The 57671-nt window shown below is 71.1% G+C and carries 52 protein-coding genes and 1 tRNA gene (2 of these 53 running past the window's edge); 36 read left to right on the top strand and 17 right to left on the bottom strand.

Features of this window, described 5'->3' with window-relative positions:
• From EXU32_RS11315 to EXU32_RS11300, 4 genes are all read left to right on the top strand, one after another.
• A protein-coding gene (locus EXU32_RS11315) for a 3-hydroxyacyl-CoA dehydrogenase family protein (protein ID WP_130630000.1) crosses the window boundary here: on the top strand, positions 1 to 629 show its 3' portion. Its footprint begins 250 nt before the window's first position; the window shows 629 of its 879 coding nt (coding positions 251–879); the start codon falls outside the window, past its left edge; it ends in the stop codon at positions 627 to 629.
• Positions 626 to 2176: a phenylacetic acid degradation bifunctional protein PaaZ gene (gene paaZ / locus EXU32_RS11310; RefSeq protein WP_130629999.1), complete on the top strand. Its 1551-nt coding sequence runs from the start codon at positions 626 to 628 to the stop codon at positions 2174 to 2176. Before EXU32_RS11315 ends, paaZ begins: the two co-directional genes overlap by 4 nt.
• Before the next feature lie 96 nt (positions 2177 to 2272).
• Entirely contained in the window at positions 2273 to 3769 is a 1497-nt protein-coding gene (gene boxB / locus EXU32_RS11305) for a benzoyl-CoA 2,3-epoxidase subunit BoxB (protein ID WP_130629998.1), read from the top strand.
• Positions 3766 to 4302, top strand: coding sequence for a GNAT family N-acetyltransferase (locus tag EXU32_RS11300; protein WP_165399654.1), 537 nt, complete (start codon positions 3766 to 3768; stop codon positions 4300 to 4302). Before boxB ends, EXU32_RS11300 begins: the two co-directional genes overlap by 4 nt.
• A gap of 481 nt (positions 4303 to 4783) precedes the next feature.
• Here EXU32_RS11300 and EXU32_RS11295 read toward each other — a convergent pair whose 3' ends face one another.
• Positions 4784 to 5647 (bottom strand): PaaX family transcriptional regulator, encoded by an 864-nt coding sequence (locus EXU32_RS11295; RefSeq protein WP_207233784.1) that lies wholly within the window; start codon positions 5645 to 5647, stop codon positions 4784 to 4786.
• Between the two features lie 271 nt (positions 5648 to 5918).
• Between EXU32_RS11295 and EXU32_RS11290 the strand changes: the two genes are divergently transcribed.
• From EXU32_RS11290 to EXU32_RS11210, 17 genes are all read left to right on the top strand, one after another.
• Entirely contained in the window at positions 5919 to 7106 is a 1188-nt protein-coding gene (locus tag EXU32_RS11290) for an ABC transporter substrate-binding protein (RefSeq protein WP_130629996.1), read from the top strand.
• Between the two features lie 30 nt (positions 7107 to 7136).
• Positions 7137 to 8042, top strand: a complete 906-nt coding sequence (locus EXU32_RS11285; protein WP_207233783.1) for a branched-chain amino acid ABC transporter permease — start codon at positions 7137 to 7139, stop codon at positions 8040 to 8042.
• A complete protein-coding gene (locus tag EXU32_RS11280) occupies positions 8039 to 9001 on the top strand; it encodes a branched-chain amino acid ABC transporter permease (RefSeq protein WP_130629995.1) in 963 nt (320 codons plus the stop codon). The genes EXU32_RS11285 and EXU32_RS11280 overlap by 4 nt, the downstream gene beginning before the upstream one ends.
• Entirely contained in the window at positions 8998 to 9852 is an 855-nt protein-coding gene (locus tag EXU32_RS11275; protein ID WP_130629994.1) for an ABC transporter ATP-binding protein, read from the top strand. Before EXU32_RS11280 ends, EXU32_RS11275 begins: the two co-directional genes overlap by 4 nt.
• Positions 9849 to 10562, top strand: coding sequence for an ABC transporter ATP-binding protein (locus tag EXU32_RS11270; protein ID WP_130629993.1), 714 nt, complete (start codon positions 9849 to 9851; stop codon positions 10560 to 10562). The genes EXU32_RS11275 and EXU32_RS11270 overlap by 4 nt, the downstream gene beginning before the upstream one ends.
• A 124-nt stretch (positions 10563 to 10686) precedes the next feature.
• The gene (boxC, locus tag EXU32_RS11265) at positions 10687 to 12381 is read left to right on the top strand and encodes a 2,3-epoxybenzoyl-CoA dihydrolase (protein ID WP_130629992.1); all 1695 of its coding nucleotides are present in this window, start codon (positions 10687 to 10689) and stop codon (positions 12379 to 12381) included.
• A gap of 5 nt (positions 12382 to 12386) precedes the next feature.
• The gene (locus EXU32_RS11260) at positions 12387 to 13970 is read left to right on the top strand and encodes a benzoate-CoA ligase family protein (protein WP_130629991.1); all 1584 of its coding nucleotides are present in this window, start codon (positions 12387 to 12389) and stop codon (positions 13968 to 13970) included.
• Positions 13967 to 14983: an NAD(P)/FAD-dependent oxidoreductase gene (locus EXU32_RS11255; RefSeq protein WP_130629990.1), complete on the top strand. Its 1017-nt coding sequence runs from the start codon at positions 13967 to 13969 to the stop codon at positions 14981 to 14983. The genes EXU32_RS11260 and EXU32_RS11255 overlap by 4 nt, the downstream gene beginning before the upstream one ends.
• Before the next feature lie 14 nt (positions 14984 to 14997).
• Complete coding sequence (gene fdxA / locus EXU32_RS11250; protein WP_130629989.1) at positions 14998 to 15327, top strand: ferredoxin; 330 nt, start codon at positions 14998 to 15000, stop codon at positions 15325 to 15327.
• Positions 15328 to 15333: 6 nt separating this feature from the next.
• Entirely contained in the window at positions 15334 to 16194 is an 861-nt protein-coding gene (locus tag EXU32_RS11245) for an amidohydrolase family protein (protein WP_130629988.1), read from the top strand.
• 1 nt (position 16195) lies between these two features.
• Positions 16196 to 16717, top strand: coding sequence for a gamma carbonic anhydrase family protein (locus tag EXU32_RS11240; protein ID WP_130629987.1), 522 nt, complete (start codon positions 16196 to 16198; stop codon positions 16715 to 16717).
• Positions 16718 to 16739: 22 nt separating this feature from the next.
• Complete coding sequence (locus EXU32_RS11235) at positions 16740 to 17276, top strand: DUF6158 family protein (RefSeq protein WP_130629986.1); 537 nt, start codon at positions 16740 to 16742, stop codon at positions 17274 to 17276.
• A complete protein-coding gene (gene pcaF, locus EXU32_RS11230) occupies positions 17273 to 18481 on the top strand; it encodes a 3-oxoadipyl-CoA thiolase (RefSeq protein ID WP_130629985.1) in 1209 nt (402 codons plus the stop codon). The genes EXU32_RS11235 and pcaF overlap by 4 nt, the downstream gene beginning before the upstream one ends.
• A gap of 17 nt (positions 18482 to 18498) precedes the next feature.
• Positions 18499 to 19281, top strand: coding sequence for an enoyl-CoA hydratase/isomerase family protein (locus EXU32_RS11225; RefSeq protein ID WP_130629984.1), 783 nt, complete (start codon positions 18499 to 18501; stop codon positions 19279 to 19281).
• A gap of 29 nt (positions 19282 to 19310) precedes the next feature.
• The gene (locus EXU32_RS11220) at positions 19311 to 20159 is read left to right on the top strand and encodes a PHP domain-containing protein (RefSeq protein WP_130629983.1); all 849 of its coding nucleotides are present in this window, start codon (positions 19311 to 19313) and stop codon (positions 20157 to 20159) included.
• A 40-nt stretch (positions 20160 to 20199) separates the two neighbouring features.
• A complete protein-coding gene (locus EXU32_RS11215; RefSeq protein WP_130629982.1) occupies positions 20200 to 21510 on the top strand; it encodes a DUF2252 domain-containing protein in 1311 nt (436 codons plus the stop codon).
• A 108-nt stretch (positions 21511 to 21618) separates the two neighbouring features.
• Positions 21619 to 22392, top strand: coding sequence for a ParA family protein (locus EXU32_RS11210; RefSeq protein WP_130629981.1), 774 nt, complete (start codon positions 21619 to 21621; stop codon positions 22390 to 22392).
• A 74-nt stretch (positions 22393 to 22466) separates the two neighbouring features.
• Here the strand turns inward: EXU32_RS11210 and EXU32_RS11205 are convergent, their stop codons facing one another.
• On the bottom strand, positions 22467 to 24098 hold the full coding sequence (locus EXU32_RS11205) for a DEAD/DEAH box helicase (protein ID WP_130629980.1): 1632 nt from the start codon (positions 24096 to 24098) through the stop codon (positions 22467 to 22469).
• A gap of 217 nt (positions 24099 to 24315) precedes the next feature.
• On the opposite strand from EXU32_RS11205, the gene EXU32_RS11200 reads away from it, so the two are divergent.
• Positions 24316 to 25020, top strand: a complete 705-nt coding sequence (locus tag EXU32_RS11200) for a ferritin-like fold-containing protein (protein ID WP_130629979.1) — start codon at positions 24316 to 24318, stop codon at positions 25018 to 25020.
• A 67-nt stretch (positions 25021 to 25087) separates the two neighbouring features.
• On the opposite strand, the gene EXU32_RS11195 is transcribed toward EXU32_RS11200, so the two are convergent.
• The 3 genes from EXU32_RS11195 to EXU32_RS11185 form a co-directional block, all read right to left on the bottom strand.
• A complete protein-coding gene (locus EXU32_RS11195) occupies positions 25088 to 25357 on the bottom strand; it encodes a GlsB/YeaQ/YmgE family stress response membrane protein (RefSeq protein WP_347400275.1) in 270 nt (89 codons plus the stop codon).
• A 161-nt stretch (positions 25358 to 25518) separates the two neighbouring features.
• Entirely contained in the window at positions 25519 to 25737 is a 219-nt protein-coding gene (locus EXU32_RS11190; RefSeq protein WP_130629978.1) for a DUF3107 domain-containing protein, read from the bottom strand.
• 43 nt (positions 25738 to 25780) lie between these two features.
• Positions 25781 to 26440: a TetR/AcrR family transcriptional regulator gene (locus EXU32_RS11185; protein WP_130629977.1), complete on the bottom strand. Its 660-nt coding sequence runs from the start codon at positions 26438 to 26440 to the stop codon at positions 25781 to 25783.
• Between the two features lie 187 nt (positions 26441 to 26627).
• Here EXU32_RS11185 and EXU32_RS11180 point away from each other — a divergent pair, with 187 nt between their 5' ends.
• A complete protein-coding gene (locus EXU32_RS11180) occupies positions 26628 to 29786 on the top strand; it encodes an ATP-dependent helicase (protein WP_242612768.1) in 3159 nt (1052 codons plus the stop codon).
• A complete protein-coding gene (locus EXU32_RS11175; protein WP_130629976.1) occupies positions 29783 to 33106 on the top strand; it encodes an ATP-dependent helicase in 3324 nt (1107 codons plus the stop codon). The genes EXU32_RS11180 and EXU32_RS11175 overlap by 4 nt, the downstream gene beginning before the upstream one ends.
• A 268-nt stretch (positions 33107 to 33374) precedes the next feature.
• On the opposite strand, the gene EXU32_RS11170 is transcribed toward EXU32_RS11175, so the two are convergent.
• Positions 33375 to 34856, bottom strand: a complete 1482-nt coding sequence (locus EXU32_RS11170; RefSeq protein WP_130629975.1) for a phosphotransferase — start codon at positions 34854 to 34856, stop codon at positions 33375 to 33377.
• Positions 34857 to 34943: 87 nt separating this feature from the next.
• Here EXU32_RS11170 and nudC point away from each other — a divergent pair, with 87 nt between their 5' ends.
• The 5 genes from nudC (at position 34944) to EXU32_RS17620 (ending at position 38899) form a co-directional block, all read left to right on the top strand.
• The gene (gene nudC / locus EXU32_RS11165; RefSeq protein ID WP_130629974.1) at positions 34944 to 35867 is read left to right on the top strand and encodes an NAD(+) diphosphatase; all 924 of its coding nucleotides are present in this window, start codon (positions 34944 to 34946) and stop codon (positions 35865 to 35867) included.
• Between the two features lie 135 nt (positions 35868 to 36002).
• Positions 36003 to 38060, top strand: a complete 2058-nt coding sequence (locus tag EXU32_RS11160; RefSeq protein ID WP_278044464.1) for an ATP-dependent DNA helicase UvrD2 — start codon at positions 36003 to 36005, stop codon at positions 38058 to 38060.
• A gap of 127 nt (positions 38061 to 38187) precedes the next feature.
• Positions 38188 to 38352: a hypothetical protein gene (locus tag EXU32_RS17180; protein ID WP_165399653.1), complete on the top strand. Its 165-nt coding sequence runs from the start codon at positions 38188 to 38190 to the stop codon at positions 38350 to 38352.
• A gap of 122 nt (positions 38353 to 38474) precedes the next feature.
• A complete protein-coding gene (locus tag EXU32_RS11155; RefSeq protein ID WP_130629972.1) occupies positions 38475 to 38744 on the top strand; it encodes a WhiB family transcriptional regulator in 270 nt (89 codons plus the stop codon).
• Positions 38745 to 38770: 26 nt separating this feature from the next.
• The gene (locus tag EXU32_RS17620; RefSeq protein WP_278044449.1) at positions 38771 to 38899 is read left to right on the top strand and encodes a hypothetical protein; all 129 of its coding nucleotides are present in this window, start codon (positions 38771 to 38773) and stop codon (positions 38897 to 38899) included.
• Positions 38900 to 39076: 177 nt separating this feature from the next.
• On the opposite strand, the gene EXU32_RS11150 is transcribed toward EXU32_RS17620, so the two are convergent.
• Both EXU32_RS11150 and EXU32_RS11145 read right to left on the bottom strand, forming a co-directional pair.
• On the bottom strand, positions 39077 to 40858 hold the full coding sequence (locus tag EXU32_RS11150; protein ID WP_130629971.1) for a sensor histidine kinase: 1782 nt from the start codon (positions 40856 to 40858) through the stop codon (positions 39077 to 39079).
• Positions 40855 to 41502, bottom strand: coding sequence for a response regulator transcription factor (locus EXU32_RS11145; protein WP_130629970.1), 648 nt, complete (start codon positions 41500 to 41502; stop codon positions 40855 to 40857). The genes EXU32_RS11150 and EXU32_RS11145 overlap by 4 nt, the downstream gene beginning before the upstream one ends.
• 192 nt (positions 41503 to 41694) lie before the next feature.
• Here EXU32_RS11145 and EXU32_RS11140 point away from each other — a divergent pair, with 192 nt between their 5' ends.
• The 3 genes from EXU32_RS11140 to EXU32_RS11130 all read left to right on the top strand — a co-directional run bounded on the left by EXU32_RS11140 (position 41695) and on the right by EXU32_RS11130 (position 43038).
• Entirely contained in the window at positions 41695 to 42057 is a 363-nt protein-coding gene (locus EXU32_RS11140) for a hypothetical protein (RefSeq protein ID WP_130629969.1), read from the top strand.
• Positions 42054 to 42359: a hypothetical protein gene (locus tag EXU32_RS11135; RefSeq protein ID WP_130629968.1), complete on the top strand. Its 306-nt coding sequence runs from the start codon at positions 42054 to 42056 to the stop codon at positions 42357 to 42359. The genes EXU32_RS11140 and EXU32_RS11135 overlap by 4 nt, the downstream gene beginning before the upstream one ends.
• A gap of 97 nt (positions 42360 to 42456) precedes the next feature.
• On the top strand, positions 42457 to 43038 hold the full coding sequence (locus tag EXU32_RS11130) for an HhH-GPD-type base excision DNA repair protein (protein WP_130629967.1): 582 nt from the start codon (positions 42457 to 42459) through the stop codon (positions 43036 to 43038).
• A gap of 63 nt (positions 43039 to 43101) precedes the next feature.
• On the opposite strand, the gene EXU32_RS11125 is transcribed toward EXU32_RS11130, so the two are convergent.
• The 4 genes from EXU32_RS11125 to EXU32_RS11110 all read right to left on the bottom strand — a co-directional run bounded on the left by EXU32_RS11125 (position 43102) and on the right by EXU32_RS11110 (position 47467).
• A complete protein-coding gene (locus EXU32_RS11125; RefSeq protein WP_130629966.1) occupies positions 43102 to 44412 on the bottom strand; it encodes an ABC1 kinase family protein in 1311 nt (436 codons plus the stop codon).
• On the bottom strand, positions 44409 to 45323 hold the full coding sequence (locus EXU32_RS11120) for a TOMM precursor leader peptide-binding protein (RefSeq protein ID WP_130629965.1): 915 nt from the start codon (positions 45321 to 45323) through the stop codon (positions 44409 to 44411). Before EXU32_RS11120 ends, EXU32_RS11125 begins: the two co-directional genes overlap by 4 nt.
• Before the next feature lie 135 nt (positions 45324 to 45458).
• The gene (locus tag EXU32_RS11115; protein ID WP_130629964.1) at positions 45459 to 46004 is read right to left on the bottom strand and encodes an NUDIX hydrolase; all 546 of its coding nucleotides are present in this window, start codon (positions 46002 to 46004) and stop codon (positions 45459 to 45461) included.
• A complete protein-coding gene (locus tag EXU32_RS11110; protein WP_242612767.1) occupies positions 46001 to 47467 on the bottom strand; it encodes a zinc-dependent metalloprotease in 1467 nt (488 codons plus the stop codon). The genes EXU32_RS11115 and EXU32_RS11110 overlap by 4 nt, the downstream gene beginning before the upstream one ends.
• Before the next feature lie 91 nt (positions 47468 to 47558).
• On the opposite strand from EXU32_RS11110, the gene EXU32_RS11105 reads away from it, so the two are divergent.
• Positions 47559 to 48650, top strand: coding sequence for a YlbL family protein (locus tag EXU32_RS11105; protein WP_165399652.1), 1092 nt, complete (start codon positions 47559 to 47561; stop codon positions 48648 to 48650).
• 148 nt (positions 48651 to 48798) lie between these two features.
• Here EXU32_RS11105 and EXU32_RS11100 read toward each other — a convergent pair whose 3' ends face one another.
• Positions 48799 to 49386 carry a PPA1309 family protein gene (locus EXU32_RS11100; RefSeq protein WP_130629961.1) on the bottom strand — a complete coding sequence of 196 codons (588 nt, stop codon included), beginning with the start codon at positions 49384 to 49386 and terminating at the stop codon, positions 48799 to 48801.
• A 45-nt stretch (positions 49387 to 49431) separates the two neighbouring features.
• On the opposite strand from EXU32_RS11100, the gene EXU32_RS11095 reads away from it, so the two are divergent.
• Positions 49432 to 52392 (top strand): UPF0182 family membrane protein, encoded by a 2961-nt coding sequence (locus EXU32_RS11095; protein ID WP_130629960.1) that lies wholly within the window; start codon positions 49432 to 49434, stop codon positions 52390 to 52392.
• 49 nt (positions 52393 to 52441) lie between these two features.
• Positions 52442 to 52518 (top strand) — tRNA-Met (locus tag EXU32_RS11090).
• Positions 52519 to 52649: 131 nt separating this feature from the next.
• Here the strand turns inward: EXU32_RS11090 and EXU32_RS11085 are convergent.
• The 4 genes from EXU32_RS11085 to EXU32_RS11070 all read right to left on the bottom strand — a co-directional run bounded on the left by EXU32_RS11085 (position 52650) and on the right by EXU32_RS11070 (position 57285).
• Positions 52650 to 54137 carry an aldehyde dehydrogenase family protein gene (locus tag EXU32_RS11085; protein WP_130629959.1) on the bottom strand — a complete coding sequence of 496 codons (1488 nt, stop codon included), beginning with the start codon at positions 54135 to 54137 and terminating at the stop codon, positions 52650 to 52652.
• Positions 54138 to 54274: 137 nt separating this feature from the next.
• Positions 54275 to 55096 carry a VWA domain-containing protein gene (locus tag EXU32_RS11080; RefSeq protein WP_207233782.1) on the bottom strand — a complete coding sequence of 274 codons (822 nt, stop codon included), beginning with the start codon at positions 55094 to 55096 and terminating at the stop codon, positions 54275 to 54277.
• Positions 55097 to 55227: 131 nt separating this feature from the next.
• Positions 55228 to 56157 (bottom strand): AAA family ATPase, encoded by a 930-nt coding sequence (locus EXU32_RS11075; RefSeq protein ID WP_242612766.1) that lies wholly within the window; start codon positions 56155 to 56157, stop codon positions 55228 to 55230.
• A 15-nt stretch (positions 56158 to 56172) separates the two neighbouring features.
• Positions 56173 to 57285: an NDMA-dependent alcohol dehydrogenase gene (locus EXU32_RS11070; protein ID WP_130629957.1), complete on the bottom strand. Its 1113-nt coding sequence runs from the start codon at positions 57283 to 57285 to the stop codon at positions 56173 to 56175.
• A gap of 139 nt (positions 57286 to 57424) precedes the next feature.
• Here EXU32_RS11070 and EXU32_RS11065 point away from each other — a divergent pair, with 139 nt between their 5' ends.
• Positions 57425 to 57671 carry the 5' portion of a sigma-54-dependent Fis family transcriptional regulator gene (locus tag EXU32_RS11065; protein WP_130629956.1) on the top strand. Its footprint extends 1394 nt past the window's final position, so 247 of the gene's 1641 nt are visible here — the first part of the coding sequence; it begins with the start codon at positions 57425 to 57427; its stop codon lies off the right edge, out of view.

The following is a 57671-nucleotide window of genomic DNA, read 5'->3' as shown; positions in this document are numbered from 1 at the left end:
ACTGCGGCCTGGTCGTCGAGGCCGTCCCGGAGGACGAGCAGCTCAAGCGCGACACCCTCCAGCGGGTCGAGGCGGTCATCGCCGACGACGCCGCGCTGGCCACCAACACCTCGAGCATCTCCCTCGATGCGCTGGCGACCTCCCTTCGCCACCCGGAGCGGCTCCTCGGGCTGCACTTCTTCAACCCCGTCCCCGCGAGCAAGCTCGTCGAGATCGTCATCGCGACGGCCACCGACGAGACGTGGCGCGAGCGCGCCGTCGAGTGGGTGAGCGAGGGCCTGGGCAAGACGCCGGTCGTCGTCGCGGACTCGCCGGGCTTCGCCAGCAGCCGCCTCGGCGTCGCGATCGGCCTGGAGGCCATCCGCATGCTCGAGGCCGGCGTCGCCTCAGCGGAGGACATCGACGCCGCCATGTCGCTCGGCTACGGCCACCCGATGGGTCCGCTCCGGCTGACCGACCTCGTCGGTCTCGACGTGCGCCTGGGCATCGCCCGCTATCTCGAGCGCGAGCTCGGACCCCGATTTGCCCCGCCGCAGCTGCTCGTCGACCTCGTCGAGCAGGGCCATCACGGCCGCAAGACCGGACGCGGCTTCTACGACTGGAACGACGCCAAGGAGAAGACAGCATGAGCGAGATCCTCGAGAGCTATGCAGGCGGCCGCTGGGTGGCCGGGACGGGCGAGGGCCGCGAGGTCCGCGACGCCGTGACCGGCGAGACCGTGACGCGGGTGTCCAGCGAGGGCATCGACCTCGGTGGCGTCGTGGCGCACGCCAAGGCGAAGGGGGGTCCCTCCCTTCGCGCGATGACCTTCCCCGAGCGGGCGGCCGCGCTCAAGGCGGCTGCGGGTGCAGTGCAGGCCGGCAAGGACCGGCTCTACGAGCTGTCCGCGCAGGCGGGGTGCACCGCCCGTGACGCGGCCGTCGACGTCGACGGCGGCATCGGGACCGCGATGGTCTACTCCTCCCTCGGACGCAAGGGCCTGCCCGACGGCACGGTGATCGTCGAGGACGACTTCATCCAGCTGGGCAAGGAGGGCGTCTTCGGCGGGCGGCACGTGCTCACCAGCCCGCACGGGCTCTCGCTGCAGATCAACGCCTTCAACTTCCCCGTGTGGGGCATGCTCGAGAAGCTGGCGCCCGCCCTGCTCGCCGGCGTCCCGACGATCGTCAAGCCGGCGACCCCGACCGCCCACATCGCTGTCGAGGCGGTGCGGATGATGATCGAGTCCGGCGCCCTCCCCGAGGGTGCGCTGCAGATCGTCGCCGGCTCCATCCCCGGGCTCTTCGACGAGCTCGGCGGCCAGGACCACATCGGCTTCACCGGCTCCGCGGACACGGCGGCGATGCTGCGCGGCGATGCCGCGGTGACGCGCCGCTCGGCCCACTTCAACGCCGAGGCGGACAGCCTCAACGCCTCGGTCCTCGGCCCCGACGCGGTGCCCGGCGAGCCGGAGTTCGACCTCTTCGTCAAGGCGCTCGTGACCGAGATGACCGTCAAGGCCGGCCAGAAGTGCACGGCCATCCGGCGCGCGCTCGTGCCCGCCGCGCAGATGGACGCGGTGGCCGAGGCCGTCGCGGCCCGCCTGGGTGGCATCGGCATCGGCGCCCCGGGAGCGGAGGGGGTGCGCATGGGCGCCCTCGTCGGGACCGACCAGCGTGACGACGTGCGCGCCGCCGCGGCCCGCATCGCGCAGGCCGGGCAGATCGTCTACGGCGACCTCGAGCGTGTCGACGTCATCGGCGCCGACGCGGACAAGGGCGCCTTCATGTCGCCCGTCCTCGTGCGCGTCGACGACGCCGACCGGGCCGAGCCGCACGAGGTCGAGGCCTTCGGTCCGGTCAGCTCGCTCATCGGGTACCGCGACGTCGAGCACGCCGTCGAGCTGCTGGCCCGGGGCGAAGGGAGCCTTGCCGGCTCCGTCGTCTCGGCCGACGCGGACTTCGTGACGGACGTGATCGCCGGGGCGGCCCCCTTCCACGGCCGGATCCTCGTCCTCGACCGGGACAGTGCCCCCGAGTCCACCGGGCACGGCACCCCGATGCCGCAGCTCGTCCACGGCGGTCCCGGCCGCGCCGGTGGGGGACAGGAGGAGGGCGGCCTGCGCGCCGTCCACGCCCACCTGCAGCGCACCGCCATCCAGGGCAGCCCGGCGGTCCTCGGCCGTCTGGGGGAGTGACGCTCAGCGAAAACATTCCACAAAGTCTTGTCGCCACGCGCATAGACGTGTAGAACATAGGTAAGACCTCGCAAGGACGCGACCTTAGGAGAGAGCATGACGACGACCGACGACCGCATCGGGTCCGCCCCGGAGCCGACCGGCCCGACCAGCCCGATCGATTACAGCCAGCGCATCCCCAACAACGTCAACCTCAACGACAACCGTCGCCTCCAGCGGGCGCTCGAGGGCTGGCAGCCGAAGTTCCTCGACTGGTGGAAGAACCTCGGACCCGAGCTGCCCACCAAGGACGTCTACCTGCGTACTGCGGTGGCCGTGGGCCGCGACGGCTGGGCGCACTTCGAGCACGTGCCGATGGAGGAGTACCGCTGGGGCATCTTCCTCGCCGAGGGCAACCCCGACCGCGAGGTCAGCTTCGGCAAGCACAAGGGTGAGCCCGCGTGGCAGGAGGTCCCCGGTGAGTACCGCGCCGACCTGATGCGCCTGATCGTCATCCAGGGCGACACCGAGCCGGCCTCGGTCGAGCAGCAGCGCATCCTGGCCAACACCGCGCCGTCGATCTACGACATGCGCAACCTCTTCCAGGTCAACGTCGAGGAGGGCCGTCACCTCTGGGCGATGGTCTACCTGCTCCACGCGTACTTCGGTCGTGAGGGTCGCGAGGAGGCCGAGCAGCTGCTCAAGCGCAACTCGGGTGACTACGACAACCCGCGCATCCTCGGTGCCTTCAACGAGGCCACCACCGACTGGCTGCAGTTCTTCATGTTCACCTACTTCACCGACCGGGACGGCAAGTACCAGCTCGGCACCCTCAAGGAGAGCGGCTTCGACCCGCTGGCCCGCACCTGCGAGTTCATGCTCAAGGAGGAGGCGCACCACATGTTCGTCGGGACCACCGGCGTGCAGCGCACCGTGGAGAAGACGGCCGAGGTGATGAAGGCCAACGGCGGCAAGGCCACCTTCGAGGACGGGGTCATCCCGCTCGACATCATCCAGAAGTACCTCAACTTCCAGTACTCGGTCTCGATGGACCTCTTCGGGTCCGAGCAGTCGACCAACGCCGGCAACTACTACAGCTCCGGCCTCAAGGGTCGCTGGCAGGAGACGCGTCGCAAGGACGACCACACGCTGCTCGACGACGAGCGCGAGATGAGCTACGTCGAGGACGGTCAGATCAAGACCAAGACCGTCCCGATGATCTCCGCGCTCAACCTCGACCTGCGTGACGAGTACGTCGCCGACTGCGAAAACGGCGTGCGCCGCTGGAACCAGGCGCTCGAGGACGCGGGTGTCGACGAGCGTCTCTACATCCCGCACGAGGGATTCCACCGTCAGGTCGGGGTGTACTCGACCCACAAGATCAGCCCCGAGGGCGAGGTCCTCGACGACGCTGCGTGGGAGGCCCGCGAGGGTGACTGGCTGCCGACCGACGAGGACCGCGCCAGCGTCGCCAAGCTGATGGTCCCGGTGTACGAGCTGGGCAAGTTCGCCAGCTGGATCGCCGAGCCGCCGACGGGCATCAACGGCCAGCCGGTCGAGTACGACTACGTCCACCTCGAGGAGGACGGCGCGCCCGAGGGAGCCTCGGCGTGAGCGTCCAGCTGACGTGGGCGCGCGAGGACAACCCCGTCTGGGACGCGGACAAGGCGCGTATCGCCGCCTCCGCCCCGGACGGGGCCCTTGCCCTCGACTTCGCCGACGGGGCCGACCTGCCCGGTGACTGGTTCGTCGCCAAGGACGGCGACGACGTGGTGGGCTTCGGGTTCCTCGACACGACGTGGGGTGGCGACGCCGAGATCACCCTCGTCGTCGACTCCGCCCGCCAGGGCGCCGGCGTCGGTGCCTTCGTGATGGACCACCTCGAGCAGGAGGCCCGCTCGCGAGGCATCAACTACGTGCACAACAGCGTGCGCGACACCCACCCCGACCGGGACGCCGTGCACGACTGGCTCGCGGTGCGCGGCTACAAGGGCAACGAGAGCGACGCGACGCTGCGCAAGCACGTCGGCAAGCCCGGCTCCGGCCGCCTCCCCGAGCCGAGCACGACGGCGGCACCGTCCGACTCGCGCTCGCAGGGCGAGGAGGAGAGTGGCGACTACGTCGACGTCGAGGCGCACCGCTTCTAGGGGCGTCACGCCACGAGCCCGGGCCGGTATCGCCCGGGCTCGTGGCGTGTCACGCTCCGGACGAACGAAGGAATGGCCCTGGGGAAGAAGCCGGTCAGGGCGGCGGTGACCCAACCGTCGTCGTTTGACCGGCCTTCTTCCTTGAGTCGGGCCACTCCCTTCGTCGTCCTGCGCTGTCCGTGCCGATCTGCCCGGCTCCCCGTGAGGTCGCGGCGGCCGGTCAGCGGTTTGGCGACGTCGGTCAGCGGCTCGCGGGGATGCGCCCGTCCCGTCTGGGTCCTGGGCCGGAAGGCCGCCCCGCCCCTCAAGTTACTTGCAGGTACGACGTGCACCTGTGGGTCAGGCTGCCCGAAGAAGCCCGGAAATCTGGGACTCTCCGAAGCGAGCTGCCGGGAAGTGCACGTCGTACCCGCACGTAACCAGAGGGATCGGAGTGGAGATTGCGTCCCCACGTCCGGCGCGTCCTCACGCCCGAGATGCGTCAGGTGCGCTCGCCGGCCGCCTGCTCCATCCGGTCCCACTCGCGCTGGGCGCGGCGGTGCCAGCGGTCGCGGCGGGTGTGGAAGAGGGTGGCGGCGGCCGGCCCGGGCCAGTCCGGGGGGAGCAGCTCGGCGGGCAGGTCGGGGTCGATGAAGGGGAAGGAGCGCCAGGCCTGGATGAGCTCCACCTGCGCGGCGAAGGCGGCGGTGTCGTCGTCGACGCTCCGATCGGTGAAGTCGGCCGCGAACTCCTGGTAGCGGGTGCGGACCTCGGCCAGGTCCCAGGCGGCGTCGATGAGCGATGCCGGGTCGGTGCCCGCGGCGCGACGACCCACCCAGGCGAAGGCGCGGTCGGCGAGGTCCAGGTCGGACAGGGCGCCCTGCACCTCGTCCTCCTTGTCGGCGTCCGGGATGATCCACATGCCGGGGGTCGGGCAGCCCAGGCCCAGCCAGGTCAACCGGGTGCGCAGCTTGTGCCGGGTGCTGCGCTGCGACTCGGGCACCGCCGCAGCCACGACGAGCCACTGCCCGTCCCACGTGCGTCGGCTGCGCAGGAAGCTGTAGATGCGCTCGGTGCCCTCGGCGAGCAGCGCGCGGCCGGTGTCGGTGAGCTGCCACCGCACGCGTCGGCCGTGCCGCTCGGACTCGATGATCCCCTGGCTCGCCGTGCGGGCGATCGTCTGCCGCGCCGACTTCTCCTCGACCCCCAGGGCGCCCAGCGCGGCGACCAGCGTTCCGGTCCAGGCGGATCCGTCCCGGGTGTGGACGAACTCACCGAGGATCGTCAAGAGCATGGAGCGCGCGCTGGCTGCTCTGGAACGCTCTCCGTCGACCGGTGCGCTCACGTCGTCGACCTTGGTGCTCACGTCTGTCGTCTCCTCGTCCGGGTGTCGTGCCCAGAGTGACACCCGCGCCGCTCCCGATCGTGCAAGGGCGCCGCCGGGCGACACGCTGTGCGACCTCCCCTTCGTCGTTGAAGTTAGGTCCGCCTGAGTTCAAACTACTACGAAACAGTTTCGATACGACTATTGACTGTAGAACAAATCACGTCCATTCTCAGTGCTACCGACGACGGGGTCGGGAGCTTTGCGCCCCGTCGTTGCCCTCAATGACGAGACCGCACCCCTGGAGTATTCGATGCGCGCCACCCGCACCCTTCCCCTGGCCATCACCGTGACCCTCGCCCTCACCGCCTGCGGCGGGTCGGCGCTCTCCGGAGGCGGGGGTGACGGCGGCAGCGGCGACGACAGCAAGGTCAAGATCGCGCTGCTCGTCCCCCAGTCGGGCGTCTACGCCCCCCTCGGCAAGGACATGGAGGCCGGCTTCCGCCTCTACCTCGACCAGAACGACAACAAGCTCGGTGGCAAGGACGTCGAGCTGACCGTCGTCGACGAGGGCGCGGGCCCCGAGGACGGTGTCCCGGCCGGCACCAAGCTCGCCCAGGACGAGTCCGTCGACGCCGTGGTCGGGATCGTCAACTCCGCCGTGGCCCTGGGTCTGACCGACTCCTTCACCGAGGCCAAGAAGCCGCTCATCATCACCAACGCTGGCGCCAACGACATCACCGGCAAGTCCTCGTCTCCCTACGTGTGGCGCACCAGCTTCGCCAACGGTGAGGTCGGCGAGGCCATCGGTGGCCACGTCGCCAAGGAGGTCGGTGACGGCAAGGTCTACCTCGTCGGCCCCGACTACGCGGCGGGCGACGAGTTCCTCGCCGGCTTCAAGAAGTCCTTCGTGGCGGCCGGCGGCCAGATCGCCGGGACCCAGATGACCCCCTTCGGCAAGACGACCAACTTCCAGCCGTACCTGCAGAAGGCGCGCAACGCCAAGCCCAAGGCGGTCTTCGCCTTCTACGCCGGCGCCGAGGCCGTCACCTTCGTCAAGCAGTACGACCAGCTCGGCCTGCGCGAGGACATCCCCTTCTACGCCACCGGCTTCCTGACCGAGGGTGGGGCGCTCACGGCGCAGGGCAAGTCCGCCGAGGGCATCTTCACCTCGCTGCACTACTCCTCGGAGCTGGACAACCCCACGAACGCGACCTTCGTCAAGGAGTACACCGCGGCCAACGAGGTGCCGCCGACGGTCTACTCGATGCAGACCTACGACGCGGGCGCCGTCCTGGACAAGGCGCTGACCAAGGGCACCGGCGGCGACCAGATCGTCGAGGGCCTCAAGGCGACGGGCGAGGTCGACAGCCCCCGCGGCCCGTGGTCCTTCTCCGACAAGCAGGGACCGGACCAGACCTACTACCTGCGCAAGGTCGAGAAGAAGGGTGACGCCTGGACCAATGTCATCGAGGACGAGCTCACCAAGCCCTCTTCCTGACCCGTCCACACCCACAGCTGGGAGATCCTCGTGACCGCACTGACGGCCAACTTCATCACCGACAACGGGGTGACGATGATCGACGGGCTCGCCACCGGCGTCCTGCTCTTCGTCATCGCCCTGGGACTGTCCCTCGTCTTCGGCGTCATGGACGTGCTCAACCTCGCCCACGGCGCGATCTACCTCCTGGGCGCCTACGTCGCCGTCGCCCTGCTGGGCGGGGGGACGAAGATGACGCTGCTCGCCTTCGGGGGAGCGGTCCTGCTCGCTGCGGTCATCGGCGGGTTCAGCGGGTGGGGGTTGTCGGCGATGGTCCGGCCGGTCGCCCACCGCGGTCACCTCGACCAGGCCCTGCTCACCCTCGGCATCGCGCTCGTGGTCTCCGACCTCATCGCGATGAAGTTCGGCAACGACGTGCGCTCCATCCCGGCACCCGCCGGTCTTGACGGCAGCGCGACGATCTTCGGCCAGTCCTACCCGGTCTACCGACTCGTCGTCATCGTCGTCGGCGGGCTGCTCGCCATCGGCGCGCTGTACGTCATCGAGCGCACCCGCGTGGGCTCGCTCGTGCGCGCCTCGGTCGTCGACCCCCAGATGGTCTCCGCCCTGGGGGTCGACACCAAGCGACTGGTGACCGGTGTCTTCGCCGCCGGCGCGGCCCTGGCCGCCGCCGGCGGCGTCATCGGGGGCCCGATCCTCTCGGCCTACCCGGGCCTGGACAACCGGGTGCTGCTCCTGGGCCTGGTGGTCGTCGTCATCGGTGGCCTCGGGTCCGTCAGCGGCGCCCTCGTCGGCGCCCTGGTCATCGGCCAGATCGAGACCCTCGGGGTCTCGCTCCTGCCGGACCACGCGTCCTTCCTCGTCTTCGGGGCGATGGGCCTGGTCCTGCTCCTGCGACCCCAGGGTCTGCTCGGCAAGAAGGAGGCGACGGCATGAGGCCCAAGCTCTCGTCCGCTCTCGCGGTCCTGTCCGTCCTGCTGCTGGTGGCCGTCCCGCTGATCTTCCCCGCGGACATCGCCAACACCCTCAGCCGCGTCCTCGCGCTCGCGCTGCTGGCCGTGAGCCTCGACCTGCTCGTCGGGGTCTCGGGCATGCCCTCGCTCGGGCACGCCGCCCCCTTCGGCGTGGGCGCTTATGCCGCAGCGTTGGTCGCCCGCGACACCACCTCCTTCGCCCCCGTGCCGCTGCTCGTCGCGGTCGTCGCCGGAGGACTCTTCGCCCTGCTCACCGGGGTGCTCATGGTCCGCACCAAGGGCACCTACTTCCTCATGCTCACCCTGGCCATCGCCGAGCTGGCCCACGTGCTGGCCCAGCGCTGGGAGGGCCTGACCGGCGGTACCAACGGCCTCTACGGCATCCCGTCGCTGACGTTGGCCCCCGGTGGCGAGCCCGTGACCCTCGCCGGGGTCCGGTACTGGTGGATCCTGCTGATCTTCCTCATCGGCTTCGCCATCGTGTGGTGGACCTCGAGGTCGACCTTGGGTCGCTCCCTTCGCGGGCTGCGTGACAACGAGGAGCGGATGGCCTCCATCGGCTACTCGACCTTCACCCTCAAGCTGACCGTCTACGGCATCGCCGGCGCGGTCGCCGGCGCGGCCGGATCCTTGTGGGTCGCGCAGAACCGCTTCGTCTCCCCGGAGGACCTCGGCTTCGAGGTCTCAGCCATGGCCCTGCTGGCCGTCGTCGTCGGTGGCCGCGGACGGCTGTGGGGAGCGGTGCTCGGCGCCGCCCTCGTGACGATCGTCCGCGACGACATCGGCGCCTCCCTCGGCGGCCGTGGACCGCTGCTTCTCGGCCTGGTCTTCATCGCTGCCGTCTACCTGCTGCCCCACGGCTTCGCCGGCACCAGCTGGCGCCAGCTCCTCACCCGACGCACCCAGGAGGACAAGGCATGAGCGCGACGACCGCCGCACCGCCGGCCCTGACCCTGCGCAATGTCACCAAGAAGTACGGCGCGCTCGTGGCCGTCGACGACGTCAGCCTCGAGGTGGCGAAGGGGGGTCGGCACGCCCTCATCGGCCCCAACGGAGCTGGCAAGTCCACCCTCTTCAACCTCGTGGCCGGTGGCCTGCCGGCCACCAGTGGGCAGATCCTCTTCTCCGGTGACGACGTCACCAAGCGCTCCGCTGCATGGCGGGCCCGAAGGGGGCTGGGCAAGACCTTCCAGCACAGCTCGCTCTTCCTGTCGATGAACCCGCTGGACAATGTCGCCCTCGCCGCCCAGCGGGTGGCCGGCAAGGGCATGTCGTGGGTGACCTCCTCGACGCGACGCAACAGCGAGATCGACGACCTCGCCGAGCAGTGCGTCGCGGACGTCGGCCTGACCGACCGCTCGCACATCATGACCGGCAACCTCAGCCACGGTGAGCGCCGACAGCTGGAGGTGGCCGTCGCCCTCGCGACCCGCCCCAAGCTGCTCCTCCTCGACGAGCCGGCGGCCGGGATGTCCCCGGCAGAGAGCCACCGCTTCATCGAGCTGGTCCGCTCGCTGCCCGAGGACCTGACGGTCGTGATCATCGAGCACGACCTCGAGCTGGTCTTCCAGCTGGCCGACCGCGTCAGCGTCCTCCACCTCGGCGGCCTCATCGCCGACGGGCCCGCCGACGAGGTCCGCGAGGACCCGGCCGTCCAGCAGGCCTACCTCGGCGAGGGCTCCCTCGAGGAGCTCTTCCACGAGACCCCCGTCCCGCCCGACCTGCCGGTGTCGACGACATCACCGGCCCCGACCCAGGAGGCCGCCGGATGAGCGCCACCGGAGCAGACCTGAAGATCGCCGGCGTCGAGGCCGGGTACGGCGGCAGCACGGTCCTGACCGGTGTCGACCTGCACGTGGTCGCCGGCGAGACGGTCGCCCTGCTCGGCCGCAACGGCGTGGGCAAGACGACGCTGATGTCGACGATCATGGGCTTCGTCAGCACCCACAGCGGCAGCATCCACGTCGGCGACGAGGACATCACCAGCCTGCCCACGCACGCCAGGGCCAGGGTCGGCGTCGCGATCGTCCCCCAGGGCAGACGGGTCTTCGCGCCACTCACCGTGCACAACAACCTGCGCATCGCCGAGGGCAAGCACTCCGGGGAGTGGTCGCTGGAGCGCATCTACGAGCTCATGCCGCGACTGCGCGAGCGCCGGACCAACCGCGGCGACCAGCTCTCCGGCGGTGAGCAGCAGATGCTCGCCATCGGCCGCGCACTCCTGCTCGGCCCACGCGTGCTGCTCCTGGACGAGCCCTCTGACGGGCTCGCCCCCGCGATCGTCGCGCAGGTGATGGGCATCGTGCGCGAGCTGGCGCAGGAGGGCATCACCGTCCTGCTCGTCGAGCAGGACCTGCGAGCGGCCTTCTCCGTCGCCGACCGCGTCGTGGTCATGGAGAAGGGTCGGATCGTCCACGAGAGCACCACCGAGGAGTTCCGCAGCGACGCACCCAGGGCCCGGCGCCTGCTCGGGGTCGGCTGAGGCTGCCGTCCGACAAATAAATGCTACAACCTCTTGACGGATCGCGTAGTCAGTGTAGAAGATAGGAGGGTACCCCGATGCCGTGGTCCCCGCGGCGCGCGATCCGAACGACGGAAGGTTTGACGTGAGCGAGACCACCATCGAGAAGGCGGCACCCCCGGTCGTCGAGTTCCGCACCAGCCCCGACGCCTACCGCCACTTCACCGTCGAGTACGACGGCGACGTCGCCACGGTGAAGCTGGCTGTCGACGAGCAGGGCGGCCTGGTCCCCGGCTACGAGCTGAAGATGAACAGCTACGACCTGGGCGTCGACATCGAGCTCTACGACGTCGTCCAGCGCATGCGCTTCGAGCACCCCGAGGTCAAGGCGGTCGTCATGACCTCCGGGATCGAGCGGATGTTCTGCGCCGGCGCCAACATCCGGATGCTCGCGGCCTCGGCGCACAGCTGGAAGGTGAACTTCTGCAAGTTCACCAACGAGACCCGCAACGGCATCGAGGACGCGACCGCCAACTCCGGCCAGAAGTGGATCGCCGCCCTCAACGGCACCGCGGCCGGCGGCGGCTACGAGCTCGCCCTCGCCTGCGACGACATCGTCCTCGTCGACGACAACAGCTCGACCGTCTCCCTTCCCGAGGTCCCGCTGCTCGGTGTCCTCCCCGGGACCGGTGGTCTGACCCGCGTCGTCGACAAGCGGCACGTGCGCAAGGACCGCGCCGACCTCTTCGCGACCAAGTCCGAGGGCTACCGCGGCGACACCGCGGTCGACTGGGGCTTCATCGACGCCACCTTCCCCCGCGGCTCGTGGGACGAAGAGATCAGCAAGCGCGCCAAGGCCGCCGCCGCCGAGTCCACCCGTGGTGGCCAGGCCGGCGAGGGCGTCCAGCTCACCGAGCTGCAGCGCACGATCGACGGCGACTCGATCTCCTACAGCCACGTCTCGGCGCAGATCGACCGCGCTCGCCGCACGGTCGACATCACCGTCTCCGCCCCCACCGAGCAGCCCCCGGCCGACGCCGAGGCCGCCCGGGCCCAGGGCGTCGACTACTACCCGCTGGCGCTGGCCCGCGAGCTCGACGACCTGATCTTGCACCTGCGCGCCAACGAGCTCGAGATCGGCACCTGGGTGCTGCGCGCCACCGGTGACCAGGGCTTCGTGCTCGCCCACGACGCCAAGCTGACCGAGTGGGCCGACCACTGGTTCGTCAACGAGGTCAACCACTACCTCAAGCGCACGCTCAAGCGGGTCGACGTCACCTCGCGCAGCCTGCTGGCCATCATCGAGCCGGGTTCGGCCTTCGTCGGCACCCTCCTCGAGCTGGCCCTGGCGGCCGACCGTCAGTACATGCTCGAGGGTGTCTACGAGGACGTCGACGCCGACGCGACGCCGGCGACGATCCGGGTCACCGAGGTCAACGACGGCCGGTACCCGATGGGCAACGGCCTGACCCGTCTGCAGTCGCGCTTCTTCGGCCGCGACGAGGACCTCGAGGCGGCCCGCGCGGTCACCGGCCAGGACCTCGACGCCGCGGCCGCCGACAAGGCCGGCCTGGTCACCCTCGCGCTCGACGACATCGACTTCGAGGACGAGCTGCGCATCGTCATCGAGGAGCGCGCCGCGCTCAGCCCCGATGCCCTCACCGGCATGGAGGCCAACCACCGGTTCGTCGGCCCCGAGACGATGGAGACCAAGATCTTCGGTCGCCTCACCGCCTGGCAGAACTGGATCTTCATCCGGCCCAACGCGTCGGGCCCCGACGGTGCGCTGCGCCGCTACGGCTCGGGCCAAAAGGGTGAGTACAACCTGGAGAGGGTCTGAGCCTGATGACCGAAGCCGGCTTCAACGCTGCAGCCTGGCTCGTCGACCGTGTCGCCGCAGAGCGTGGTGACCACCCGGCCGTCGAGACGCCCTCGCAGACGGTGACCTATGACCAGCTGGTCGAGCTGACCGGCCGTGCCGCGGCGGGCTTCCGCTCGCTCGGCATGCGCCGCGACGACCGCGTCGTCTTCGTCGCCAACGACGACATCGCCCTCTTCGCGGGCGTCCTCGGTGCCATGCGCGGCGGCTTCGTCGCGGTGCCCATCTCGACGATGTACGGCCCCGCCGAGCTCGCCGAGATCATCAACGACTCGGGGGCCGTCGCCCTCGTCGCGAGCTCCACCTTCGCCGAGCCCGCCGCGGGTGCCGCGGCACAGTGCCCGGACCTGCGCCAGGTCGTCTGGGACGGTGACCCGGGGGAGCACGCCGCGGTCATCACCGGGGCCGACCAGCTCTCGTGGGACGACCTCGTCGCCCGCGGGGCGCAGGCGGACGCGACCGAGCTCGAGCCGGTCCCGGCAGGGTCCGACGCGTGGGCCCTGTGGCTGTACACCTCGGGGACCACCGGCAAGCCGAAGGGAGCGATGCACCGGCACGAGAACATCCGGCTGGTGTGCGACACCTACGGCGCGCAGGTCCTCGGGATCACGCAGCAGGACCGCTGCCTGTCGGTGGCGAAGCTCTTCTTCGCCTACGGCATCGGCAACTCGATGTTCTTCCCCCTCTCGGTAGGCGCCACCTCGGTGCTCAACCCCGAGCGGCCGACCCCCACGGGCATGGCCGAGCGGATCCGCACGGGCCGACCCACCCTCTTCTTCGGGGTGCCGACCTTCTACGCGGGGCTGCTCTCCAGCGACATCCCGGACGACACCTTCGCCAGCGTGCGTCTCGGGGCGTCGGCCGGCGAGCCCCTGCCCAAGGGGGTGCAGGAGCGGATGAAGACCCGCTTCGGACTGGAGATCCTCGACGGGATCGGCTCGACCGAGTGCCTGCACATCTTCCTGTCCAACCGTCCCGGTGAGATCAAGATGGGCACGACCGGCAAGGCCGTGCCCGGCTACGACCTCGAGATCCGTGACCTCGACGGCACGCTCGTCGCCGACGGTGACCCGGGCACCCTCTTCGTCCGCGGTGCCTCCTCGGCGCTGGGCTACTGGCGCCGGGCCGAGGCCACCCGCACCGTCTTCCAGGGCGAGTGGCTCAACACCGGCGACACCTACGTGCGCGACACCGAGGGCTACTACACCTGCATGGGTCGGGCCACCGACCTGCTCAAGGCGGGTGGCATCTGGGTCAGCCCGACCGAGGTCGAGGACCGGCTCCTGGCGCACGACGCCATCGCCGAGTGCGCCGTCGTCGGCCAGGAGGACGCCGACGGCTTGGTCAAGCCGGTCGCCGTCGTCGTCACCCGATCCGCGGTGACCGCGCAGGAGCTCGACACGTGGTGCCGCGAGGGGCTCGCCCCCTTCAAGCGTCCGCGTCGCGTGTACTTCGTCGACGAGCTGCCCAAGACAGCGACGGGCAAGATGCAGCGCTTCAAGGTGCGCGCGCTCGTCAAGGAACTCGAGGCCAAGGAGGCCATCTCATGAGCACCACCACGAAGGTCGACCTGCTCATCGTCGGCGCCGGACCGGTGGGCCTCTTCGGCGCCTACTACGCCGGGGTCCGCGGTCTGAGCACGGCTGTCGTCGACAGCCTCAGCCAGGTCGGCGGCCAGGTCACCGCGATGTACCCGGAGAAGCAGATCTTCGACATCGCCGGGTTCCCCGCGATCTCCGGGCGCCAGCTCATCTCCAACCTCGTCGAGCAAGCCGCCCCCTACGACCCGCAGTACCTGCTGGGTCAGGAGGCCCAGGGGCTCGAGCACGTGCCCGACGGCGAAGGGCGTGAGCGTCTCGTCGTCACGACGAGCACGGCCGACACCATCGACGCCGGCGCGGTCATCGTGACCGGTGGCATCGGCACCTTCACCCCGCGCACCCTGCCGGCGGGCGAGGACTTCCTCGGCCGCGGGCTGGAGTACTTCGTGCCGAGCTCGGCGGAGTACGCCGGGCAGGACGTCGTCATCGTCGGCGGTGGTGACTCCGCGGTGGACTGGGCCAACATGCTCCACCCGATCGCCAAGAGCGTCACCCTCGTGCACCGGCGCGACAAGTTCCGCGCCCACCACGGGTCGGTCGAGCAGATGGAGGCGGCGCCGGTCGAGGTCGTCCTCAACGCCCAGGTCACCGAGACCAACGGTGGTGACCTCCTGGAGACCGTGACGATCACGCCGAAGGGAGAGGACCCCCGGTCGTTGCCCTGCACCAAGCTCGTGGCTGCGCTGGGCTTCACGGCCAACCTCGGCCCCCTTCGCGAGTGGGGTGTCGAGCTGCACGACAACCGTCACCTCGTCGTCGACCCGGCCATGCGCACCAATGTCGCGGGCGTCTTCTCCGCCGGCGACATCACCGACTACGACGGCAAGGTCCGCCTCATCGCCGTCGGCTTCGGCGAGGTCGCCACGGCCGTCAACAACGCGGCGGTGCACATCGACCCCGACGCGCAACTATTTCCGGGACACTCGACTGACCAGCAGCCTGCCGTCCCGCAGCCCGCCTGAGAGAGGAATTCGACATGCCGTACGTCATTGCCGGCCACTGCCTGGACGTCATGGACACGTCCTGCACGGAGGAGTGCCCCGTCGACTGCATCTACGAGGGTGACCGCAAGCTCTACATCAACCCCAAGGAGTGCATCGACTGCGGCGCCTGCGAGCCCGTGTGCCCCGTCGAGGCGATCAGCCAGGACCGTCGGGTCGCCGACGACATGACCGAGCACATCGAGGACAACCGGCGCTTCTTCACCGAGACGCTCGAGGGTCGCGACGAGCCGCTCGGCGCCCCGGGCGGGTCGCACAAGACCGGCCCGATCGGGGTCGACACCCCGATGGTCCAGGACCTCTGAGGCGCCGTGCTCGACGGACACCAGCTCGTCGACGCGCACGTCCACGTGCCCGTCCTGTCGACCCTCGCCCCCTCGTGGATCGACTGGGCGCGCCAGTTCGGCCCGGAGGGCCTGCTCGAGCGGGCCTGGGACGGCGAAGGGAGACCCCGTCCCGATGTCATCGACGACCTCTTCGCCGACCAGGGCGTGGACGTCGCCGTGATCTTCTGCGAGTACAGCCCCAAGGCGACCGGCATGCAGCTCTTCGACGACCTGCTGCCGATCGTCGAGCACAACCCGCAGCGCTTCCGGCCGATGGGCAATGTCAACCCGCACCTGCACCACCCGATCGGTGACGAGGTGCGCCGCCAGCTCGGGCTGGGGGCTGCGGGGCTGAAGCTGCACCCGGTCCACGGCGGCTTCCGCTGCGACGACCCGATGCTCTACCCGGCCTATCAGGTGCTGGTGGAGGAGCGGGCCCCGCTCGTCGTGCACTGCGGGACGTCGACCTTCGCCGGGTCGTCCAACCAGTACGCCGACCCGACCTACCTGCTGCCCGTCGCGCGGGACTTCCCCGAGCTCGACATCGTCCTCGCGCACGGTGGGCGCGGCTGGTGGTACGAGCAGGCGGCCTTCATGGCGATGAGCAACCCGCACGTGTGGATCGAGCTGTCGGGGCTGCCGCCCAAGCGGCTGCCCGAGTACTACGCCGCCGCGGGTCTGCAGCGTCTGGCCAAGAAGATGATCTTCGCGACCGACTGGCCCGGCGTGCCCGGGACCGACCTCAACGCCCGCGCCGTCGCCGACCTGGTGCCCGACGCGGACGTGGCTGCGGTACTGGGCGGCAACGCCCTTCGTGTCTACCGCGACCTGCCGCAGGTGGCCTGACATGGCGATCTACGCACTCGGCGACCTGGTCCCGGTCATCCCGGACTCCGCCTACGTCCACCCGGACGCGGTCGTGATCGGCGCGGTCACGCTCGGCGAGGAGGCGTCGGTGTGGCCGACCGCGGTGCTGCGCGCCGACTTCGGGCGGATCATCGTCGGCGACCGCAGCTCGGTGCAGGACGGCACGATCGTCCACTGCATCGAGGAGCAGCCGACCGCCGTCGGCGCCGACTGCGTCGTCGGGCACAACGTCCATCTCGAGGGCTGCACGATCGGCGACGGCTGCCTGATCGGCTCCGGGTCGGTCGTCCTCAACTTCGCCACCATCGGCGCGCGGTCGGTGATCGGGGCCGGGGCCGTGGTCACCGAGCACGCCACGATCCCCGAGTCCTCGATGGCCGTCGGTGTCCCCGCCAAGGTGCGCCCCGCCCCACCCGAGGCCGCGGACTGGATCCGCTTCGGCGTCGGCGAGTACCTCCACAACTCCACCCGCTATCGCGACCAGCTGCGTCGGCTCGACTGACGCACCGATGAAGGGAAAGATCATGAACGACGCCACCCAGGGTGTCCCCGCATCCGAGCTGAGCGACGAGGAGCTCGAGTCGCAGGGCAAGCGAGCCCACGAGACCCGCAACTGGGTCTTCCTGCACGGCAGCGCCGAGCAGTTCGCCCACCACACCGCTCGCATGCTCGAGCTCGAGCGCGAGTACGTCCACCGCTACCCCAAGCGCACCTGGCAGGGCAGCGGCGGCGCCGCCACCGACATCGCCCAGACCGCCGCCTCGTGGCGCGAGACCGTCCGTGCGGTCATCGCCCAGCTCGAGGCGCTCGTCGAGCTGCCCGACCCGCAGACCCCGTCCGCGGCGGCTGCCGGCGACCCGGTGCGCGCCTTCCTCCAGCGGATGGCCGACAACGGTGGGCGGCTCAACAAGCTCGAGGCCCACCAGGCCGCGCGCGAGGTCGGCCTCGACCCCGCCGTGCGCGCCGACCTCTACAAGTCGGACCCGCAGCTCGTCGCCACCGAGGGCACCGACCGCGTCCTCACCGACGCCGGCCGGGCGCGGCTGGCGGGCGACCAGTGAGCGAGGCCCGTCGGGCCTACATCGTCGACGGCGTCCGCACGCCCATCGGTCGCTACGGCGGCGCGCTCTCCAGCGTGCGCCCCGACGACCTGGCCGCCCACGTCATCCGTGAGCTGATGGGGCGCCACGACGGGCTCGACCCGGCGCTCGTCGACGACGTCGTGCTCGGCAATGCCAACCAGGCCGGCGAGGACAACCGCAACATCGCGCGGATGGCGGCCCTGCTCGCCGGGCTGCCGGTCTCGGTGCCCGGCACGACGATCAACCGGCTCTGCGGCTCCGGGCTCGACGCCGTGGGCTACGCGGCCCGCGCGATCGTCGCCGGTGACGCCGACCTCATGATCGCTGGGGGAGCGGAGAGCATGAGCCGCGCTCCCTTCGTCCTGCCCAAGGCCGACAGTGCCTTCAGTCGCGGGATGACGCTCGAGGACACGACGATCGGCTGGCGCTTCGTCAACCCGCAGATGGAGCGCATGTACGGCACCGACCCGATGCCGCGCACTGCCGAAAACGTCGCGGTGGACCACGACGTCTCGCGCGAGGACCAGGACGCCTTCGCGCTCCGCTCGCAGGAGCGCGCGGCCGCGGCCATCGCCTCCGGGCGGCTGGCGCGCGAGATTGTCCCGGTGAGCGTGCGGCGACGCAAGGCCGACCCGGTGCTCGTCGACACCGACGAGCACCCGCGCTCGACGTCGGTCGAGGCGCTCGCCGGCCTGCGCCCGATCTTCGAGGGCGGCTCGGTCACGGCAGGCAATGCCTCGGGCGTCAACGACGGGGCCGCCGCCCTGCTCGTCGCCTCGGAGGAAGCCGTCGAGCGCCACGGGCTGACGCCGATCGCCCGGGTCGACGCCGTGACGGCTGTCGGCGTCGAGCCGCGCGTGATGGGCATGGGACCAGCACCTGCGGTCCAGCGCCTGCTCCAGCGCACCGGCGTGCAGCTCGACGCGGTCGGGGTCATCGAGCTCAACGAGGCCTTCGCCTCGCAGGGGCTGGCGGTGCTGCGCGAGCTCGGCATCGCCGACGACGACCCGCGGGTCAACCCGCACGGGGGCGCGATCGCGCTCGGCCACCCGCTCGGCATGAGCGGCGCCCGGATCGCCCTCTCGGCAGCCATCTCGATGGCCGACGACGACCTGGACCACGCGATCGCCACGATGTGCATCGGCGTGGGCCAGGGCATCGCCGCACTGCTCGCCCGCCCCTGACGCGAAAGGCCTGCACCATGACCAAGTCCCTCGTCCGCATCGAGCGTCACGACGGTGGCGTCGCCGAGGTCGTCCTCGACCGACCCGAGGCGATGAATGCCGTCTCCACGGCGATGGCGCAGGCCCTCGTCGCGGCGGGGGACGAGCTGCGCGCCGACACGTCGGTGCGTGCGGTCGTCGTGACCTCGAGCCACGCCAAGGCCTTCTGCGTCGGGGCGGACCTGAAGGAGCGCAACGGGTTCAGCGACGACGACCTGCGGGCCCAGCGCCCGGGCAACCGGCTGGCCTACCGGGCGCTGTACGACCTGCCGGTGCCGACGATCGCGGCGGTCGACGGACATGCCCTCGGAGGCGGGTGCGAGATCGCGCTCGCGTGCGACCTGATCGTCGCGGGCCCCCGGGCCGGCTTCGCGCTGCCGGAGGTCTCCGTCGGGGTCATCCCCGGGGGCGGGGGGACCCAGCTGCTCACCCGTCGGATCGGCTGGTCGCGGGCCGCCGACCTGATCTTCACCGCGCGGCGGATCGGCGGCGAGGAGGGCGCTCGCCTGGGTCTCGTCGACCGGTTCGTCGACGACGCGAAGGGGGAGGCCCTCGCCATGGCCGCGAGGATCGCCCAGCACTCACCGGTCGGTGTCCGCAACGCCAAGGCGGCCATGCGCGCGGGGTTGGACGTCACGGTCGACGAGGGCCTGGACATCGAGGACGCCCGCTGGCACGACACGGCCTTCAGCGCCGATCGGGCCGAGGGCGTGCGGGCCTTCGCCGAGAAGCGCGCGCCGCGCTGGCCGGGTCTGAGCTGACCTCCTCGCGGCGGGCTAGTGTGGTCGAGGTGATCGACCTGCACACCCACTCCTCCCGCAGCGACGGCACTGATGCGCCCGCCGACCTGCTCGCCCAGGCGGCCGAGGCGGGCCTGACGACACTGGCCATCACCGACCACGACACCACCGTGGGGTGGGACGAGGCGGCTGAGGCCGCGCAGCGCCACGGGGTGGAGCTCGTGCGCGGTGCCGAGCTGTCGACCCGGCACCGCGGACGGACGGTGCACCTCCTGGCCTATCTCTTCGACCCGGCCGACGTGACCCTGGGCGAGGAGATGCGTCGGATGCGTGAGGACCGGGTGCCACGGTTGCAGCGCATCGTCGAGCACATGGCCGCCGACGGGGTCGCGGTCACGTGGGAGGACGTCCTGGCCCAGGTGGCCGACGGCGAGACCTCGCTCGGCCGGCCGCACCTCGCCGATGCCCTCGTGGCCAACGGCATCGCGACCGACCGCAACGAGGTCTTCGCCCGCTGGCTGCACAACGGCTCGGCCTACTACGAGCCGCACTACGCGATCGACACCGCCGAGGCGGTCCGGCTGGTCCGTGCGGCCGGCGGCGTCCCCGTCGTCGCGCACCCCTTCGCCACCCAGCGGCAGCGCTCCCTCGGGGCCGATGACGTGGCGACCCTCGTCGACGCCGGGCTCGTCGGCATCGAGGCCGACCACCGCGACCACGACGACGACGGCCGGATCTTCGCCCGGCGCCTGGCTGCCGAGCACGACCTCGTCGTCACGGGGAGCAGCGACTTCCACGGTGACGGCAAGGACAACCGGCTGGGAGAGAACACCACGTCCCCCGAGTCCCTGGAGCGGATCGTCGCGGCATCCTCGGGGACCATCCCCGTCCTGCACTGACGGTCAGAGGATCCACAGGCGCGAGGCATAGCGTCGAGCGATGGACCAGGATCGTCAGCAGTTCGTCATCGACACGCTCGAGGCAGCCTTCGCCGACCTCATGCAGGAGTCTCCCGCCGCCTTCCGGGTGAAGTTCCGCAAGATGGCGGACCACCCCTTCGCCTTCTACCGAGGGACAGCCTGCCTCTTCCACCGTGACATGGCCGCCATCGAGCAGCCCTGGGCGGATGAGCGGACCGGGCGGGTGTGGATCCACGGCGACCTCCACGTCGAGAACTTCGGGACGTACATCAACTCGCACGGTGAGCTCGTCTTCGACGTCAACGACTTCGACGAGGCCTATGTCGGCCCCTTCACCTGGGACCTGAAGCGCTTCGTCGCCGGGCTGGCCCTCATGGGCTGGCGCAAGGCGCTGCCCGAGGAGGCCGTGCGGGACCTGGCCACGACCTACCTGCGCAGCTACATCGATCGGGTCCACCAGTTCGTCGAAGGGAGTGACGACTCCGAGTTCGCCCTGCGCCTGGGCAACACCGAGGGAGCCATCCACGCCACCCTGCAGCGCGCCCGCCGCAACAGCCGCGCCGCGATGCTCGACTCCATGACCGAGGTGAGCGAGTCCGGACGGCGGTTCGCGGACGGGCCGGGGGTGCGACGTCTCGAGACGGACGAGCGAGAGCTGGTCCTTGCGGCCTTCGTCGACTACCTCGGCACCATCCCCGAGGCCAAGCGGGTGGATCGCGAGACCTTCTACGCCGTCAAGGACGTCGTCGGGCGCTCCGGCTTCGGCATCGGCAGCGCGGGCCTGCCCGCGTACAGCGTGCTGATCGAGGGGTTCAACGAGGCGAACGAGAACGACATCGTGCTGACGATGAAGCAGGCGAACCACCCGGCCCTGGCCGATGTGGTCGACGTGCCCCGGATGCGGGACCTCTTCGCCCACGAGGGCGAGCGGACGGTGGTCAGCCAACGGGCGCTCCAGGTGCACGCCGACCCCCTTCTCGGGTTCACGACCGTGCGTGGCGTCGGCTTCGTCGTCGACGAGGTGTCTCCCTACGAGCTCGACCTCTCCTGGGGCGGCCTCCACGAGCCGTCGGAGATGAGGCCGGTCGTCGCTGACCTCGGGCGCGCCACGGCAAAGATCCACTGCGTCTCGGACGCGGACAGCGACCAGACGGTCGTCGACTTCCAGACCGAGGAGGCCATCGCCCGGGTGATCGAGGGGCGCGAGGACGAGTTCGTCCGGGATCTCGTGGACTTCGGCATCGACTACGCGCAGCGGGTGCGCACCGACCATGCCCTCTTCGTCGAGGCCTTCAGGGAGGGGCGCATCGGCGCAGTCACGGCGGTCTGATCCGTGTGCGGGACCTGCCGGGACGCCGCTGCGGGGTGGCGCGACGGCCCCGAGCGGCCGACCTGCGAGGATGAGCCTGCATCGGCTCCCATCGAAAGGCGTCACAACGTGGCTCGGGCGAAGAAGGCAGCCATCATCGCTGTCGCCAACCAGAAGGGCGGCGTCGCCAAGACGACGTCGGTCGCGTCGATCGGTGCTGCGATGGCCGAGCTCGGACGTCGTGTCCTGCTCGTCGACCTCGACCCGCAGGCCAGCCTGACCTTCAGCCTCGGGGTCGACCCCGACGCCGTCGAGCTGTCCGTCAACGAGGTCGTCCTGGGCCAGGCCGAGGTCGCCGACGCGATCCTGCAGATGGGTGGCGGCATCGACCTGCTGCCCGCGACCATCGAGCTCGCCGGCTCCGAGGCCCAGCTGCTGACCCGTCCCGGGCGCGAGTTCGTCCTCCAGTCGGTCCTCGAGGAGGTCCGCGGCGACTACGACGTCATCCTCCTCGACTGCAGCCCGAGCCTCGGGGTCCTGACCCTCTCGGCGCTGACCGCCGCGACCGGCCTGATCATCCCGATGCAGGCAGAGATGCTCAGTCACCGTGGTGTGGGCCAGCTGCTCGACACCGTCAAGGACGTCAAGAAGCTGCTCAACAAGAAGCTGAAGACCATCGGCATCCTCCCGACGATGTACGACGGGCGCTCCAACCACGCCCGCGAGGTCCTCGACGACCTCGGCACGCGCTACAAGCTGCCCGTGCTCTCACCGCCGATCCCGCGGACCGTGCGCTTCGCCGAGGCACCCGCCGCCGGCCGCTCGATCCTCGACACGGCCGGCTCCAGCAAGGGTGCCGCTGCCTATCGCGAGGTCACCGAGGCCATCCTCGCCGTCATCTGACCGGGCTCGCCCACTACACGACGAAGCGCCCCACCATGCGGTGGGGCGCTTCGTCGTACGGGTGAGGTCGAGCCTCAGCCAGCGTCCTGGACCTGGTCGGACTGGCCGCCGTGGGTGCGCCGACGGTTGCGGCGACGACGCGGACGACCCTCGCCGTCCCCCTTCGCCTCGCTGGGCTGGTCGCTGCTGCGCTCGCTGTCGCGGTTGCCAGATCGCTCGGCGTCGCGACCGCCACCGTCACGGCTGCCGCGACCACCGTCCCGTCCGCCACGACCGCCGTCACGTCCGCCACGACCGCCGTCGCGTCCGCCACCGGAGCCGCCGCGGCTGCTCTGGCGACGACCGCTGGACTTGCCGGTCTCGCCGAGGTCCTCGATCTGCTCGGCGTCCAGGCCCTCACGGGTGCGCTGGGTGCGGGGGAGGCGGCCCTTGGTGCCCTCGGGGATGTCGAGGTCGGTGAAGAGGTGCGGGCTGCTCGAGTAGGTCTCCGTGGCCGAGGGGATCCCGAGGTCGAGCTGACGGTTGATGACCGCCCACTTGGTCTCGTCGTCCCAGTCGACGAAGGTCACGGCGATGCCCGTGTTGCCCGCGCGACCGGTACGGCCGATGCGGTGGACATAGGTCTTCTCATCATCGGGGCACTGGTAGTTGATGACGTGGGTGACATTGGTGACGTCGATGCCGCGGGCGGCGACGTCGGTCGCGACGAGGACGTCGACCTTGCCGTTGCGGAAGGCGCGCAGCGCCTGCTCGCGGGCGCCCTGCCCGAGGTCACCGTGCAGCGACGCCGCGGCGAAGCCACGGTCGACGAGCTCGTCGGCGACCTTGGCCGCGGTGCGCTTGGTGCGGGAGAAGATGATCGTCAGGCCACGGCCCTCGGCCTGCAGGATCCGCGAGACCATCTCGACCTTGTCCATCGCGTGCGCGCGGTAGACGAACTGCTCGGTCGCCTTGACGGTGTGGCTGTCGGCCTCGCCGTCCTCGCTCATCGCGCGGATGTGGGTCGGCTGCGTCATGTAGCGACGGGCCAGGGCGACGATCGCGCCGGGCATCGTCGCGGAGAAGAGCATCGTGTGGCGGGCCGGCGAGGTCATCGCCATGATCTTCTCGACGTCGGGCAGGAAGCCCAGATCGAGCATCTCGTCGGCCTCGTCGAGGACGACGGTCTTGGTCGCCGAGAGGTCGAGGTGCTTCTGCTGGGCCAGGTCGATGAGGCGACCCGGGGTGCCGACGACGACGTGGACGCCCTTCTTGAGGGCCTCGATCTGCGGCTCGTAGGCACGGCCGCCGTAGACGGTCAGGACCTTGATGCCCAGACGCTTGCCGGCGCGCTCGAGGTCGGCGGCCACCTGGCCGGCGAGCTCACGCGTCGGGGCGACGGCCAGGGCCTGGGGACGCGGGTCGTCGGAGTCGACGTCGATGTGCTCGAGGATCGGGATGCCGAAGCCGAGCGTCTTGCCGGTACCCGTCTTGGCCTGGCCGATGATGTCGTGGCGGCCGAGGGCGACCGGCAGGGTCATCGCCTGGATCGGGAAGGGGTGGACGATCCCGGCGTCGGCCAGCGCGGCGACGATCTCGGGGTTGACGTCGAAGTCCGCGAAGGTCAGCTGCGCCGCCTCGGGGGCGGTGCCCTGGACGTCAGGAGTCGCCTGCACGGCTTCGCGGTCGGCGGCGGACAGCGCCTCGGGTGTGGTGGTGTCGGACATGAAGTCTCACGATCAGCGTGGACGGCGCGAAGCGCGCGCCGAGGGTGGCACGGGCCGATCGGAGGTCAGTCATGCGGTCTGCCGCGAGTGGGGCGACCGCGCCGGACGTCTCGTCCGGGCGTAAAGGATGCCGACCGGGCACCGCTGGTCATGTGCATGCTACCCGCCACCTCGCGTTCCGGCCGAAACGTCGCGGTCGCGCACTAGGCTGCGACCCATGAGCGAGCAGGCACTCCCTTCGTCCCCCGACAGCCTCGGCGACCGCGAACGTGAGGGCACCATCGAGCTCCTCGGTGTCGTCGCCTACGGCACGATCTCGGGGTTCACCCGGTTGGCCGCCGACTCCGAGCTGGCCCGGGACATGGTCCTGAAGCGAGCCCTCGCCGGCATGGCGGTCAAGGAGTTCCACCACCACGAGCACCTGAGTGATCGCATCACCGAGCTCGGTGGCGACCCGGTCGCGGCGATGGCTCCCTTCGAGGACGCCTTCGAGGCCTACCACGCGCGGACCCGACCCCGCGACCTGCTCGAGGGACTGGTCAAGGCCTACATCGGCGACGGCATCGCCAACGACTTCTTCGTCGAGATCGCCAAGTACATCGACCCTCGCTCGCGGGCCGTCGTCGAGCAGGCGAGGGGGACCGGCCACCGTGACGTTGACACGATCGTCTCGGCGGTCCGTGCGGGGATCCGCGACGACCCGCGCCGCGGTGGTCCGCTGGCCCTGTGGGGGCGACGGCTCATGGGAGAGGCGCTCACCCAGGGCCAGGTGGTCGCGGCCCAGCGCGAGGCGCTCGGCGACCTGGTGCTCGGCCTCAGCCACGACCGTCCCGGCGCCACCCTCGAGGAGATCGGCGAGCTGATGCAGCGGCTCACCGACCGCCACCAGCTGCGGATGGGGCGGCTCGGCCTGTCCGCCTGACCGCGTCCGGACATGACGAAGGGGGCCCGCCGAGTTGGCGAGCCCCCCTTCGGTCAGGCGTGGTGCGTCAGACCTGCTTGCGGCCGACGATCATGCCGTAGATCACGATCAGGACCGCGGCGGCGATGACGCCGAGGATGAGAGCGATCCAGTCGATGCCGGACGTGCCGGAGTTATCCGACATGGCGCTGTACGCCCAGGAGCCGATGAGGGCTCCGAGGATGCCCAGGATCACGGTGACGAGCGTCGAGATGCTCTGCTTGCCGGGGAGAACCAGACGAGCCAGTGCACCGATGATGGCGCCCATGATGACGGTGACGATGATGGTCCACAGCACAGTTGATCACTCCTTCTGCGCCCGACAGGGGTGTACGGGCGCGATCAGTAGCCCCGTGCGGGCTCTGTGATCAACATAGACTCCTGAGGCTCCTGTTGCGAATCTCAGGATGTGACGATTTGGCTGCGGTCCTTGTCACCGCATGCTAAATAAGCCTCGGATCAGGCGCCGAAACCAACGCGTCCGCGGGTCGGCTCGCCGACCTCGACGTAGCCCAGCGCCCCGGCCGGGACCATGACGCGACGGCCCTTGTCGTCGGTGAGGACCAGGGAACCTCCGTCGAGCGCGGTCTGCACTGCCGCCTCGATCTCCGCCTCGGAGCCCGTGGCCTCGATGACGACCTCGCGGGCCACATTCTGGATGCCGATCTTGACCTCCACGGTCACTCCTTCGGTGTCGGTGGGTGAACTGCCACTCATCGTGTCACTCGCCGGCGACAGCGCCGGTGGCGGGGTCGATCGATCCCATCCGGTTGACCGGGAAGGAGCCGATCCCGCGCCACGCGAGGTGGCCTGCTGCCTGGGCGGCGACCTCCTTGGTGAAGTGGGCGCCGTGCGCCAGCCAGGTGCGGGCCATGACCTGGGCGGCGCCGGACATCGCCAGGCCGAGCATCTCGGCCAGCTCCATCGGCAGTGGGGTGTCCTGGATGATCCGCTGGGCGATGGCCTCGCCGAGCTGGGCCTCGAGCGCGTCGAGACGGTGCCGCACCTGCGGGTCGTTGGTCAGGTCCGACTCGTAGATGAGCCGGAAGGAACCGCCCTCGTCGGCGACGAAGTTGAAGAAGGCCCGCACGGTCGCGTAGACGCGCTCCTCGTGGTCGTCGCTGGAGTCGAGCGCCTCGAGCACGAGGGCCTCGAGGTGGTCGCACTGGTCGTCGAGCAGCGCGAGGTAGAGCTCCAGCTTGCCGGGGAAGTGCTGGTAGAGGACCGGCTTGGAGACCCCTGCCGACTCGGCGATGTCCTCCATGGCAGCGGCGTGGTAGCCCTTGGCGACGAAGACGCCGAGGGCGGCCTCGAGGAGCTGGGCGCGCCGCTGGGCGCGCGGCATCCGCTGAACTCGGGTGCCGGGCGTGTGGGAGCTCATGGGTTCCTCCGGAGAAATCGGTCCACCGTGTGGCGGATCCCACCGTGTGGCGGACGACACGATCCTACCTACCGGTAGTAGCGCGCGAGAGCACCGGGTACGGTCCACGCGCGCGAGTCGTCCGCGCCCTGCGCCTGCACACCTGCCGCCCGCACGCGTTGTCGGTGCGGGGTGGTGGGATGGCTTCGTGACCGAGCAGCTCCCGACCGTGCACCTGCGGGCCCCGTCCTCTGGCGGGCCCGCCTCCGAGGCCTCCCTCGACGCCGAGCAGGCGGCTGCCGTCGCGGCGCGCGGAGACCTCGTGCGCGTGCTCGGCGGACCCGGGACCGGCAAGAGCACCGTGGCCGTCGCCGCCGTGCTCGACCGGGTCGCGCGTGGCGAGTGCGCACCCGGCGAGGTCCTGCTCGTCGCGGCGACGCGACTGTCTGCGGCGACGGCTCGTGACGCAGTGACGGCCGGCCTCACCGGGGCGACCACCGAGCCCATGGCCCGCACGATGCCCGCCCTCGGATTCGCCGTGCTGCGCCAGCACGCGGTGCTGCGGGGCGACCCGGCGCCACGGCTGCTGTCCGGCGCCGAGCAGGACCTCGTGCTCGGCGAGCTGCTCGCCGGGCACCGTGAGAGCGGCACCGGCCCGCAGTGGCCGCAGGACCTCGTCGAGGCCCTCGCGACGCGCGGGTTCCGCGAGGAGCTGCGCGACCTGCTCATGCGCGCCATCGAGCACGGTGTCACCCCCGACGACCTCGCCGCGCTCGGACGGGCACACGGTCGACCTGAGTGGGTGGCCGCAGCCGAGGTGGCCCGCGAGTACGACGAGGTCACCGCGCTGTCGCGACCGGGTGCCTTCGACCCGGCCTGGGTGCTGACCGCCGCGGCAGAGCTGCTCGAGGAGGACCCTGAGGCCAGGGAGCGGGTGCGCTCCGGGATGCGTCTCGTGGTCGTCGACGACGCGCAGGAGCTCACGGCGCCCGCCGCCAGGCTGCTGCGTGCGCTGACCGGTGAGGGGGTCGACCTGGTCCTCGTGGGCGACCCTGACGTCGCCGTCCAGGGCTTCCGCGGAGCAGATCCGCACCATCTGGTCGACGAGTGGCCCGGGCGCCGGGTCACCACACATCTCCTGGGCCACGGCCACCGGCTGCCCGAGCAGGTGCACGCAGCGGCTGCCCGGGTCGTTCCCAAGATCGCCGCCCTCGGCGGTGGGGCCCAGCGGTCGGGCAGCCCCGCAGCCCCCGGGGGTGTGCTCGAGGCGCACGTGCTGCACTCGAGCGCCCAGGAGGCGGCCTTCATCGCCCACGAGCTGCGCGCCGCGCACCTGCTCGACGGGGTCCCGTGGCAGCAGATGGCCGTCGTCGTCCGAGGGGCCGCCCGGCAGGCGACCCTGCGCCGGGTCCTGGCCGCTCGTGGCGTGCCCGTGCTCGGTGACGCCCACCGGGTGGCGGTCCGCGACGAGCCGGCGGCCCGCCCCCTTCTCCACCTCCTCTCGCTCGTCGTCGACCTGGCGCGCGACCGCATCGACACCGTCCCGGCGGCCGACGTGGTCGACCTGCTCGCCAGCCCCCTCGTCGCCGCCGACACGGTCGCGATCCGCCGCCTGCGGCGGGCGCTGCGCCGTGACGAGCTCGCCGCCGGAGGCATCCGCACGAGCGACGAGCTGCTCGGTGAGCTCGTGCTCGATCCCGAGCACCTGATCCACCTCGGTCACGACGCCGCACCACTGCACCGGCTCGCGCTCGTCGTCGCGGCCGGGCGGGCGGCGGCACGCGCGGGCGATGACGGGGCGGGGTGGGCCCCGGGTGTGTCCGCGGAGTCGGTCCTGTGGCAGATGTGGCAGGCGGCCGACGTCGCAGACACCTGGCGCGCTGCGGCGCTCGCCGGTGGCGGCGGCGGGGCCAGAGCCGACCGCGCGCTCGACGCCGTGGTGGCGCTCTTCGACGCAGCGGCCGCCCACCAGGACGCACTGCCCGCCTCCGGGCCCGACGCCTTCCTCGACGCGGTCGCCGGGCAGGCCGTCGCAGCCGACTCCCTCGCTGCGCGCAGCCCCGACGCAGACGCCGTCTCCCTCGTCACGCCGCAGACGGCCGCCGGCAACGAGTGGCACACGGTCGTCATCGCCGGTGTGCAGGAGGGGGTGTGGCCGGACCTGCGGCTGCGCGGCTCTCTGCTCGGGTCCGAGCGCCTCGTCGACATCGTGACCGGCCGTGACCACACCGGGGCCGGTGCCGCTGCCGCGGTCCGCCACGACGAGACCCGGCTCTTCCACGTCGCCCTCACCCGGGCCACGGACCGCGTGCTCGTCACCGCCGTCGCCGCCGAGGACGAGCAGCCGTCGGTCTACCTCGACATCGTCGACCCGCTCCCGCAGGACGTCCTGCGGCGGGAGCCGACCGATGCCCCGGCACCGCTCGACCTGACCGGACTCGTCGCGCGGCTGCGCCAGCAGCTCGCGTCCACCGACCCGGCCGCGGTCGCTCGGGCCGTCGCGCGGCTCGCCTTGCTCGCCGCTGCGGGAGTGGCAGGGGCCTCCCCTTCGTCGTGGTGGGCGTTGCGCGACCTCAGCGACACCCGCCCGGTCCGGCAGGAGGGCATCCCCGTCACCGTCAGTCCGTCCAAGGTGCAGCTGTTCACCGACTGCGGACTGCGCTGGCTCCTGCAGTCGGCCGGCGGAGACGGGCCGAGCCAGACCTCGGCCGAGGTGGGCACCCTGATCCACGCGCTCGCGCACGACCTCGGCGACGCGGGGGAGGAGGCCTTCCAGGCCGAGCTCGAGCGGCGCTGGCCCTCCCTCGGCATGGCGCCCGGCTGGGTCACCGACCAAAAGCTGGAGCGGGCACGGGCGATGGCCCACTGGCTCGCGGAGTACCACCAGCGAGCGGCCCACGAGGGCTGGCGGCCGGTGGCGACCGAGGAGCGCTTCCGCGTCGAGCTGGGCCGGGCGGTGCTGCAGGGCAGCGTCGACCGGCTCGAGGTCGACGCCCACGGGCGCGTGCGGGTCATCGACTACAAGACCGGCTCCTCCGCGCCCACCGCCAAGGACCTGTCCGAGCACCCACAGCTGGGGTCCTACCAGGTGGCGATCGCCGAGGGCGGTTTCGGTGAGCACGGCACCGAGGGCGCGGGCGCGGCCCTGGTGCACCTGGGCAAGGCGCGCACCTCCAAGAACGCCGTGCAAGGACAAGAGCCGATCGGTGCCGCGGACGACCCGCGACACTTCCACGACCTGATCACCGACGCGGCCGACGGGATGGCTGCGGCCACCTTCGCCGCCCAGCCGGAGGAGGGACGCTGCCGCATCTGCCCGGTCCGCTCCTCCTGCCCGGCCCATGACGAAGGGGGACGACTGCGATGACCTGGCCACCCACGATCGGTGCCGTCGACCTCGCCCGTGCGCTGGGTCAGGAGCACCCGCCCACCGAGGAGCAGCGCGAGATCATCGAATCACCGCTCGAGCCGCTCCTCGTCGTCGCGGGTGCCGGCTCCGGCAAGACCGAGACGATGACCGCGCGCGTCGTGTGGCTCGTCGCCAACGGCCTGGTCACCCCTGAGCAGGTCCTCGGGCTGACCTTCACCCGCAAGGCTGCCGGCGAGCTCGCCGAGCGGGTCGCCCGCCGACTGGCCACGCTGGAGCAGACCGGGGTGTGGACGCCTCCCGAGGGCGACGCCGACGGCCTCGGCGGCACGCCGACGATCTCCACGTACCACTCCTACGCCGGGAGGCTGGTGCGTGAGGGGGCGCTGCGGCTGGGCTACGAGAAGGACTCGCGACTGCTGTCCGAGGCGGCCACCTGGCAGCTCGCGCACGAGGTCGTGCTTGCGTGGGACGGTCCGATGGAGGACATCGACAAGGTCGAGTCCACCGTGACCTACGCGATCGTCTCGCTCGCCGGTGAGCTGGCCGAGCACCTGTGCACGCCGCAGGACATCGAGGACTTCTCCCGGCGGACGCTGGCCCACCTCGAGGGCGTGGCGGCCTCGGACAAGGACTTCACCAAGGACTTCCGCGGCAAGGTCATCACCCCGATGGCGCAGCAGCGGCTCATCCTGCCGATCGTCGAGCGCTACCGGGAGGTCAAGCGCGAGCGGTCGGTCATGGACTTCGCCGACCAGATGGCGCTCGCCGCGGCGCTCGCCACCCGATTCCCCGACCTCGGCCAGGCCGAGCGCGACCGGTTCCGCGTGGTCATGCTCGACGAGTTCCAGGACACCTCCGAGGCCCAGCTGGTCCTCATGCGCGAGCTCTTCGCCCCCCAGGGCCAGCCGCCCGCAGCGGTCACCGCGGTCGGCGACCCGCACCAGTCCATCTATGCCTGGCGCGGGGCGAGCGCGACCACGCTGGCGACCTTCCCCAGGCACTTCGCGACGGCGGGGCAACCGGCCCCGGTCAAGCACCTGTCGACGAGCTGGCGCAACGACGAGACGATCCTCGAGGTCGCCAACGCCGTGGCCGGACCGCTCGGCGCCGTGAGCGGGGTGCCGGTGACCTCCCTTCGCGCTCGGCCGGGTGCCCAGCGTGGTCAGGTGCAGGCACTGCGCACCGAGACGGCCCACGAGGAGGCGGCTCGGGTCGCGGAGTGGATCGAGACCAGGCGGGGGACGGGCGACGGGGGCACGGCCCGCCGCAGCGCGGCCGTGCTGTGCCGCAAGCGCAGTCAGTTCACCCTCATCGCCGAGGCGCTCGCTGCCCGCAACATCCCGCACGAGGTCGTCGGGCTGGGTGGGCTGCTGCTCACCCCCGAGGTCGCCGACGTCATCTCGCTGCTGACGATCGTGCAGGACCCCATGCGGGGGGACCGGCTCATGCGGTTGCTCACCGGACCTCCCGGGCTGCTCGGTCCGGCCGACCTCGACGGGCTCGGGGCCTGGGCGCGGCACCTCGGCCGCGAGGCGAGGGCCGAGGTCGCTGCGCAGATCGCCGCCGAGACCGGGGAGGAGCCTGCCGTCGGTGGACCGGCGTCCGGTCCCGACGACGTCGTGACGATCATCGACGCCCTGGACCAGCTGCCCGAGCCCGGTTGGCTCGGCGAGTCCGGGCAGGCCATCTCTGACGCCGCCCTGACCCGGCTGCGCCACATCGCCGGCATGGTCTCCCGGCTGCGGCGCGGAGCCGGCATGTCGCTGCCCGACCTCGTCGGTGAGGCCGAGCGCGAGCTCGGGGTCGACATCGAGGTCCTCGCCCGACCGGGTTGGTCGCCCGGGGCGGCTCGCGCCCACCTCGACGCCTTCGCCGACGTCGCCGCGCAGTTCGCGTCCAGTGCCGACCGGCCGACCCTCGGTGGGTTCATCGACTGGATCGAGGCGGCCGTCCAGCAGGAGCGGGGCCTGGAGGCGCCGGTGGTCGAGCCGACCAAGGATGCTGTGCAGATCCTCACCTGCCACGCGGCCAAGGGCCTCGAGTGGGATGTCGTGGCCGTCCCCGGTCTGTCGGAGGGTGTCTTCCCCGCGCACGCGTCACGCTCCTCCTTCACCGACGAGGGCGGATGGACCCTCGGCCAGGTCAACGAGTCGGGCTGGATCTCCGGCCTCGACGGCGTGCCCTTCCCCCTCCGTGGCGACCGCGAGGGGCTGCCGCACCTCGACCTGTCGCTCGCCGAGACCAAGGCGCTGCAGGACGAGCTCAAGCGCTATCGGGCGGCCAACGGCGATCACGGGCTCCTCGAGGAGCGCCGGCTGGCCTACGTCGCCTTCACCCGGGCTCGCAGCCAGCTGCTGCTGGGGTCGTGGGTCTGGGGAGCAACCGGGCAGCAGCCGCGGCTGCCCTCCCGGTTCCTCGACGAGGCCTGCGTGACGGGGGTCGTCGACCAGGTCGACCAGGCGGAGATGCCGGAGTCCAAGGAGGTACGCAACCCCTCCCTCGAGGTGTCGCGGCAGGTCATGTGGCCCGGCGGGGACCCGGCCCCCGAGCGCGCTGGGCTCGCGTCGGCAGCCACGCAGATGGCCGGACTGGACGCCGGAGACGTCGCCGACGAGCTCGGTGCCGACCCGCTCGACGACCAGCTGCGTCTCCTGCTCGAGGAGCGCGAGCGGCGGCGACGGTCGCGGGGGCAGGACCTCTCGGTCGAGCTGCCGGCCCACCTGTCGACCTCGCAGCTGGTCTCGCTGGCGCGCGACGCGAGTGCGTTTGCGCTCGACCTGCGCCGACCGATGCCGCAGCCGCCCCAGGTGGCGGGCCGTCGAGGCACGGCCTTCCACGCGTGGGTCGAGGAGCACTACGCCGACGCCGGTCTCGTCGACGTCTTCGATCTGCCCGGCAGCGCCGACGAGTCTCTGGGCGACGAGGACCTGACCGTCATGCAGGAGCACTTCCTCGCCAGCGAGTGGGCCGACCGGGTCCCCCTCGAGGTCGAGCTCTCGCTCGAGATCGTCCTGGGCGGGCATGCGGTGCGCGGCCGGGTCGACGCAGTCTTCGCCGATGACGACGGGGGAGTGAGCGTCGTCGACTGGAAGACCGGCCGACCGCCACGAGGCGCCGAGGCCCGGGTCCGAGCGGTCCAGCTCTCGGCCTATCGGATCGCCTATGCCCGCTGGCGGGGGATCGACCCCGATCGGGTGCGCGGCGCCTTCTTCCACGCGGCGACGGGGGAGACGCTCCGCCCGGAGCTGCTCAGCGAGGACGAGATCGTCGCCCTGCTCGGCGACGTCGTCCAGGACGGGGCCGGCTCACTCGCCTGACCCCCTTCGCTCGCACAGAGCGGGTGATGCCGACTCGCCCAGGACGGTTGGATGCCGACCCGCCGAGGAATCGTCCGCGAGTTCACCTCCACTCGCAGGGTGCGGGTGGGGTGGGTGCTGGGTCGCCCAGAGCGGGTGGATGCCGACTCGCGGAGGAATCGTCGGCGAGTTCACCTCCACCCGTGGGGGTGGCGGCGTGGGTGGATGCCGACTCGAGGAGGAATCGTCCGCGGGTATACCTCCACCCGGGGGGCGGAGCGGCGGCGGGTCAGCGGCGGGGCGAGGGCGGGAGGACGTCGTCGCCCTCGTCGCCGGTGAGCGGGACGATCTCCGCGGTCTCGTGGTCGCGGACCAAGTGCGGCACCGGGGCGGTGTCGGTGGTGGGTGAGCCGTCCGAGCTGCTGGTCAGGTCGGTCGTGGCGGAATCGCTGGCCCGAGTCATGGTGTCCCCAGACGCAGATGCAGGTCCGGCGTCCGAGTCCTTCGGCGCAGCATGCGAGGTGTTGCTGGCGGGGACCTCGACCGGCGTCGGGGCGCCGGTGGCCTCGACCTCGACGGCTGCCTCCTCGTCACCGTCTGCGGCGAGGGTCTGGTCCTGCCCGGCCACGGTGTGACCCTCCCCGCCCGCTGTCTGATCCGCTCCGGACGCGGCGTCTCGCGGAGAGCTGTCGGTGGCGTCCGCGTCACGCGACGGGGCCTCGACTGCCTCGACCGAAGAGCCCTTGTCGGCGTCAGCGGCAGCCTCGGGCGGGGTGTCGGAGGCGGCCCCCGCGGCGGGTGCGGCGGGCCGCACGACGCGCTTGGCTGCTGCCGCGTGCTCCTCGTCCTCGCGCGCGAGTCGGTCGTCGAGACGGCGCAGCTGCCGCGCGTGCTCCTCTGCGCCCTCGTCGTCGCCGGCCGCGACGGCGGACATCATCGTGCGGACGAGCTGCATCTGGTGCACGAGCCGGGCGCGCTCCTGCAGGTGCTGGTCCGGCCGGTCGGACCGGGCATGGGCATAGGCCTCCAGCACCGTGTCGAGGCTGTCGGGGTGCAGCTCGCCGACGAGCGCCGCGAGGTCATCGGCCGGGTCGGCGACCTGGGCCGACTCCCAGCCGAGCAGTGACTTGACGTCAGGGTCCTCGCCGTCGTCGGGGGTGGCCAAGATCGTCGACGACCCGATGCCGCCATGCGTCGGCGTGGTCGTGAAGCGCCACAGCGAGACGTCCTCGAGGGTGTGCTCCCAGCGGGTGAGCAGACCCGTCGGGACGCGCCCCGTGGCGGCGGCCCGGTCCAGCTCGGCCAGACGTCGGGTGCGGTACGCCTCCGCCTCGTAGACGGGGACGCCGGCCTCCTCGTAGATGCGTCGGTCGAGGTTGTGCAGGTGGGCCAGCGCTCGACCCAGCCCGACGGCGAGGGAGGAGCCGGGGGCGATCGACGCGAGGTCGATGGCCCGTCCGGTGAGGTAGGCGTGGACGGCGGCCCGGCCCCCTTCGGGCAGTGCCACCCAGCCCTTGACCACGGGGACCGGCATGGTCAGGCGACGGGTGAGCAGGGCCAGGAGGGCGGCCGACTGCTCGAGCCGGGCGGAGGCCGCGGGCGTGCGCGGGCAGCGGATCACCCAGCGGCGGTGCTCGTGGTCCTGGACGAAGGCGACCTCGAAGGATCGGCTGGGTCCAGAGCCCACGACCCCCTCGACCGAGCTGGGGTCGAGGCCTGGTACGGCGGCGCTGGCCAGGGCAGCGAGAGCGAGCGGTCCACGAGAGGTCACCCGCCCACCGTATTAGGAGAGCGGCGCAGATGCCGGGACCAACGCCCTCCGCGCGAGGATCCGGGGCCGGTCCCTAGGGTGGGTGACGTGGACCACGACCCGATGCACGACCTGCCCATGACCGCACCGGTCATCGACCGCGATGGCCCGGAGCGCGACGCGCCGAGATGGCTCGAGACGCTCCTCGCCGACCCGGCCACCCGCGTCCTGGAGCTGCTCGGTGACCGCAGCCCCCTTCGCCCCGACCGGTCGCTGGCCCTGCGGTCGCCCACCCCGGCGGACGCCGACACACTCCTGCTCTACCTGGGTCGCCACGAGGGGATCGCCCACGTCGCCGCCTGCCGGCCCTTCCCGCCGAAGGGAGGTCCCTCCCGTGAGGAGCGACTGGACTCCGCTCCCTTCGCGAGCCTGCGCGAAGTCGCAGCGGAGCTGCCGCAGGCCCACGCCGCCCTCTTCGCCACGGCGCTGGGGCTGGCCAACTGGCACGTGCGCCACCCGCGGTGCCCGCGGTGCGGGGAGCCGACCGACGTCGTCTCCTCCGGCTGGGTGCGCCGCTGCCCGCACGACGGGTCCGAGCACTACCCGCGCACCGACCCGGCCGTGATCATGGCCGTCACCGACGACGCGGACCGGCTGCTGCTTGCCCGCAACATCGGCTGGCCCGAAGGCAGGTTCTCCGTCCTCGCGGGGTTCGTCGAGCCGGGTGAGACGATCGCCGGCGCCGTCATCCGCGAGGTCGGCGAGGAGGTGGGCGTGAGCGTGCGCGACGTGCGCTTCGTCGCCGACCAGCCGTGGCCCTTCCCCGCGTCCCTCATGCTCGGCTGCACCGCCCGCGCGACAAGCACCGAGCTGACCTGCCAGCCGGACGAGATCGCCGAGGCCAGGTGGTTCACGCGTGAGGAGTTCCGCCACGAGCTGGCCGAGGGGTACGCGCGGGCCGCGGGGCGCCTGTCGATCTCGGCCCGGCTCATCGAGGGCTGGCTCGGGCACCGCCTCGACGAGCTGGGCTGAGCCACGTTGGGTGCTGTCGGCCGTGGGTGAGAGAGTGCCCGGGTGAGCATCTCGGCCGGCCCGCAGTCCGCGGACGACATCCTCGACGCGCTCGATCCCGAGCAGCGCGAGGTCGCCGCCAACCCGAGCGGCCCGATGGTCGTGCTGGCGGGGGCCGGCACCGGCAAGACCCGCGCGATCACCCACCGCATCGCCTACGGCGTCGCCTCCGGTGCCTACCAACCGCAGCGGGTGCTCGCCGTGACCTTCACCGCACGGGCCGCGGGCGAGATGCGCACCCGGCTGCGTGACCTGGGCGTCGCGGGGGTGCAGGCGCGCACCTTCCACTCCGCGGCGCTGCGCCAGCTGCACTACTTCTGGCCGTCCGCGATCGGGGGCGCCGCGCCCGAGATCATGTCGTACAAGGGTCCGGCCGTCGCCGAGGCCGCCTCGCGCATGGGCATGCGCCTGGACCGCTCCGAGCTGCGCGACGTCTCCGCCGAGGTCGAGTGGTCCAAGGTGTCGCTCCTGACGCCCGAGACCTACCCGGCGGCGGCCCGGCGGGCCCGCCGCGAGCCGCCGGGCATGGACCACACCGCCATGGCACGCCTGATCTCGACCTACGAGGACGTCAAGGGCGAGCGGGGGGTCATCGACTTCGAGGACGTCCTGCTGCTCACCGTCGGGATCCTCGAGGAGCGCGACGACATCGCACGCACCGTACGTGACCAGTACCGGCACTTCGTCGTCGACGAGTACCAGGACGTCAACGCCCTGCAGCAGCGCCTGCTCGACCTCTGGCTCGGTGGCCGCGGCGACATCTGCGTCGTCGGCGACCCGGCCCAGACGATCTACTCCTTCACCGGGGCGACCCCCGAGCACCTGCTGCGCTTCACGCAGCACCACCCCGGGGCGCAGCAGGTGCGCTTGGTGCGCAACTACCGGTCGACCCCGCCGGTCCTCACGCTCGCCAACCGCATGCTCACCGACGGCACCGGCCAGCGGCGCGGCGGCTCCGTCGAGCTGGTGCCGCAGCGCGAAGGGGGGATCCCCCCTTCGCTCACCGCGCTCGACGACGACCCGGCCGAGGCCTCGTGGGTGGCCGGCAAGATCAAGGAGCTCGCCGCGCAGGGACGGCCGCTCAGCGAGATCGCGGTGCTCTTCCGCACCAACGGCCAGTCCGAGGCCCTCGAGTCGGCGCTCGCCGACGCCGACGTGCCCTATCTCGTCAAGGGGGGAGAGCGCTTCTTCTCCCGCAAGGAGGTGCGCGAGGCGGTGCTGCTGCTGCGCGGCGCCGCTCGGCAGGACGACGGGAGCAAGGAGCTGCCCGCTCTCGTCGGTGACGTGCTCGGCGGTCTGGGCTGGCACGAGGACCCACCGGCCAGCACCGGGGCGGTGCGCTCGCGGTGGGAGTCGCTCAAGGCGCTGGTCGACCTGTCGGCGAGGCTGGTCGCGGCCACGCCCGAGGCCAGGCTGCCCGACCTCGTGCGCGACCTCGACGAGCGGATCGCGTCGCAGCACGCACCCGACGTCGAGGGCGTCACGCTGGCGTCGCTGCACGCGGCCAAGGGCCTGGAGTGGGACGTCGTCTTCCTCGCCGGCTGCTCCGACGGGCTGCTGCCGATCATGATGGCCGAGGGCGTCGACGAGATCGAGGAGGAGCGTCGCCTGATGTACGTCGGCGTCACTCGTGCTCGCGAGGTGCTGCACCTGTCGTGGGCACGGGCCCGCACGCCGGGCGCCCGGGCCAGCCGGCGGGTCAGCCGCTTCCTCGACCAGACCGCCGGCATCCTCGGGGAGGGCGCCCGCTCCACCCCCAAGCGGTCGTCGTCGCCCAAGGCCGGCGGGCGGCTCAAGCCCTCCCGGCCCAAGGTGTGCAAGGTGTGCGGCAACGACCTGAGCACCGCCACCGAGCGCGCGTCGGGCCGCTGCCCGGACTGCCCGCCCACCTATGACGAGGCGACCTTCGAGAGGCTGCGCAGCTGGCGGCTCGCGGTGTCACGCGCGGCCTCCGTGCCGGCCTTCGTCGTCTTCACCGACGCCACGCTCGAGGCCATCGCCGAGGCCGAGCCGGCCCACCAGCGCGACCTGTCCGCGATCAGCGGGGTGGGTCCGCGCAAGCTCTCGCTCTACGCCGACCAGGTGCTCGCCGTGGTCGGTGGCGCCGACCCCGACGAGGTCGCCGAGGCGGCCGCCGGGGAGCCCGAGGACTGATCCGGAAGAACTCCGGAATTTAATTCGGTGGCGCGCGCCGGATGTGTGCTCTAGGTTTGGTCCCAGTCAGTCGGACATGCCGAGCGTGTGATCCGAAGAGCGCAACGACGAGAGGAGGGCAGGACCCATGGACACCATCACCACGATGACGATCATCCCGTCCCAGGCTGCCCTCGTGCGCTCCGCCGATCACATCGGCGGCGTCGTCTTCACCGATCGTGGCCGAGGTCTGGCCATCGAGCCGAAGACTGCCTTCGTCGTGGATCCGCGCCCTGCAGGACCTGTCGTCTAGAGACGACCTCACTGGTCCTCCTCCAGGCCGCGGCATCCCACACACCGGGAACCGCGGCCTTTGTCGTGTCCCCACCTCTCTCGAACACAACCGAAGCACACGCTCACACAGGAGACCCCGACGTGACTGCACTGACCACCCACCCACCCATACAGCGACTCACGCCCTGCCAGGCCGAGGAGCCGGAGATCTGGTTCGCCGAGACGCCCGCCGGAGTCGAGTTCGCCAAGGCGCTCTGCGGCGACTGTCCCTTCCAGCAGGTCTGCCTCGACGGCGCCCTCGAGCGGCGCGAGCCCTGGGGCGTCTGGGGTGGCGAGCTCTTCGACTCCGGACGCGTCATCCCCCGCAAGCGGCCCCGTGGCCGACCCCGCAAGTACCCCATCCCCGCCTGAGCGACCCGAGAGAGGAGATGACCACGATGAAGTTCTTCACGCTGCTCCGTCCGCGTCCCGTGGACCGGCCGCTGGCCTACGTCCCCGACGTCGACCGCCGTCTGGCCGACGCCCGACGCGTCGACCCCCGCCCCGCTCACCTGAGCTTCCGGTGAGCACCATCCGACGGCCGGCGCGTGACGCCCGGCCAGACGGTCTCGACCAGAGGCCCCACCCGATGCCCCGGGTGGGGCCTCTTGGCGTCGACGGTCAGATCGATCCGGTCAGCGTCGAGGTCACCGACCGACCCATACGCAAGAACGCGACTGGCGCCGCCGTGCCGCGAACCTGGTTCAGGGGTCGATCATGACCGATGGTCCTCGTGGCAACGTGGCGATGACCACGCCACCGGAGGAATCCGGTCGAGCGAGCAGTGTGCCACCGAGCTCGGCGGCACGCTCTCGCATCGATGCCAGTCCGATGCCGGAGGTCCAGGTGCTGCCTGGACCACCGTTGTCACGGACCTCGATGACCACACCTTCGACCGCCCAGGTCAGGCGGACCGAGGCGGCGCTGGCACCGCTGTGTCGGGCAACGTTCGCGAGAGCCTCGACCACGATCCGGTAGGCCGCCACCTCGGCAGCAGCGGTCAGCGGGGCGCAGGCATCGGCCCATACGGACACCTCGATGCCAGCACCGTCAGGTGAGCGAAGAGTGCTCGCGTGCTGCCGGATGGCAGGAACCAGGCCAAGCTCGTCGAGGGCCGGTGGCCGCATCGCATAGACCAGGTCGCGGATGTCCTCGATGACGCCCACCGTCTCGGTCCGCAGGAAGCGCAGATGTCCCTCGGCGGCCGTTGGATCCGTGCGAACCGAGTTGAGCGCCGCGTCAGCGATGAAGGCGATGCCGGACAACCGGGGGCCCATCCCGTCGTGCAGATCGCGACGCAATCGTCGGCGCTCCTCCTCGATGCCGGTGATCGTCTGCTCACGTGAGGACTGCAGATCCGCCGCCAGTCCGCGCGCCCGCAGGGTCTGGGCCAGCAAGGGGACGACCAGGTGCAGGACCTGTTCGTCGGCAGGGCTCATGCCCAGGTCGCCGGGCCGAAGGCCGACGACGAGTTCGCTGTGCGTGCTGCCGGCCTGCGCCGCGTGGGCGGTGCCCAGCGCGAGAACTCTCGTGTGCATGACCTCGGTACCCGACTCGGCAACCACCGCGCCGTTCATCCGCACAGCCACGTAGGGAAGCACCATCGCGTGACGGATGACGTGCAAGGCCCTCAGCGGGTCGTCGCCGACCTGGTCGGCCACTTCGCCGGCAACGCCCAGTGGGTCGGGCCGGGAGCCGAAGAGCAGCTCGTCGATCACGCCGCGCAGCAACTGGCGTGCCGGCTGGAAGGTCGCCGCCAGCCCGGCACCGATGATCCCGAGGACGCCGACCGAGGGCTGGCCGCCTGCCAGCAATTCGAGGAAAGCCGCCAGACCGACGAACGCCGCGACATATCCGACGGATGCGGTCACGGCCACGACGACGTGGACGGCGACGCCCCGCACGTCGACAAGATCTGGGTGCACGGCACCCACATACATTGCAGGTCCCACCAGGCAGAGCAAGACGACAGCGAGGACCGCGCCCGAGACGTTGGGGGCGGCGAAGGAGGCGACACCGGCGCCCAAGACACCCGACCCGGCACCCAGAGCGCACCAGCTCAAGGCCCACCGGTCAGGTCCCACGGCGTGTTCGAGCCGCCACCAGACCAGCCCGATCAGCGCCAACAGGATGATCAGCACCATGGCTTGCTGGACCGATGTGCGCACCGCGACGAGGGCGCCCATCGCGCCAGCCGCAATGACGACGATCAGCACCACGAACTCGACCGGGGAACGCACATCGAACCGTGGGTAGGCCACCACGGCCAGCGGGGCAAGCAACAACGCCGTGGCGAAGAGGGCAATCCGTGCTCCCTCGGCAAGCCCCGTTGATTCCAGCACGCACGCGACCAGGAGCCCGGCGCCGGTGAGGACCAGGACACCCCCGGCGACCCTCGCCCGGCCCAACCGCAACATGGCCGTGCCGCTGCCGATGAGCGAGACGGCCAGCATCACCATGGCCATCGTCACCGGACCGGTGATCATGTGGTCCGACCGAGCCCGCCCTCGCGGGCGAGGATGATCGCTGCCGTGCGGTCAGCGACCTGGAGCTTGGCGAAGATCGTGGTCAGGTGGTTGCTGATGGTCTTGGACGAGAGGAAGAGCTCCTCGGCGATCGCCTGCGTGCGGCGCCCGCCGGCGAGGAGGTCAAGGATCTGCCGTTCGCGGTCGGTCAGCTCGGGAAACGCGCCTTGCGCCGGGGTGGCCGCCGCCTCGAAGAAGCCCAGCACCCGAGCCGCGATCGCCGGACCGAAGATGGTCTGTCCGGCCGCGACCGCGTAGATCGCTGCCAGGATCTCGTCCTGCTCGGCACCCTTGAGCAGGTAGCCCCGCGCACCGGCCCGCATCGCCGTGAAGACGGTCGCGTCGTCGTCGTACATCGTGAGGATCAGCACCGCAGTCTCCGGTACCGCTCGCTGGATTCGGCGGGTCGCCTCCACTCCATCGACCAGCGGCATCCGCACGTCCATCAGCACCACGTCGGGCTTGAGCAGCTGCACCTGTCGCACGGCCGCCTGGCCATCAGCGGCCTCACCGACGAGCTCGAGGCCGGGCAGCGTGCCGATCAGGGCCGCGAGCCCGCCACGGACGACCGGGTGGTCATCGGCGAGGACGATCCGTAGCGTCATGGTTCATCATGGCGCCTTGGTGGCCGGTCGGCACGGGAAGAACTTCCCGACTGGCCAGGAAGTCCGGGGCAGCGACGGGAACGACCGCCCTGTCCGCGGGAGGATGGGACGCGGCACGGTGGATCCATCGCGGTCAACCGGACCGCCACCGGGCAGGAGCCTCCAATGAATGCTCTCTCCACCCATCAGAAGATGGGCGTCGTGATCGCTGGCCTCCTTGGCGCGGGCAGCATCCCCAGCGTGCTGTCGCCTTCGCCCGACGGCGAGACGGGCCCACCGCTCGTGGTGCTCGCCGTCGACTCGCTCCTTGGGCTCGTGGTGCTCGTGGCGGCCATCATCGCTTGGCGCAGCGGCAGTCGCGGCGCCATCAGGGTCGTCGCTGGCTCGTCGATCATCATCGCGATCACCGCACTGCCGGCACTGTTCGTCGACGTGCCTCCGTGGGTGAAGGTGATGGTGGCGGGTGTCACGCTGGCGACCATCGTCAGCGTGGTCCTGATGATGTCTCCTTCGCCCCGCCCTGCAGCCTTGCCTGAGAGGGTGACGGTCCGATGATCGCGGTCGTGACGATCCTGATGGCCTTTCCGCTCGGCTACCTCATGTCCTCCTACTTCGCTGCCAACGTGACCTATGCCGTGGCTTACCTGTGGGCGTTCACGTTTCAGGCCGTCTACCTGTTGCCGATGTTCATCGCGGACCTGGGTGAGGTGGCCCCGGGTGGCGACCCGGTCAACGAGGCCTTCCCGATCGGGTACGGCGTCGTCACCCTCACCGTGTTCCTGGCCGGTCTGGTCCTGGTCCGTCTGGGCTGTTGGGTACGCCAGCGCCGGACCGGCGCCCAGCTGAGAAGTGCCTGAACCGCTGCGCCGCATGCCGCATCCATCCGGGGCATGCGGTGCGGCGCGGTCAGCGGGTCACTGTCTGGCCGAAGGGGGACGTGGCAGGCTTGGCGACATGGCCACCTCCCTTCGCATCGCCCAGGACGAGACCGCCGACGAGCTGCTCTCGACCGACCCCTTCGCCCTGCTCGTCGGCATGCTGCTGGACCAGCAGTTCCCGATGGAGCGGGCCTTCGCGGGCCCGGCGAAGGTCAAGGAGCGCTTCGGCAGCCTCGACCCGGCGAAGATCGCCGACGCAGAGCCCGAGGCTTTCGCCGACCTGTGCTCCACCCCACCGGCCGTGCACCGGTACGGACGCTCGATGGCCGGCCGCATCCAGGCCGTCGCGGCCGTGGTCCGGGACGAGTACGACGGTGACGTGACGGCGATCTGGACCGGCGTCGGGACCGCCGAGGTCGTCAAGCGGCTGAAGGCCCTGCCCGGCTTCGGCGACCAGAAGGCGCGCATCTTCGCCGCGCTCCTGGGCAAGCAGCTCGACGTCCGGCCGGAGGGCTGGCGCGAGGCGATCGGCCCCTACGCCGAGGAGGGCGCGCGACGCTCGGTCGCCGACGTCACCGACGAGACCTCTCTGCACGAGGTCCGCGACTTCAAGAAGGCCGCCAAGGCGCAGGCCAAGGCCGCGAAGGCCAAGGCCTGACCACGACCGACCGCACGGCCGACCCCATGGACCTGCATTGCCAGAGGGCAATGCAGGCCGGTCTCACTCGTCGGCGAAGCCGGGCAGCAACCGCTCCATCGACCCGCGGGCCGGGATCGTCGCGCCGAGCTGGCTGAGCACACCGGTCGCGCCGACGAAGACCCGGTGGATCATCGCGTACTCGCGCGGCATGTTCATCCGCAGACCGGTCGCGAACTCGGGCGCGCGCACGTCGATGGCCCCGCGTGCCGCACCACGCAGCCACTCGCGGGTGAAGGCGTGCTCCGGCTCGCGCAGCGGCTCGATGAAGGGCAGCACGTAGGAGAGCACCTCGTCGGGGTCGACCTCGATGCCCGGGAGGATGAAGCCCTCGGCGCGCAGGCCGTCGATCACGGCCCCGGCGTCGCCGTCGAGGGCTTGGCGCACGAGGGCGCCGATCACCGGCGGGATCCCGCCGGGCAGTCGCGCCACCGCGCCGTAGTCGATGACGCCGAGTCGCCCGTCCGGGGTCAGGCGGAAGTTGCCGGGGTGCGGGTCGGCGTGGAGCAGTCCCGCCCGGCGAGGGCCGTCGAGGAGGAACTCGAGGTAGAGCTGCCCGACCCGGTTGCGCACGTCCTGGTCGCCCTGGCGGATGACCTGGCTGAGCGGGGCGCCCTCGAGCCACTCGCCGACGAGCACGTGACGGGTCTGGAGCACGACATCGGGGACGGCGACGTCCGGGTCGTCGCGGAAGGCCTCGGCGAAGGCCCGCTGGTTGCCGGCCTCGAGCGCGTAGTCGAGCTCCTCGTCGGCCGCGGCGAGCAGCTCGTCGGTCACCGGCTTGATGTCGATCGCCGGCATCCAGGTCGTCGCCAGCCGGGCCAGTCGGGCGATCTGCTGCAGGTCCGACCGCAGCGCCTTGTCGGCGCCCGGGTACTGCACCTTGACCGCCACCGCACGGCCGTCGGCGGCCACACCGCGGTGCACCTGCCCGATCGAGGCGGCCGCCACGGGCGTGTCCTCGATGGTCAGCGTCTCGCGCCACTGCGGCCCGAGGTCGCGCACGAGGACCTGGTGGACCTCGGCGATGGGCATCGGTGGGGCGGCGTCCTGCAGTCGGACGAGCATCTCCCGGTAGGGCTCGACGAAGTCCTCGGGCATCGCGGCCTCGAGCACGGACAAGGCCTGCCCGACCTTCATCGCGCCCCCCTTGAGGGAGCCGAGGACCGCGAAGAGCTGCTCCGCGGTGCGGCGCTGGATCTCCTCGTTGACGACGGCGGCCGGGGTGCCGGTCAGGCGGCGGCCCATGCCGCGGGCGCTGCGCCCGGCATGGCCGAGCGGCAAGGATGCGAGCCGCGCGGCACGGCCGGCGGCTCCTCGGGGGATCTGGCTCACCCCGCCATTGTGTCTCCCCACGCTGGGCGAAGGCTGGATCCCCCGTCGGGCTCGGGTGTCGCCGGCGCGTCACCGGTGTCGTCGCCGCACTCGGGGCACCGGGGATGGGCGGGCCACCGGTGCCGCTCGAGGGTCGGGCCGGGCGTGGCCACCTCGAATGACCACTCGGGTGTCGTGAGCCTGCCGGCCACGTGGTCGAGGGCCAGGGCGGTGGTCAGGCCAGCTGCGAGCAGCCGGACGGCCGGCAGCCCGTCGGTGGGCTCGGGGCCCGTGATCCGGGGGCGGATGAGCTGTGCCCGCAGGTGCGGCCAGTCGGGGTCGATGGTGATGCGGGTCAGGTCCAGGCAGTGCAGGCACGGCCGCCCGCCGGGCGCGATGACGGGGCCGATGCTCGCGTGCTCCGGCTGGCACCACAGGGGCAGGACCGGGGTGCCCGCGGTGAGCCACGGGTGCACGGCGGCCGGGTCGGCGGGCGCGGAGCTGACCACGACCGCGAGATCGGGGTGCCCCCCTTCGCCACCGGTACGCACCCGGGTGACGCTCACCTGCTCACCCTGCCGCAGGACATCGGTCAGCAGGGCCGGGAGGGCTCCGGAGCCAACCACCGCGATGGCGGGCAGCCGCTCCGTGGGGACGGGGGAGAGCAGCCCGCCGGTCACGAGCCGGTCGAGCACGTCGGTCGCTCGTGCGGGCTCGATCCCCTCGAGGGCTGCCGTGGTGATGGCCTGGGTCAGCGCGCGGCCCGGGTCCATGGTCGCCAGCCAGCGCACCTCGGCGTCGGTGAGCCCGAGGAGACGCAGCGAGCGGGGCCCGAGGCCGAGCTGCACGCTCCCGTCCGGCCGGCGAAGGGGGCGCAGCCGCGCCTCGCGTGGACGGGGAGTTGGTGGGGGCATCATCGCTCGCTCGGTCATCCGGGATCAGTGACCACCCACTGTGGCGCAGTCCGCGCCCGAGCCCCCGGCGTCATCCACAGGCAGGTGATGGGTGCCCGCGGCGGTGGACGCGAGCTCGCGGACGATTCGTCCGCGAGTTCACCTCCACCCAGGTCAGGCCAGGGCGACGAGCTCTCGGATCGAGTCCTCCGTGCCGCGCGGAAGGGCGTCGACGGGCCACCAGGCGACGTCGAGCGACTCCTCGGAGACGACCGGCTGGCTGCCTGCCGCCGCGACCGCGATCCAGCGCAGGTCGAGGTGCTCGGTGCAGCGGGTGAAGCCCGACCCGAGCGCGTGCCGGTCCAGCTGGGCCAGACCGGGCCGCAGGGCCAGCGACCCCGAGGGCAGCCCAGACTCCTCGACGGCCTCACGCAGGGCGGCACCGGCGACCGACGCGTCGCTCGCCTCGATGTGCCCGCCGAACTGCAGCCACCGCCCGACCTTGCGGTGCAGGGTCAGCAGCACCTGCTCACCCGCCTCGTCGACGACGAGGCAGGAGGCGGTGAAGTGGGCCGGCGGGCCGGCCTTGGCGCTCGCGTCCTCATGGACCTCGAGATGCGCGAGGTAGTCCTGCCGCAGCCGCTCCTGGGCGTCGGTGGGGGCGCTCCACCCGGCGAGCAGTGCGCGCAGGTCCTCGTCGAGGTGGGCGTGCGTGGTCACGCGGTCGGGGGAGCGTCGGGGTCGGATCCGCCTGTGGCAGAGCCCCCTTCGCCCTTGCCGCCCTCGTCGGCCTCGCGGAGGATCGACTCCAGCGCGGCGTCGAGGTCGGCGCTCTCGGAGGAGCCGCCACCCGTGGCGGTGCGCTCGACAAAACCCAGGATGTCGTCCAGGTCCGCGCCCGAGGGGGCGACGTCGGGGTGGGCCCACACGCCGTCGCGACCGGAGGCGCCGACCCGCTCCTCGAGCGCGGCGAAGAGGCTGGCGGCGTCGCGCAGCCGGCGGGGGCGCAGCTCGAGGCCGACGAGACCGGCGAAGGTCTTCTCCGCGGGGCCGCCCGTGGCGCGACGACGCCGGATCATCTCGGTCATGGCGCTCGTGTGGGGGAGGTGCTGGGCGGTGGCGCGGGCGGCGACGTGGTCGACCCAGCCCTCGACGAGGGCCAGCCAGGTCTCGAGCTGGACGAGCGCCTGCCGTTGTGCCGCAGTGGGGCTCGGGTTGAGGAAGCCACCGGTCAGTGCCTCCTGCAGGGCCTCGGGGTCGGACGGGTCGATGTCGCGGACGGCGGCATCGATCGCGTCGGTGTCGATCGCGATGCCGCGTGCATAGGACTGCACGGCGGCGAGGATCTGCGGACCGATCCACGGGACGGCCGTGAAGAGGCGCATGCGGGCGGCCTCACGGGCCGCGAGGTGCAGCCACACCTCGTCGAGCGAGACGTCCAGGCCGTCGGCGAAGGCCGCGACATTGCCGGGCAGCAGCGCCACCCTCGAGGTGAGGAGCGGCACCCCGACCTCGGTCGCGGTGAGCGTGTCGGAGGACAGCGTCCCGACGGCCTCGGCGGTCTGGCCGGTGATGAGCGTGGAGGCCATCGTGTCGACGAAGGGAGACAGCTGCTGCTTGAGCATCGACAGGTCCATCCCGGCGGGCAGGCCCATTGCCTGCAGGTCGGGCGCGTCGGCGTCACCGAGCCGGGCGGTCATCGACTCACGGATCGCGGCGGACAGCCCGTCGGCGACCGGGTCGACGAGCGAGGCCCACACGGGCATCGTCTCCTCGATCCACTCCGCCCGGGAGAGCGCGGCGCCGGTGAGCGCGGGGGCCTCGAGGTCGGTGACCTGGTCCAGCCACATCGAGGCGACGTGGACCGCCTGCTCGGCGAGCACCGTCTCGCGAGAACCCATCTCGTGGTCCTCGGACTCGGCGTGCTCCTGGGCGGTGGCGGTCGCGGAGGCGACGTCCACCCCCTTCCGCTGGGCCCCGGGGGCGAACATCGACTGGATCTGGGAGGTCATGGCGGCCACCTGCGCAGGGTCCGCGTCGGCGATGCCCATGGCCTTGAGCTGCTCGACGAGCTGCGGGGGCAGGTCGCGGCCACCGTTGAGGTCCCGGAAGATCTTCATGATCTCGGGGGGCAGGCCGTCGTCCCCGGGGGAACCGGCTGGGGTGCTGGGGTCGTTGGTCACGTCGACGTCCCGTCTCTTCCTGAGAGAATGTGCTGTCCTTCAACCCAACCACGACTGGCCCCGGATGGTTCCCTCCGGGGCAGGAGGTCCCGTGACCCAACCGGTCCACACCGTCCCGCGCAGCGAGCGCATCGCCCGGTGGATCCTCGCGATCTCCTTCGTCCTCCTCGCGGTCGTGGTCGCCGGCATGCTGGTCAAGGTGCCCTATGCGGTGGAGAAGCCCGGCCCGGCGACCAACACCCTCGGCAAGCTCAGTGACGGCACCGAGCTCGTGGTGGTCAACGGCGCGAAGCACTACCCCACCGACGGGGCCCTCTACTTCACCACCGTGCGGGTCCTGGGCGGACCGGACCGGCACATCACCGGCTGGGAGTGGGTCATGGGCCAGCTCGACAGCACCTCGCGGGTCCTCCCCGAGGACGAGGTCTTCCCGCCGGACAGCTCGGCGAAGGAGATCCAGCAGATGAACGCCGCCCAGATGCAGGGCTCGCAGAAGAACTCGATCGCGGTCGGCATGCGCAGCACGGGGGTCAAGGTCCCGCAGCGCAACCTCGTGGGGTCGATCGCCAAGGGGCTCCCGGCCGCCGGCAAGCTCGAGCTCGAGGACGAGATCCTCACCGTCGACGGCAAGAAGACCTCGACCGTCGCCGACGTCGTGGACGGCATCTCCGACCGCAAGGTCGGCGACAAGGTGACCATCGGTGTGCGCCGGGACGGCACGCCGCGTGAGGTCACGGTGACGACGACCGACCTCGGTGGCGGTCGCGCCGGGGTCGGCGTGGGGATCGAGGCCACCTACGACTACCCCTTCGAGGTGCGCATCGACGCCGGTGACGTCGGTGGGCCCAGCGCCGGGATGATGTTTGCGCTCGCCGTCCGCGACCGGCTGACCCCGGGCGCCATGACCGGCGGGAAGCAGATCGCCGGCACCGGCACGATCGACGACTCCGGTGAGATCGGACCGATCGGCGGCATCGCGCAGAAGATGGTCGGCGCGCGCGAGACCGGGGCGACGTGGTTCCTCGCCCCCGAGAGCAACTGCACCGACGTCGTTGGCCACGTGCCCGACGGCTTGAACGTGGTCCCGGTCAGCGACTTCAGCCAGGCCAGCACGACGGTCGAGTCCATCGCGAAGGGGGAGACCGCGGGCTTCCCGACGTGTCAGGACGTCGTCAAGAAGTAAGTGCCGGCCCTTCGAGACGCTTGCAGAGCAAGCTCCTCAGGGACCGATCCCTGAGAGGTCGCTCAGGCACCGATCCCTGAGGAGGTCGCGCAGAGCAAGCTCCTCGGACCGCTCCCTGAGGAGGTCGCGCAGCGACCGTCTCGAAGGGTCAGCCCTGCAGCGTCGCCCGCAGCGCGTGGACCAGGCCCGGCGCGATGTCCTCGCCGGTCGCGACGCGGTCGTCGCGGTCGTTGGCGCGCTGCCGCAGCAGGCAGACGGCTCGGCCGTCCCGGTGCACGGCGACGAGGAGACGCACGTCCTCGCGCTGGGGGTGCTCGGCGAGGGCGTCGACGGCGGCGGTCGGGTCCTGCGGCAGGTCGCGCTCCGCGCCCGGCGGGATGACGATCCGCTCGACGGCGAGGGCGACCCCGTCGACGGAGTCGGGCCAGGCCATCCGTCCGAGGAGCGACTCGAGGTTGGCGGTCCGCGGCAGGTCCTCCTGCTCGATCGCGCTCAGGGCTCCCGGTGCCTGGTCGGCGGCACTGTCGAGCGAGGCGGCCAGCTGCGGCTCGGCCGCGATGAGCGCGGCCGTGTCGACGAGGGCGAAGACGCGCGGGTTCTGGTCCCACCCGGCCGAGGCGACGTGGCGCTCGGTCTCGAGGGCGGCGACGGCGAGCGGCTCAGCCGTGGGGACGCTGTCGCTGGCGGAGCTGTCGTGGGGGGCGCTGGAGGATGACGAGTCGGGCACGAGGACCATGCTGCCCTACGCCGCCACAGGTGGGATGGGTACGGTGGCCTCACCATGAGCAGCGCAAGTTGGCCGGATGACGAAGGGGGCGCTCCGCCGCCCCGAGACGAGGGTCCTCCCTCCCGACGCGTGCCCACGAGCAGGTTGGCCAGAGCAGCGGCCGTCATCGCCGTGGTGCTGCTGCTCATCAGCCTCGCGGCGAGCCTGTGGACCGAGTCGTTGTGGTTCGGTGCGCTGGGCTACTCCGACATGTGGTGGTCGCGCTTGCGCACCCAGGTCCTCCTCTTCGTGCTCGGGGGGCTGCTCACCGCCCTTCCCATCGGTCTGAGCCTGTGGCTGGCCCACCGGACGCGGCCGATGAGCGTGCCGATGACGCCGGGGGAGCAGGCGCTCGCCCAGTACCGGCGGGCCATCGAGCCCTTCCGCAAGATCGCGGCCATCGCTGTCCCCGCCGTCCTGGGGATCCTGGGCGGGTTGGCCGCGGCGGGTCAGTGGCAGACCTGGCTGCTGTGGCGCAACGGCACCTCCACCGGGACCACCGACGCGGAGTTCGGCCGGGACGTCGGCTACTACCTCTTCTCCCTCCCGTGGTGGAGCTTCGTCGTCGGCTTCCTCACCGTCGCCGCGCTCGCGGCACTGCTCGCCGCGCTCTTCGCCCACTACGTCTACGGCGGCATCGTCCCGCCCGGCCGTGGTCGCTCCACGCGGGTGGCCTTCCTGCACCTGGCGATCATCGCCGCCGTCCTCGCGATGCTGCGCGCCTGGAGCTACGTGCTCAGCGCCCACGCGCTGACCACGCAGGAGAACGAGGTGCTCACCGGCGTCGGGTACACCGGCGCCAACGCGATCATCCCGACGAAGTACATCCTCGCGGTGGCCGCGGTGATGTGCGCCGGCCTCTTCCTCGCCTCGGTGCGCAGCCGCTCGTGGCGCCTGCCGACCATCGCCGTCGGCACTCTCGTGGTCCTGTCGGTGGTCGTGGGGGCGATCTACCCGGCGCTCGTGGAGACCTACAAGGTCTCGCCCTCGCGCAACTCCCTCGAGGAGCCGTACCTGCAGCGCAACATCAACGCGACCCGGGCCGCCTACGGCGTGACCGGCGTCGAGACGTCGAGCTATGACGCGGTCTCCGACGTCTCGTCCGGTCAGCTGCGCGAGGACGCGGCGTCGATCCCCGGGATCCGTCTGCTCGACCCCTCGGTCGTCAGCCCGACCTTCCAGGAGCTGCAGGCCCAGCAGCCCTACTACACCTTCCAGGACGACCTCGACGTCGACCGCTACAAGATCGACGGCGACATGACCGACGTCGTCGTCGGCGCCCGCGAGCTCGACCTCGACAAGGTGCCGAGCGACCGCCGCGACTGGGTCAACGACCACACCGTCTACACCCACGGCTATGGCCTGGTGATGGCCCGCGGGACCCAGGCCCGGGCCGGCAACCCGCAGTGGCTCTCACCCGACTCCACCATCGGCAAGTACGAGCCGCGGATCTACTTCGGTGAGGAGATGCGCCAATTCTCGATCGTCGGCCAGGGCGACACGGCCACCCCCCGTGAGATCGACCAGCCGACCGGTGGCGAGGAGTCGCGCTACACCTACAAGGGCAAGGGCGGCGTCGCGATCGGCTCCAGGCTGCGCCAGACCGCCTACGCGATCACCTACCGCGACATGAAGTTCCTCCTCTCCGACGCGGTCGGGTCGGACTCGCGCCTGCTTGAGCACCGCACCCCCAAGGAGCGGGTCCAGCGGGTCGCCCCCTGGCTGACCCTCGACGGCGACGTCTACCCGACGATCGTCGACGGGCGCGTGCAGTGGGTCGTCGACGGCTACACCACCTCCCAGAACTACCCCTACAGCACCGCCTTCTCCATGTCGGGCGTGCAGTCGGGCAAGGTCTCCTCCGTCCAGACGCAGCAGGCCAGCGCCTTGGTCGGCGACCGGATCAACTACATGCGCAACTCGGTCAAGGCGACGGTCGACGCCTTCGACGGCTCGGTCACCCTCTACAAGTGGGACGAGACCGACCCGGTCGTCGCGTCGTGGGACAAGGCCTTCCCCGGGCTCCTCAAGGCGAAGGAGGACATCAGCGCCGACCTCATGTCGCACCTGCGCTACCCGGAGGACCTCTTCCGGATGCAGCGCGCAGTGCTCGCCGACTACCACGTGACCTCGGCGAGCGACTTCCGCGCCGGGCAGGACCGCTGGCGCGTGCCGGACGACCCGTCGCGCGGTGACTCCGGGGTCGCCCAGCCGCCGTACTTCCTCTCGCTCGCGATGCCCGACCAGCGCACCCCGTCGTGGTCGCTGACCTCGACGTACATCCCCCGCGGCAGCCGCAATGTCATGGCCGGGTACCTCGCGGTCGATGCCGACGCAGGCTCGGTCAAGGGCAAACCGGCGTCCGGCTACGGGCAGCTGCGGCTGCTGTCGGTGCCACGCAACACCACGGTGCCGGGCGTCGGGCAGGTGCAGAACGACATCGTGTCGTCCAACGCCACCTCGGGCGATGGTGGGCAGACGCTCACCGACTACCTCAACAACGCCAACCGCGGCGGGTCCAAGGTCTCCTTCGGCAACCAGATGGCGCTGCCGGTCGGTGGGGGCTTCCTGCACGTGGAGCCGATCTACCTCTCGTCGGCGTCGGGCACGAGCTATCCGCAGCTGCGGATCGTCGTGGCGACTTTCGGCGGCAAGGTCGCCTGGGCCCAGGACCTCGAGACGGCCCTGGACGAGCTCTTCGGCGGCGACGCCGGTGTCGATGCCGAGGGCCAGCCCAAGGACGGGCCGACGACCAAGCCCAAGAAGCCGACGGAGCCCACCAACCTCTCGGCCGACGACAAGCAGCTGCGCAGCGCCATCGCCGGCATGCAGAAGGCGTACAAGGACGGCCAGGACGCGCTGAAGAAGGGTGACTTCGCCGCCTACGACGAGGCGCAGAAGGAGCTGAAGAAGCAGCTCGAGGAGGCCGCCAAGGTCCAGCCCGGTGGAGGGTCTGCTGACCTCGAGGGCAGCTGATTTGGTCTGCACCATCTATTCACGTAGAGTTTGTCTTGCAAGGCAACGACGCGGGGTGGAGCAGTTCGGTAGCTCGCCGGGCTCATAACCCGGAGGTCGCAGGTTCAAATCCTGCCCCCGCTACCAGATGTCAAGAGGCCCGGACCAATTGGTCCGGGCCTCTCGTCGTACCAGGGGCGTGGGTGGAGGTCGACCCGCGGAGGTTTCGTTCGCGTGTACACCTCCACCCGGCCCGCGCGTTGCGTGCAGGCGGTCGGTCAGAGGGCGATGTTGACCGCCTTGACCTGGGTGTACAGCGCCAGTGCCTCGGAGCCCAGCTCACGCCCCCAACCCGACTGGCCGTACCCACCGAAGGGCAGGCCGGCGTCGAACGCGTGGAAGGTGTTGATCCACACCTGGCCTGCCTTGAGCCGTGCGGCTACCCGGTGCGCCCGGCTCAGGTCCTTGGTCCACAGGCCTGCGGCCAGGCCGTACACGGTGTCGTTGGCGGCATCGATCACCTCGTCCTCGTCCGTGAAGGGCAGGGCGACGGCGACCGGGCCGAAGATCTCCTCCCGCACGATCGACATGTCCGGCGTCGCATCGACGAAGACGGTGGGCTCGACGTAGTAGCCGGACTCACCGACGCGCTCACCACCGACGAGAGCGCGGGCACCGGCTGCCTTGCCCGCCTCCAGGTATCCGGTGACGCGGTCGAGCTGCTCCTGGGAGACCAGCGGCGTGATGGCCGACTCGGGGTCGGAGCCCGGCCCGACCTTGAGCTGTGCCACGGCCTCGGCAAGGGCCCCGGTGAACTCGTCGAAGATGTCGGCGTGGACGTAGACCCGCGTGCCGGCCTCGCAGGCCTGCCCGGAGTTGAACGTGAACCCCATGATGGTGCCGGCCACGGCAGCGGGGATGTCGGCGTCGGCGAAGATGATGTGCGGCGACTTGCCCCCCAGCTCGAGCGACACCTTCTTCAGGTTGCCGCGTGCGGCGTCGACGATCAGCTTGCCCACCTCGGTGGAGCCGGTGAAGGCGACCTTGTCGACGTCGGCGTGGCCGGAGAGCGCTGCGCCGGCCTCGCCGTCCCCGGTGACGATGTTGAGCACTCCCGCGGGGACGCCGGCCTCGACCAGGATCTCGCCGAGCAGCAGTGCCGACAACGGGGTCTGCTCAGCAGGCTTGAGGACGACCGTGTTCCCCGTGGCCAGGGCCGGGGCGATCTTCCAGGCCGCCATGAGGATGGGGAAGTTCCACGGGATGATCTGACCGCAGACACCGACGGGCTCCCGGCGCGTGTAGGCGTGGAACTCCTGGGCAGGGTCCGCGAGCAGCATCGACGGGTTGTTGGTGGTGCCGGTCAGCTTCGTCGGCCATCCGGCGTAGTAGCGGAAGCACTCGGCGGCGAATCGCACGTCCACGGCCGTGGCGACACCGACGGACTTGCCGTTGTCCAAGGACTCCAGCTCACCCAGGTCCTCGGCGTACGAGTCCATGAGGTCGGCAATGCGCCAGATGAGCTTCTCCCGCGTGTTCGGGCGCATGGCGCTCCACTCGCCGGCGTCGAAGACCCGTCGTGCGGCAGCCACCGCGAGGTCGATGTCCTCTGCGCGTCCGAGGGGTACGGCGGCGAGAACCTCTCCGGTCGCCGGGTCGTGGGTGTCGAAGGTCTGTCCCGAGCGAGCGGCGACCCATTCACCGTCGATGAGCATGCGGATCGGGGAGTTGAGGAATTCCTTGACCTTGGCAGATGACACGAGCATGACTGGCTCCTTTGGTGGACAACGCGATGCGCTCACGCTAGGCAGGCAGTACGGGCGTGGTTGTTCAGTCTCTGGACATCCGGCAGCAGGTGCGTGGCTGGCGCCGAGGACCCTCTGCGCCACCGAGCTTCGGGTCGTCAGAGGCGGTCGTCGGCAATCATGCGGTTGAGGGCAGCGGGCACGTCGAGGACCGACCCGATGGCTGTCACGCGGGCGCCGGACTCACGGGCCAGCCGCTGTGCTTCGTCGTCGTCGTCGGCCGGCGCCAGGATGATGAGCTCGTCGATGGCCCTGGCCGCCGGGGTGGCGTCGACCTCGTCGGTGACCCGGCAGTCCGAGAGGAGCAGGACGACGCGACGCCGGGCTCGTGCGCCGGCCAGCTGGATCTCGGCCTCGCGCAGGGCCCCGGCGAGACCGGTGGTGCCATGACCGCGCAGCGACAGGATTCGCTCGATCGTCCGGGTGGCCGCCGGCGCGTCCCCGATCCGCTTGAGCGGTGTCGTGGTGGCGGCAAAGGCGAGCACCGAGTGCTCCTCGGGCGCAAAGGTCAGACAGGCCGCACCGGCAACCGCGGCGGTCGTCAGTCGTGCTCCGTTCATGGATCCGGAGTGGTCGATGACCAGGCAGAGGGCCAGCTCGGGACGGGCCCAGTCGGCCGCGGACATCTCATCCATGGAGGGCATCCGCCCCTCGGCGCGGGCCCCGACGATCGCGTCCATCGACCGGTCGAGGTCGAGGTCTCCGCCCCGATGCGCGGGCACGGTGCGCCGCTTCGAGACACCGCGGTTGCGCGGGATGCCCCGCCTGGTCTGGTCGAGGATGAGCCGCGGCGCGAGTCGCCGCACGGCGGCCCGTAGCCGCTCGTCGGTTGCGTGCGACATCTCCACGAGCAGGGTCAGGGTGTCATCAGGGTCGCCGCGGAGAGCGTCGTCGAGGGCCTCGAGGTCGAGCTCGCCCACCTCGGGGGAGAGCTCGGCGAACTTCGGGTTCTTGGCCAGGTCGGCACGCCCCGTGGTGCGTGGAGCCGAGCGTCGCTGGCGCGACTCGGGTGCGCTCGGTGGGGGTGTCGAGCCCGCCCCGGGAGGCGGGCTCAGGGTTCCCCCGGCGACCCCTTGGTGTCGGAGTCGGGATGGTTCTGCGGGTCGACCGGTTCAGCGCCGAAGACGTCGACGTAGAGGTCGGTGATCACCTGCTCGGGGGTGCGGTCGCACCCGTCGTGGAGTCGGATGCGCCCCGAGAGGGACACCCTGGCGGCGGCCAGCCCGACATGCCAGTCGTCGGTCGGGGTACCGCGCAGCTTGGCGAGCTCGACCGCAAGCCGGGCGACGTCGATGGCGCCTCGCACCGAGGACCCGAAGCGGATGTCCGCATGGTCTCGGGTGCTCCGCACGAGGTCGACGACCTTGGCGCGCCACTGGGGGTCGAGCTCGTCCGTGCGCAGACCGACGATCGCCTGCTCGGCCTCTGCGCTCTGGTAACCCATCGAGATCCGGCAGGTGCGGTCGTACAGCGCGCCTGACACCCGTGCGGTTCCGACGGCGTCGAAGGGGTTCATGGCAGCGACCAGGGAGAACCCGGGAGCCGCGGCGACCCGACCGAGGCGCGGCACGTTGATCTCGAGCTCGGACATCGCGGTGAGCAGCACGTTGAGGGTCTCCTCGGGGATCCGGTTGAGCTCCTCGACATACAGCAGGCCTCCCGTGCGCAGCGCCTCGAGCAGCGGTCCGTCCTCGAAGATCTCCGGTACATATCCCTTGCTGAGCACGAGGGCCGGGTCGAAGTGACCGATGAGGCGGGCCGGGGTGAGCTCGGCGTTGCCCTCGACCAGGACGAAGGGGGTCTGCCGACCGGAGGCGACGCGGCGCAGCAGCGTCGACTTGCCGGTCCCCGGCGGCCCTTCCAGCAGCACGTGCGCGCCGCTGCCCAGTGCCGCCGCGAGGAGCTCCGCCTCGGTGGCGCGTTCGATGACTTCCGTCGGGCCGACGCGGACTGCCGGCCCGACGGAAGAGGTGCGTGTCACGATGTCTCGTTCCCCTCAGTGACTGTGGACCATGACGCCACGGACGTTCTTGCCCTCGAGCAGGTCGTCGTAGCCCTCGTTGACCTGGTCGAGGGTGTAGGTGCGCGTGATGATCTCGTCGAGCTTGATGTCGCCGCTCTGGTAGAGCCCGAGGATCCGTGGGATGTCGACGGTCGGGTTGCAGTCGCCGAAGAGGCTGCCCTTCAGGCTCTTCCGGAAGAGGGTCATGATCGACCCGGGGAGCTGGATGTTCTGCTCCTCGAGCTTGTTGAGTCCGGTGAGCACGACGACGCCGCCCTTGCCGACTGCGTTGAAGCCGCCGGCGACGATCTCGGAGGTCATCAGGCCCGGGGTCAGGATGGCCGAGTCGGCCATCTGCCCGCGGGTCAGATCGGTGATCGCCTCCATCGCCTCGTCGGTGCTGGCGAAGCTGTGCGTGGCACCCAGCTCCATCGCCTTCTCGCGCTTGTTCTCCAGGGGGTCGATCGCGATGATGTTCTTCGCACCGGAGAGGCGGGCGCCCTGCACGGCGTTGATGCCGATGCCGCCGACGCCGACGATCATCACGGTCTGCCCGGCCTTCACGTTCGCCGTGTTGACCGCTGCGCCCCAGCCGGTGGGCACGCCGCACCCGACGAGCACGGCCTTCTCGAGCGGCAGGTCGTCGTCGACCTTGACGCAGGAGTTCTGGTGGATGACGCCGTACTGGCTGAACGTCCCGAGCATGCACATCGCGCCGTAGTCGCCGCGCGGTCCGGTGATCGGGAAGCGCTCCCCGGGCAGGTACCCCTCGAGGATCGTCGCACCCATGTCGCAGATGGACTGCTGGCCGTTGGCGCAGTAGCGGCAGGAGCCGCAGTTGGGGATGAAGGAGCAGACGACGTGGTCGCCGACCTTGACCCGTGACACCCCGGGGCCGACCTCCTGGATGATGCCCGCACCCTCGTGCCCGAGCACCATCGGCAGGCGTGCCTCGAGGTCGCCGTGTGCGATGTGGACGTCGGAGTGGCACAGGCCGGCGTGGGTGTACTGGATCAGCACCTCACCCTCGCGAGGTTTGTCCAGGGTGAGCTCCTCGATCTCGATGCGCTTGCCGGTCTCGACGACGACTGCTGCCTGGGTCTTCATGAGGTCTCCTCGGGTTGGGTCATCCCACCGTGACACGCATCACTCGACGCATCTGTTCAAGAACTGGACATGCGGCTCTTGTGCGTGGGTGCATGATGGCGTGTGACAGGGCAAACATCTGACCCCCTGGAGGAACGCCATGGCTCAGCGGACAACGACGTCCGACGAGGTACGCCCCGACATCGCCGCGTCCTGGCGCCGGGCAAGCCTGGCCGGTGTCGAGCACGAGGGGCCCTTCGATCGGCTGGTCCCGAGGGAGTTCGACCGCAACGGGTCGCTCCTGGTCGGCGCGGGGCCGGTCCTTGACCAGCTGGAGGCGAGCCTGGCCGGCACCGGGTTCTCGACGATCCTCGGCGATCGGGAGTGCCGCATCGTCAGGCGCTGGG

This window comes from Janibacter limosus, from assembly GCF_004295485.1.
GTDB lineage: Bacteria > Actinomycetota > Actinomycetes > Actinomycetales > Dermatophilaceae > Janibacter > Janibacter limosus_A.
The sequence above is the reverse complement of the archived record's forward strand: the minus strand, read 5'-3'. Positions and strand labels throughout refer to the sequence as shown.

Bases quoted from the DNA above. Each gene is read 5' to 3' on its own strand.
- paaZ (WP_130629999.1), top strand. From the start codon at position 626: ATGAGCGAGATCCTCGAGAGCTATGCAGGCGGCCGCTGGGTGGCCGGG.
- boxB (WP_130629998.1), top strand. From the start codon at position 2,273: ATGACGACGACCGACGACCGCATCGGGTCCGCCCCGGAGCCGACCGGC.
- EXU32_RS11290 (WP_130629996.1), top strand. From the start codon at position 5,919: ATGCGCGCCACCCGCACCCTTCCCCTGGCCATCACCGTGACCCTCGCC.
- EXU32_RS11280 (WP_130629995.1), top strand. From the start codon at position 8,039: ATGAGGCCCAAGCTCTCGTCCGCTCTCGCGGTCCTGTCCGTCCTGCTG.
- EXU32_RS11275 (WP_130629994.1), top strand. From the start codon at position 8,998: ATGAGCGCGACGACCGCCGCACCGCCGGCCCTGACCCTGCGCAATGTC.
- EXU32_RS11270 (WP_130629993.1), top strand. From the start codon at position 9,849: ATGAGCGCCACCGGAGCAGACCTGAAGATCGCCGGCGTCGAGGCCGGG.
- EXU32_RS11260 (WP_130629991.1), top strand. From the start codon at position 12,387: ATGACCGAAGCCGGCTTCAACGCTGCAGCCTGGCTCGTCGACCGTGTC.
- EXU32_RS11255 (WP_130629990.1), top strand. From the start codon at position 13,967: ATGAGCACCACCACGAAGGTCGACCTGCTCATCGTCGGCGCCGGACCG.
- fdxA (WP_130629989.1), top strand. From the start codon at position 14,998: ATGCCGTACGTCATTGCCGGCCACTGCCTGGACGTCATGGACACGTCC.
- EXU32_RS11240 (WP_130629987.1), top strand. From the start codon at position 16,196: ATGGCGATCTACGCACTCGGCGACCTGGTCCCGGTCATCCCGGACTCC.
- EXU32_RS11235 (WP_130629986.1), top strand. From the start codon at position 16,740: ATGAACGACGCCACCCAGGGTGTCCCCGCATCCGAGCTGAGCGACGAG.
- EXU32_RS11225 (WP_130629984.1), top strand. From the start codon at position 18,499: ATGACCAAGTCCCTCGTCCGCATCGAGCGTCACGACGGTGGCGTCGCC.
- EXU32_RS11215 (WP_130629982.1), top strand. From the start codon at position 20,200: ATGGACCAGGATCGTCAGCAGTTCGTCATCGACACGCTCGAGGCAGCC.
- EXU32_RS11205 (WP_130629980.1), bottom strand. From the start codon at position 24,098: ATGTCCGACACCACCACACCCGAGGCGCTGTCCGCCGCCGACCGCGAA.
- EXU32_RS11200 (WP_130629979.1), top strand. From the start codon at position 24,316: ATGAGCGAGCAGGCACTCCCTTCGTCCCCCGACAGCCTCGGCGACCGC.
- EXU32_RS11185 (WP_130629977.1), bottom strand. From the start codon at position 26,440: ATGAGCTCCCACACGCCCGGCACCCGAGTTCAGCGGATGCCGCGCGCC.
- EXU32_RS11175 (WP_130629976.1), top strand. From the start codon at position 29,783: ATGACCTGGCCACCCACGATCGGTGCCGTCGACCTCGCCCGTGCGCTG.
- EXU32_RS11160 (WP_278044464.1), top strand. From the start codon at position 36,003: ATGGTCGTGCTGGCGGGGGCCGGCACCGGCAAGACCCGCGCGATCACC.
- EXU32_RS17180 (WP_165399653.1), top strand. From the start codon at position 38,188: ATGGACACCATCACCACGATGACGATCATCCCGTCCCAGGCTGCCCTC.
- EXU32_RS17620 (WP_278044449.1), top strand. From the start codon at position 38,771: ATGAAGTTCTTCACGCTGCTCCGTCCGCGTCCCGTGGACCGGCCGCTG.
- EXU32_RS11150 (WP_130629971.1), bottom strand. From the start codon at position 40,858: ATGATCACCGGTCCGGTGACGATGGCCATGGTGATGCTGGCCGTCTCG.
- EXU32_RS11145 (WP_130629970.1), bottom strand. From the start codon at position 41,502: ATGACGCTACGGATCGTCCTCGCCGATGACCACCCGGTCGTCCGTGGC.
- EXU32_RS11140 (WP_130629969.1), top strand. From the start codon at position 41,695: ATGGGCGTCGTGATCGCTGGCCTCCTTGGCGCGGGCAGCATCCCCAGC.
- EXU32_RS11135 (WP_130629968.1), top strand. From the start codon at position 42,054: ATGATCGCGGTCGTGACGATCCTGATGGCCTTTCCGCTCGGCTACCTC.
- EXU32_RS11130 (WP_130629967.1), top strand. From the start codon at position 42,457: ATGGCCACCTCCCTTCGCATCGCCCAGGACGAGACCGCCGACGAGCTG.
- EXU32_RS11120 (WP_130629965.1), bottom strand. From the start codon at position 45,323: ATGACCGAGCGAGCGATGATGCCCCCACCAACTCCCCGTCCACGCGAG.
- EXU32_RS11100 (WP_130629961.1), bottom strand. From the start codon at position 49,386: ATGGTCCTCGTGCCCGACTCGTCATCCTCCAGCGCCCCCCACGACAGC.
- EXU32_RS11095 (WP_130629960.1), top strand. From the start codon at position 49,432: ATGAGCAGCGCAAGTTGGCCGGATGACGAAGGGGGCGCTCCGCCGCCC.
- EXU32_RS11085 (WP_130629959.1), bottom strand. From the start codon at position 54,137: ATGCTCGTGTCATCTGCCAAGGTCAAGGAATTCCTCAACTCCCCGATC.
- EXU32_RS11070 (WP_130629957.1), bottom strand. From the start codon at position 57,285: ATGAAGACCCAGGCAGCAGTCGTCGTCGAGACCGGCAAGCGCATCGAG.